The organism is Flavobacterium sp. 90, assembly GCF_004339525.1.
Lineage (GTDB): Bacteria > Bacteroidota > Bacteroidia > Flavobacteriales > Flavobacteriaceae > Flavobacterium.
The window spans coordinates 2941246-2998916 of record NZ_SMGE01000001.1; the positions used below are offsets into that span (position 1 = coordinate 2941246).

The following is a 57671-nucleotide window of genomic DNA, read 5'->3' on the forward strand; positions in this document are numbered from 1 at the left end:
ATTTTTGCTTTATGAAAAATATTATTGTTACCGGAACCAGTCGAGGAATTGGTTACGAACTTGCGCTAAAATTTGCCGATGCTGGACATCAGGTTTTGGCGATTTCAAGAAAAATACCTCAAACACTTTTAGAACATCAAAATGTTACGTGCCTTTCTGTTGATTTGGCAGATGAAACTGCTTTGGCCGAAGTAGATAATTTTCTTTCTTCAACATGGAAAAAAGTAGATGCTGTGGTTCATAATGCAGGAGCTTTGTTGTTAAAGCCTTTTGCAGAAACAACTCAGGCAGATTTTGAAAGTATTTATAAAGTAAACGTTTTTGCAGTTGCAAATCTTACGAGAATTTGTTTGCCATATTTACAAAAAGGAAGTCATGTTGTAACGATTAGTTCAATTGGCGGTGTAAGAGGAAGTCTGAAATTTGCCGGATTAGCAGCTTACAGTTCGAGCAAAGGCGCCGTAATTACCTTATCAGAATTACTTGCCGAAGAATATAAAGAACAAGGAATTTCATTTAACGTATTGGCTCTTGGATCTGTCCAAACAGAAATGTTAAACGAAGCTTTCCCAGGATATCAGGCTCCAATTTCAGCCGAAGGTATGGCAACTTATATTTATGATTTTACCCTTAACGGAAATAAATATTTTAACGGAAAGGTTTTAGAAGTTTCTTCGACTAACCCGTAGAGAATTATAAATTATTAATTATGAGTTATGAATGAAAGTGTGGTGAAAACCAAGAGTTTTGAATTAGCAATTAGAGGTGTTAATTTTCATAAATGGTTGGTTTCTGAAAAGAAGGAATTTGTAATGAGTAAACAATTTTTACGTTCTATTACTTCAGTTGGTGCAAATGTTCGTGAGGCAGTTAACGCGCAAAGCAAAGCTGATTTTATTCATAAATTATCAATTTCTCAAAAAGAATGCGACGAATCAATGTATTGGTTAGAGATTTTGAATGCGACAAATTATGTTTCTACAATAGAGTTTGAATCCATGCACAATCAATGCGCAGAAGTACTAAAAATAATCAAAAGCATAATAATTACGTCAAAGAAAAATTTAATTAAAAATTCATAACTCATAACTAATAATTAATAATTATTGTGAACGAAACTCTTGCAAGATATATACCGGAACATGCTGTAAAGCCTGTATTTGATTTGATTGTTGCCAATCAGGTTCATCTGAAAATCGTAAATGAACGCCAAACGCGTCATGGAGATTACAGAAGAGGACCGAGCGGTAAACATGAAATCACGGTAAATGCAAGTTTAAATAAGTATCGTTTTTTGATTACGCTGATTCATGAAATTTCACATTTAGTAGCGTTTGAAAGGTTTGGACGAAATATAAAACCGCACGGAAATGAATGGAAACTTACATTTCAGAGAATGATGGTTCCGTTTATACGTCCGGAGATTTTCCCGGGTGGTTTATTGCCCTTATTAGCGAGACATTTTAAAAATCCGTCTGCAAGTAGCGATACAGATACAACTTTGTCTTTAGCGTTAAAACAATACGATGCAAACAGCGATAAGAACTATGTTTTTGAAATTCCTTACGGAAGTGTATTCAGAATTAAAAACGGTAAAATCTTCAAGAAATTAGCCGTTAGAACCAAACGTTTCGAATGTATTGAGATTAGTTCAGGAAAAACGTATCTTTTTAATCCAAATGCAGAGGTAGAGTTGATAAACTCCAATTAAAGTCTGGTAGAAAAACCAATAAAAAAATCCAAATTCCAATTTTGACTAAGATTGGAATTTGGATTTTCTATTTGATTGAAATTTATATTTTTTAATTGGTATATTATTTGCGTTGTGTTTTGAAAATTATTTCCTCTTTATAACTAGATATTCAATTGATTATGATTAAAAAACTACTTAAAATTGTTTTTGTTTTAGTGCTTTCTAATTCAATTTATGCACAAGATACCAAGGATGTTGTAATAATAATACAGAAAAAGAGTCCGATTATTTATGCGGAGGTTTTTGGAGGTTTTTCTGTTATGCAAAATTTTGGTTTTGCCGGTGGAGGAGAATTAAATTATCAGTATAAGAAAAATCTTTTTACTTTGCGATATTCTCATGAAACGGGATATGTCAAACAAGATAGTGTTTTTGTCTTTTCGAATGTAGAAGATAATGATGAATATGCCATTTTATATGGAAGAAGATGGTTAACCAGAAGCCATTCTTATAGTATTTCTGTCGGAGTAAATTCTAATAATTTAAAGTTCACCAATAGAGATTTTGAGCATAATCGGTATTACCAATATAAAAGATTTTATGGTGTTCCTTTTGAAGCTAACTTTAAGTGGTTTAATCCTAAGAGAAGATCTAATTTAATATTCAATGCTTTAACTCCTAGTATTGGTCTTAAGGTGTTTGGCAGCATTTCTAAGTATAGTTACGCGGGAGTAGGACTGGTAATAGGATTTGGGTTGCCAAAGAACTATTAAAACTCCAATAAAAAATCCAAATTCCAATTTGCTTAAGATTGGAATTTGGATTTTTATATTTTTGAAATTTAAGGATTTTAACCCTTCAAATAAGCTTCTCTTACTTTTTTGAATAAATTCGAAGAGTAAACAAATTTTACGATATCTTTATTGTCAGTTCTAAAGATTTCTTCTTTAGTTCCTTGCCACGCTTTCACTCCTTTTTTCAGGAATACGATGTTTTCACCAATTTCCATTACCGAGTTCATGTCGTGCGTGTTGATTACAGTTGTAATATTATATTCTTCGGTAATTTCTTTAATCAAATTATCGATCAACGTTGAAGTATTTGGATCTAAACCAGAGTTAGGTTCATCACAAAATAAATACTTAGGATTGTTTACAATTGCACGGGCAATTGCCACACGTTTTTGCATACCTCCGGAAATCTCAGAAGGTAATTTTTTATGAGCATCAATTAGATTAACGCGTTCTAAAACAAAATCAACACGTTCCTGAATTTTAGCTTTATTATCGTTTGTGAACATTTTTAAAGGGAAAGCTACATTTTCTTCAACAGTCATTGAGTCAAATAAAGCACTTCCTTGAAAAACCATTCCAATTTCAGTTCTTAATTCGCGTTTTTCATCTGGATTTAATTCAGAGTAAACTCTTCCGTCAAATTCGATCGTTCCTGAATCAGGTGTATGAATTCCTAACAAAGTTTTTAATAAAACAGTTTTTCCGGATCCACTTTGACCAATAATCAAGTTGGTTTTTCCGGTTTCAAAAACCGTCGAAACACCTTTTAAAACTTTACTGTCGCCAAATGATTTTTCTATGTTTTTTACTTCGATCATTATCCTAATAATAATTGAGTTAATATATAATTAAAAAGAATAATACAAACAGATGTCCAGACAAATGATACTGTACTTGCTTTACCAACTTCAAGTGCGCCACCTTTCATGTAATATCCGTGAAATGATGGAATTGTAGCTAATAACATTGCGAAGATTAAAGTTTTAATGAAAGCATATGTAATGTGAAAAGGAATAAATTCCATTTGAGCACCTTGAATAAAATCCTGGCTAGTAGAAAATCCACCATAAGCACAAGCAAGCCATCCGCCAAAAATTCCCAAAAACATACTGATTCCAATTACAAAAGGGTACATTAATAGGGCTACTATTTTTGGAAAAACTAAATAGTTTAAGGAGTTAACTCCCATAACTTCTAATGCATCAATTTGTTCTGTAACACGCATTGTTCCAATACTTGAGGTGATGTAAGAACCCATTTTTCCGGCCATAATTACCGAAATAAAAGTAGGAGCAAACTCCAGGATTACAGATTGACGTGTAGCGAAACCAATTAAATATTTTGGAATTAACGGATTAGTCAAGTTTAGTGCAGTTTGAATGGCAACAACTCCTCCAATAAAAAAGGAGATAAAGCAAACGATGCCAAGGGAGTCGATTATTAAATCATCGATTTCTTTGAAAATCAGTTTTTTCATAACAGGCCATTTGGTCTGTTTGTTGAAAATTTCCTTCAGCATTAAAAAATATCTTCCTATTTGAGATAAATAACGAATTAGCATCATAAGTTTTACAAATATTGGCTAAGGTAAAAAGAAGTTACGAGTTTCGGGTTATGAGTTCCCGTTTTTCGGTTGTTTTACCAATCAAATTAACTTTTGTTTCATTTTTTGGAAACGATAATTTCTTATAAATTTAGCCTGTTCAGCGGTAACTAACAAAGGAGTTTTGGCGCTTTTAGCTTTCCAAAATCCTCTAATATAATCAAAAAACAGAAGTGGTTTTTTCTTCATCATCGCCAATTTCGCAGAGGCGATTGATGTAATCCAAAAACCATATCCTAAGGTATAAAAAGCTTCGCCTTGTTTATAACGAGCTGTTTTGTTGTAATTTGCACCTGTTGGTTTTAGGTGTTTTACATGTAAAGATTCATCGGTGACAATTTTCCAATCATAATATTTACAAAGCAATTCATCTACAGTATCCCAGCCCATTGCCGGTTTTAAACCTCCAATTTGCTGATAAGTTTCTTTTCTGTAAGCTTTCAATGCTCCGCGAATATGATCTTTATCTGTTAGGTTTTCTAAAATCCAATCTCCATTTTTTTCGATATAACAAAATCCTCCAACCATTCCGATTTTTGGATCAGATTGGAAATGTTTGATTATAGTTTCAAAGTAATTGGTAGGAAAAATTAAATCACCATCTATTTTTACAATAATATCGTAATCAGAATCCAGCGTTTCAAAACCTTTCTGAAAAGCCTGAATTACTTTGCTTCCCGGCATATGTATCGCATCTGAAGTTTTGTTCACAACAGAAATAAACGGATTTTCTTTCGCGAAGCTTAAAACAACTTCTTCTGTTTTATCAGTTGAATTGTCATTTACAACGACAACTTTTGATGGTAAAACAGTTTGCGAAACCAAAGATTGCAATGTTAAACCAATAAGGTCTTGCTCGTTATGTGCGGGAATGACGATGTAATATTTCATTTAAAAAATTTTAGATTTTAGATTTTAGATTTTAGATTGTTCATGTCATCTAAAAATCAAAAATCAAAAATCGTTAATCAAAAATCTTAGATCTTGATTTTTTCAGCTACCACAATATAATATCTTGGAGTGAAATATCTTAGTAACGGTCTAATACCAAACTTTTTTACCGGATGTGTAAATTGTAGACGATCAGTTATTTTCCAACCGGTTTTTTCTAAAAGCCAGTCTAATTGCCAGTCTTCAAATTCGTGGTAATGCCTGTCCCACATATCAATTTTGGAACGATATGCCGGTGAAAACCATAAACGTAGCGGAATTGAAATTAACAATTTGTCACATTTTACGTTTTCCAGAATAGTGTACGGATTTAGCAAGTGTTCGAAAATTTCAAATGCAGTAAAAACGCTATATTCTTCTGTTTGCAAAGCAGTTTGATCGTTGTCTAAATCTTCGCCTTTTGTGTTTTTTACGGTATAACCGTTTTCTTCCATTATTTTAGAAAATGGATTTGGAACACCAAAATCAAATATAGTTTCTGATGTTTTAACATGTTTTTGTAAAAACTCTAAGGTAAGTTTGAATCTTTTATTTGGAAACACTTTTTCGTACATAGTCGTTGCGAGGAACGAAACAATCTCTCGTTCTTGATTTTATAATTAGGTCGCAAATATACTAAAAAAGTCCGCACTATTAAGATGCGGACTTTTTTAAGTTTTCAGTTTACAGTCGCAGTTTACAATTTATTGAACTGATTACTGCGACTGTAAATCGTGACTGTTTACTGCAAACTGCGACTGAATACTAGTATCGATATACAAATGCATTAACGTTCATTCCTGCTCCAACAGAAGCAAAAATAACAACGTCGCCTTTGTTAATTTCATGATTTTCCAGTTTTCCCTGAATTAATAAGTCATAAAGAGTTGGTACAGTTGCCACGCTTGAGTTTCCTAAATCATGAATACTCATTGGCATAATATTTTCTGGTGCAGTTTTGTCGTAAAGTTTGTAGAAACGAGCAATAATTGCTTCATCCATTTTTTCGTTGGCTTGGTGAATCAGGATTTTCTTCACTTCATCAATTCCAATTCCGCTTTTATCTAAACAGCTTTTCATCGCACAAGGAACTTGACTTAAAGCAAATTCGTAAATTTTGCGACCATACATTTTGATGTACTTAATATCTGGATCTAAATCAGGATTATATGATTTTCCGAAGAATAAAAAGTTAGCTTCCTCATTTGCAAAAGTGGCACTTTCGTAAGATAATAAACCAGCTTCATCATCAGAAGCTTCTAAAATTGAAGCACCCGCACCATCAGAATAAATCATAGAATCACGATCATGATCGTCAACAACTCTTGATAAAGTTTCGGCTCCAATTACCAAAACGCGTTTTGCCATTCCGGATTTAATGAACGCATTTGCTTGTAAAACACCTTCAATCCAGCCCGGACATCCAAAAAGAATATCGTAAGCCACACATTTAGGATTTTTAATATCTAGTTTGTTTTTAACACGCGTTGCTAAACTTGGTAAAATATCAGACTGATTTGTTCCTGATTTTACATCACCAAAATTGTGCGCAAAAATGATATAATCTAAAGTCTCACGATCGATTTTAGCATTTTCAAGTGCTCTTTCAGCTGCGAAATAAGCTAAATCAGATGAGGTGTGTTGGTCTTCGGCATAACGGCGATTTTCGATACCGGTAATACCTTTAAATTTTTTTATTACAACTTCGTTAGGGTAACCGAAGGGAGTTCCGTCTTCATTTAAAAAAACATGATCGCCAAAGTCAGTATTGCTTACTTCTTTATTAGGAATATAACTTCCTATACCTATTATTTTTATTTTCATTATTCCTCGATTATCCGGTAAATTTATTGCTAAAGTATAAATAAATTCATGATAACTGTCATAAAAAATACTATGCATGCATATAATTATGAAATAATAATTATTTGTTGGATATATTGTTAATTTTCTAACGAATTTTTATTTTTATCGAGATTTCAAACGTTTGAGATTAACGGCGACGAAAAAAAATATTTCATCAAAATATTTTACAATGTTACAGAAAATCAGAAAAACTTTAAGAATGTTATAAAAAAAATAAAACCCGATAACTGAATCGTCATCGGGTTTGTTCTATAAAATAATATAAGATTAATTTTCCATGTAAGCTTCAATAGGAGCACAGCTACAAACTAAGTTTCTGTCACCATAAGCATCATCTACACGACGAACTGATGGCCAGAATTTGTTTTCAGCGATATACTCTAATGGGTAAGCCGCTTTTTCTCTGGTATAAGGGAAATCCCAAGAATCAGTAGTTAACATTGCCAATGTATGAGGTGCATTTTTCAATACATTGTTTTTATCATCTGCTGTTGAAGCTTCAATTTCTTTTCTGATTGAAATAAGAGCATCACAAAAACGATCTAATTCTGCTAAATCTTCAGATTCAGTAGGTTCAATCATTAAAGTTCCTGCTACAGGGAAAGAAACTGTAGGAGCGTGGAAACCGTAATCCATCAAACGTTTTGCGATATCACCAACTTCGATTCCGTTTTCTTTGAATGAACGACAATCTAAAATCATTTCGTGAGCCGCTCTTCCGCATTCTCCTGTATAAAGAATTGGGTAGTGTCCTTCGAAACGTGCTTTCATATAGTTAGCATTTAAAATCGCATGTTCTGTAGCACTTTTTAATCCGTCGGCACCCATCATTGTGATGTAACCGTAAGAGATTAAACATACTAAAGCAGATCCGTAAGGTGCAGATGAAATTGCTGTAATTGCTTGTTCGCCGCCTACTTTAAGGATTGGGTTGGTTGGTAAAAACGGAACTAGTTTTTCGTTTACACAAATTGGTCCAACACCAGGTCCACCACCACCGTGAGGAATAGCGAATGTTTTGTGTAAGTTTAAGTGACAAACGTCAGCACCAATCGTAGCAGGATTTGTTAATCCAACTTGCGCGTTCATGTTTGCACCATCCATATATACTAATCCGCCATTGTCGTGGATTAATTTAGTAATTTCAATAATCGAAGATTCAAAAACTCCGTGAGTCGAAGGATAAGTTACCATTAAACAAGATAAATCATCTTTGTGCTCAATAGCTTTTTCTCTTAAATCTTCTACGTCAATATTTCCTTCAGGAGTCGTTTTAGTTACGATGATTTTCATTCCGGCCATAGCTGCAGAAGCAGGATTTGTTCCGTGCGCAGATGAAGGGATTAAACATACATTACGGTGACTATCACCTCTTGATAAGTGGTAAGCGCGAATAGCCATTAAACCTGCATATTCTCCCTGAGCTCCAGAGTTTGGTTGTAACGTTGTTCCGGCAAATCCGGTAATTACATTTAATTGTTGCTCTAATTTTTTAAGCATCGTGATATAACCTTCAGCTTGTTCTACTGGTGCAAATGGGTGAATGCTGTTCCAGTTTGGCATTGATAAAGGCAACATTTCCGAAGCTGCGTTTAATTTCATCGTACAAGAACCTAATGAAATCATCGAATGATTCAATGATAAATCTTTACGCTCTAATTTTTTGATGTAACGCATTATCTGACTTTCTGAATGATGATTGTTAAATACATCATGCGTTAAGAAAGGCGATGTTCTTTCTAATGAAGAAGGTAACTGACTTGCAGTAGCTAATTCAGAAACAGTGAAAGTTTCTTTTCCTAAAGCCTCAGCAAAAATGGCAATAATTTGATTGATGTCAGTAATAGAAGTTGTTTCGTTGAACGAAATAGAAATCGTATCAGCATCTACATAGTAAAAGTTTACTTCGTTTTTCTCAGCGATTGCTTTTACTTTTTGAGCATCTGCTTTAACTAAAATAGTATCAAAGTAAGCGGTATTAGTTTGGAAAACTCCTAATTTATTTAAGGCTTCAGCAGTAGTAACCGCCGATGCGTGAACTTTGTTTGCAATATATTGTAATCCTTTTGGTCCGTGGTAAACTGCATACATTCCTGCCATAACTGCTAATAAAACCTGAGCAGTACAAATATTTGAAGTTGCTTTTTCACGTTTAATGTGTTGCTCACGAGTTCCTAAAGCCATACGTAAAGCGCGGTTTCCGTTTACATCAATAGAAACTCCAATAATACGACCTGGCATAGATCGTTTGTATTCATCTTTAGTTGCAAAAAATGCAGCGTGAGGACCACCATAACCCATTGGTACACCAAAACGTTGTGTAGTTCCAACAACAACTGCAGCTCCCATTTCTCCCGGAGAAGTTAAAGCAGCAAGTGATAAAATATCTGCAGCAAAGGCAACTTTGATTTCGTTTTCTTTTGCTTTAGCAACAAAAGCGCTATAATCATTTACCTGACCATATTTTCCCGGATATTGTAAAATGGCTCCGAAGAACTCATTAGAAAAATCAAAGTTTTCGTGGTTACCAACAACTAATTCAATTCCAATAGGAGTTGAACGTGTTTGAAGGATTGATAAAGTTTGTGGTAAAATTTCTTCAGAAACGAAGAATTTATTTGTATTGTTTTTCTTTTGATCACGTGTACGAACGTCAAATAACAAAGCCATAGCTTCGGCAGCAGCAGTTCCTTCATCAAGTAAAGAAGCGTTTGCGATTTCCATTCCTGTTAATTCGATAACAGTAGTTTGGAAATTTAAAATTGCTTCAAGACGACCTTGAGCAATTTCTGCCTGATAAGGCGTATAAGCTGTATACCATCCTGGATTTTCGAAGATATTTCTTTGAATTGGAGCAGGAACGATAGTTGGATGATAACCCAAACCAATATAAGATTTGAATACTTTGTTTTTCTTGCCTAATTCCTGAATATGATTTGCGAATTCATATTCTGTCATTGCAGGATCTAAGTTTAACGGTGCTTTTAAACGAATGTCGTCCGGAAGGGTTTCATAAACAAGTTGTTCGATCGATTCAACTCCAATAGTTTGTAACATGTGTTGAAGATCTGTTTCTCTTGGACCAATGTGTCTTAAAGCAAAAGCATCTGTTTTCATATAGTTGTAATAGTGTTGTTTTTTTGTCGCGCAAAATTAAGTATTATTAATAATTTAATTAGCATTTTTAACTTCATTTTTTATGAAATTTACAACTAAAGAGTTGATTTGTTAATAATTGATTAGATTTGAGGTATGATAGTATCAAAACGCATCTTAGATTTTTACCTGAATAGCAGTATTCATGTGGCTTTATCGTGTTACGCTCTTGTGCGAATCACATTTCATGTGTTTCATATTCAATATGATGAGCCAATGGCGCTCTTCGTTTTTTTTGGAACAATTGTGGGGTATAATTTTGTTAAATATGATGCCTTAGTTCGCGTGCAACAAAAACCAATCGGAATTCAGCTGAAAATTATTGCTGTTTTAAGTCTGATTTCATTGTTTTTGGTTGGTTATTATTTTTTCCATTTAAAACGAATTACTCAAATTGTCTCCGTTGGAATATTTGCTATAACAGCACTTTATACACTTCCGTTTTTTCCAAATAAAAAAAATGCCCGAAATTGGGCAGGCGTAAAAATTTATATAGTTGCGCTTTGTTGGGTAGGAGCAACGCTGGTTTTGCCTCTTATAAATGCCGAAGTTTCATTAACGACCAACTTTTTTGTAAAATGTATTCAGCGTTTTGTTTTGGTATTTGTTCTGATTTTGGTTTTCGAAATTATTGATTTGGCAAACGATGATCCGCATTTGCAAACCGTTCCTCAAACTATTGGCGTAAGGCGAACAAAAATTTTAGGTTTTTCACTTATGGTTCCGTTTTGGGTTGTTGGGATATTGACATTTGATCTTCATGATCTGCTTATAAATTTAATAATGGTCATCACTTTGATGCTTTTTATAGCATTTGCAAATCCAAATCGTTCTAAATATTATACTTCTTTCTGGGTCGAAAGCGTTCCAATTTTTTGGTGGCTTATGATTGTTTTTCTTTAGATTACGTTTAGTTTTTTGGGCGTGTTCGCCGAAAAAGGCGAACCGGGCTTTCGGCTATATCTTTTATTCCGCTCCGCTTCATAAAAGGATACCGCTTCAATCCCTCACGCAAACTGTAAATCAAGAAATTTTATTTTCAAAATTTAGTTAAGGGAATATATATAATTAAAAGTTATATCATAAAGATGCAAAGGTTTTGTCATTTCGACGGAGGAGAAATCACACTAGAAACTCCTCAAAGAAAATCACTAATCTTTGTCGAGCTTCTCACGGAGATTTCTCCTCCGTCGAAATGACAAGATTGCCTTTAAATATTGGGACTTTGTCAAATTAATTTATAAAATCCGCTAAATCCGCGAGAGAAAAAACAAACTATTTTGTTTTTTGCTCCGCAAGAGCTTTATTCAAATCAGCTTTAGCTTCAGCTAGTTTCTTTTTTTTCTTGTCGATTTTTTCTGTGCTTTCCTGATCTTTAATCGCTTTGTTCAGATCGTCAGTTCTCTCCTTAACTTTTTGTTGCTTTTCTTTTACTTTTTTGTCAAGGTCATTGTTTACTGTTTTTGTTGTACAGTTTTTTTTGGTTTGAGAAATAGCTTCTTCAACTCCTTTAATCTGACTTTGATTACCTGCTTTTTTTGCTGCCGTTAATTTGATATTTAGTTCACATAACTTTCTTTCGCAGCCTTTTAAATCATTGCAATTACTTTGTGCAAATCCCATAAAAGTAAATAGGAAGAAAGCTATCGATAAAATTTTAGTCTTTATTTTCATGAGTCTGTTTTTAAAAGAAGATTAGTACAATCCTCTAAAATAGCTAAATTTTCTAACTAATTCTTTCTTTTGAATCAGTTTTAAGTTCGGTTTAACTTTTCAGAAATATCATTTTATCCTAATAAAATTAAAAACTATATTTGAAAATAAATAACCACATGGAAAAACAAATTTCTTTTTTTGGATTCAAATTCACGAACACACAGTTCATTGTATTCTTTATTTGTTGGATGATTTTTCTAGGTTTTGTCTGGCCATTAATAATAGGATCTTATCGTTTGATGTCTATTTTTGTATGTGCATTTTCCTTTATTTTCGCTGCTCTTTTCAATAGATTAGTGGCATTGATCATTCTGGCATTGGCTTTTATAAATGGATCACTTGTCAGATTCTATCAGAAATTCATGTTGGTTGTTATTGCTATTTTTGCCACATTAATTTATAGCATTTGGATTCCTATGAATTTCTGGATTTATATGGCACATCTTGCAATTAATATTTTTTCAATCTTTTTAATGTATAGAATGTTTTATAAAAGAAACGATCAGGATGCATTAGATGAAGTTATAATTTTTGATGATCAGGATAATGATTGAGTTTTAAAACTAAAGTAAATGGGTTTCAGGAACTTCTTTCAAAACCTTATTTCGTTCCGGCAGAAAATTAAAATACCCAAAAACTCTCCAAATATCCCAAGCGGAATTACAATAATGCAATTTGTCTTTCATTATTGTAATTCCGTTTTTTTCTTCAAAAAAATGTTCATGTTTGAAGAATTTGTAGATTGTTGATGTACATCAATATTTCTTGCAGCGTCCAAAACGATTTGTTTTAACGCTTTTGTTTTTTTTCTATTATTAAACCGTTAGTTTTTTGTAAATAACTCATCTTTAGTTGTTTGATTTTTTATGCTGCATTTTTTTGCGAGAATAATCTCATGACTTGTTTTATTTGTTTCATGACCAAAAATCTTTTTCCTGTAGCATTTTTTTTACGAAATCAAAATATCAGATATAGCTTTGGTATAGAAAATAAGAACATGCTAGCTACAGTTATTTTCCACTATTTATTCCAGGATGTTTGTTAAGAAACTGATTTTAAGTTTTTATAATAATTTAAAATTCTTTTTTATAAAAATACCCTAAATAAACAACAAACCAAAAAAGTGGAGCAGAACCCACCTAAAAAAACGAACTGTTTCGTACAGAAAAAAGCGAAGGCGAGACCTGAAAAGCCTTATGAGTAGGGAAACAAATAAATTAATATCATGACACAAAGTGCAGCAGCCTCATCGGCACAGATTGATATTCTTGTCGTAATAGACACAGAATATATTAAAAATAATTTTCCTGCGAATTCAGACCCTAATAATCCACAGGGAATAAATCACAATAGTCAATATATGATATGTTACAGTCCAAGAGGGATTGTTTCAGGTCAAGGTACAGCAGATTTAAGTTTTAGAGCTAATGCTGGGGATTATGTATCTTTTAGAGGGACATCAATTCAACAAAATTCTGATGATTCTGTAATTCTTTACGGAATTAAATATTGGAACGGAGATCATGTATTTAATAATTTTACAACTGATATCGTTACAAGAAACAGAGCAGTACAGCCTAATCCAGATCAGGCAAATGGTATTCCACCGGTTCAAACCGTTCAAAATTTCACTAGCTACGATTCTAAAATAGCTAGAGGAGGAACGGAGAATTTTTACGTATATATCGCTGTTTATACCTTAGCAGGTGATGGACAAACACAACAATTATACGGATATTATTACTGGGATCCACAAGTAGTTGTACCGGCTTAATTTTTAGTACACCTTAATTTTATAAAACTTATTGAAAAACACGAACTAATTTTTTTGTTCGTGTTTTTTTAATCTAAAAAACAATTAAATGGAAACATCTCTTTTAGTTACCAAACAAGCTACTTATGAAATTTTGATTGTTATTGATACAGTTTCAATTAAAAGTAAATATTCTATTAATGATATAGATGAGCCAATCAAAATTAATAAGGCTAATTATTATACGATTTATAGAAAAAACAATGAACATGATTCTGTTCACGGGATTTACATTGATTGTAAAAAAAATGATAAAATCATTATTTCAGGAATTTCTATTGACGGAGATTCGTCAGATGCGATTATTCTCAATGAAATTCAAAACTACAAATCAATGAAAAAGAAGATTGTTTCATTAGAGCCAATTTGTGTGTCTAAAAATACGGTTTACAATATCGAAAACGATGATAACAAACTGTCAGTTGAAAGTGAGGAACAAAATTTTATATGGTTTGAATCTGCAATCTCTGGTTTTGGTAAAAGTAAAATTAAAATAAGCTTCTCGTTGTATTATTTAAATTCAGATGGTAATCAACAAGATTTGTATGGCCATTTTTGGTTTCCTTTGGAAATAAAATTTTATAATGCCGCTAAATAGTTTTTTCTGAAACTTCTTTTAGAATCTTATTTCGTTCTAAAAGAAAGTTAGTAAGATGCTTCTCTAAAAATAAAATATCAAAAAGTTCTCCGAATATTCCAAACGGAGTTTCATATTCTAATTTGTCTTTCATGATTGTAATTCCATTTCTTTCTTCAAAAAAATGTTCATGTTTGAAAGATTTAAATTTTCCTTTTTCCATTTCATCCACAAAATAATCATAGAGATTCATTGCCGTAATTCGGCTTTTGTGTGTGAGATAAAATCCAAAATGTTTACCTCGCCAAGTTACTGTTTCGTTTAAATTTATTAATCCGGATGTAATTCCTGCAATTGCCTTTTCTTTTGAAGGACTTGCAGATTGCTGATGAATATCAATATTTCTTGATGCATCAAAAACGATTTGTTTCGGTGCTTTTATTTTTGTTGTAAGGTTAATTGTTGTCATTGATTTTTGTTTGGTTTTAGGAAAACTTGTCATTTCTCCTCCGTCGAAATGACAAAAAACGCAATTTTAGCTGTTTTTGTTTTCAGACGAATTGAAAATTATAATTCTTCTTCCTCATAAAAATTTAAATTAAACAATAGTCCACAAATAATCGATGAAAGTGAATACGATACAGCTATAAAATACCATAACATACCACCAATGAAGGCTGTAGTTATAAAAACTCCAATTACAGGTATTGTGATTAAAAAGGCTTTCGAATATAAAATTGGAAAATCTTTTTTAGCGAGAAAGTTGTAAACAAAAGCATATACAATATATGTTGGTGCCGAAAAGATAAGACTAACTATAAAAACTACTGGAAACATTCCTAATAAACCAATCGCTTGACTTGGATAAAAAACAGGAATAAAGGCAATTATTTGAGAAATAACCGGACCTATTATCAAACTAAAAATCCATTGTTTGAACAAATAACTCCAATCTATATTTTGTGTTTTCATTTGTGTAATAAATTTTGAAATGCATTATCAATATCTCCAAACTTAAATTTAAATCCATTCTCTAAAAGTCGTTTCGGAATCACGTTTCTACTTTTTAAAACCAATTCGGTTTCTGTTCGAATGAAGAAAGATCCAATTTCCAGAAGAATACTATTCATCGGAATTCCGAAAGGGAAGCCAACTGCTTTTCGAAGTTTTTTCATAAAGTCAGTATTTCGAATTGGTTCAGGAGAAACGATATTAATAACGCCGGTAATTTCTTTTTGAATAATTAAATCAATTGCATTGGCAAAATCTTCTTCATGAATCCAACTTATGAACTGATTTCCTTTTCCTTGTTTTCCGCCAAAACCAATTTTAGCTAAAGTCTTTAACGGAATAAAAGCGCCGCCATTTTTGCCTAATACTATTGAAGTTCTCAAAGCAGTTTTTAAAGTATTTGGAGTTTCGGTTTTAAAGAATGCTTTTTCCCAAGAAAGCGCAACATTGATAGAAAAATCGTTTCCAATTTCGCCATCTGTTTCATCCATTTGTTTGTCTAATGAAAAACGATAAATAGTAGAAGTTGATGAATTCAGCCAATGTTTAGGCGGATTTGTACAATTTAAAACAGCTTTGTTTAGAATCTTTGTACTTTCAATTCTAGATAATAAGATTTCTTTTTTATTCTTTTTTGTATAACGACAATCAACAGATTTTCCTGCGAGATTAATTAAAACCGTTGCATTTTCTAATTCCTTTTCCCAACCCGAAAAAGTTTTGGCGTTCCAGTTTACATATTTGATTCCCTCAACGGTTTGAGATTTTCCTCTGGTAAGAATTACAATTTCTTCAAATTTATCTTTGAAATGATTGATTAGAACTTGCCCTAAAAATCCTGTTCCGGCTGCAATTATGAGTTTTTTCATTTTATAAATTTAAAATAAATAGTAAAGCAATGATTCGATAAAGTGCCCAAGTGAAACATAAATAAAAGGGAAGTTTTAGAATTTTAACTCTTCTAAAGTGTTCTGCAAACATTATGAAAACGGTTATTCCGAACCAACCTAAAATAAAAATTTCCGGAACATTAATAAATTGATTAAGAATTAAGATTGGTGTCAAAATTAAAGATCCCATTAAAGAAATAGTCATTAAATTTCCGGTATAATTGATAATTGTTTTTTTGTTCATTTTCAAAAGAAATAAACTTTGAAACACAATTTGTCCAAATGCTAAAATGAATTCTCTTGTAATATTTGATTTTGGCAAATTGGGAATCAAATTAGAATATTCAAATAAAATAAAACTCGTCAGCGTTAATGCAAAACCAATAAAAAGGAAACGATATTTATAATTATAATCCGGAGTACATTGCAATTTGTTCTCTTTAATGTTTCCACCAGGAATAATTACTTTTCGATTGTAAGAAACAAAAGAATACAATTTTTTCAAGATGAAATGAATAGGTTTTATTGTTGCAATTTTTTCAATTAATGGAAAAGAAAATCCTATAACTTTTATTAAACTATCAATTCCGTAAATAACGGTTTTAGTTTTATTATCTACCAAAGCAATTTCGTTTGGTGCGCGTTTTAAATCCACAAAAGTTTGTTCTTCTTGAGATAATTCACAATAAGATTTTCTTCCGTTTTCATCAAGCATTCCACTTTTTACAAATCCAGTTGTATACAAACTGCAAAGCGGACAATCTTCATCATAAAGTAAAGTTTGATTTTCGAGCGTTTTCATAATTCCTTTTTTTTAGATTAATAATAACTTGAAGTTTTAATCGTAAATTTCTTCGAGCGTAAAAACATTTTCCAGTTTTCGTTTGTTTTGCACGCTGATTTTAGATCCTTTTGCTAAGAAAACAGAAATAGGATTTTCGGTTTGTAAAAATTCAAAATCTCGTCCGTAAGTTTTCTTAAAGTCAATATCAACGTTATAGTTCAAAACCTCAAATTGTTCCCATCTCGGATGTTGAACTTCATATTCGAAACTGGTTTTTTCGTCAATTTTTGTATAGCCAAAATAATGTTCCGTTATAAATTCAGCTTCAGAATCGATAGCGATTTCTATTGGATTTTTTTGAGTTTCTAATTGAATTGTATTCCACTTCTCTTTGTTTTTCCATTGATAAACAAAAGTGTTTGAGTTTTCATTTTCAATGATTTTATGAGTCATTTTTTGAGTCTCATAATGTTCCTGATACAAAGTATTTGCAATAAAAGTAATAGCGCTTTTAGGAACAATTTCTTTGATGAAAACTACGCCGCGTTTCCATTCTCCGTTTTCGAAACGTTTTACATAGAATCTCAAATTGACTTCTTCGAAATCGATATGAAAAGGAACTTTAATTTCTAAGACTTTTGTGTTTTTGAACATGAAACCAACCAAACTCACATAACATTTGTTGTTCCATAAATCTATTTCAGTACCAATTGGGACGTATTTTTCTAAGATTTTAGCATCAACTTCATAATTGAAAAGTGCTAAGTTTTTCCATTCAGCTTTTAAGAAGTTCATAAGTGTGCTTTTTTATAGGTTATTGTAGAAAAATAGACTGCAAGTATTGGCGGAATTATAAATAAGATGAAGTAGATGAAATCAATATTAAAAATTAGACCGTTAACAAACCATAGGAGAAAAAAGAAAACTACTCCTTTTATGTAATACTGCAGATTTTTGTCACTAGGTTCGTCGATTAACATTTTTATTCCAAAAATCACCTGAAATAACCCGGTAAGCATTGTAAATAATAAACCAGAGCCGGTTAAATTGCCACTTTGTTCATTAGTAATTAATCCAATTGAAATAAGTAATATGGGGAAACCAACAAAAAAATAATTAAGGTAATTTATAGCTTTCATAACGAGGTTGAAATTAGATTAGTTAATCAATTTTTATTTTGTCAAATCCTAAGTTTTCGTATTTAAGTAATATTTTATAAAAATAAATAGCAGTAATATTTGGAATTATAGTTACAAAAGCGACTTGTAAAAAATCGTTCCACATTATAGTATGGAAAAATGAAAATAGTATTATGGCATTAAGAATCGTGATAATCCAATATGTTCTTATTTGGTTTTTGATGGAAACATTATTTGGTTTTGAAAAAATCTTTGTAGTTAAAAAGATTGCTGTAAGTATTTGAATAATTGCAAGAAACGCTTGTCCAACGAATCGTAAATAACAAGTTAGATAAAAGAGAAAACAGAGTATAAGGGCAAAGTTGTTTAATTTTTTTATAGTTTTCATAATTATTGATTATTTTAAACTTTCAGAAAAAAATGAAAGTTTTGATTAAATTTTTTTAGTTTGATGTTTTACTTCATAATTTTCAGAACCAAACGTCCCAACCAGTTTTCATTGAATTCTGTCATTTTATCCAGCATATTATCTGCTTTTAAAACAAAGTCATACAATTTAGTCGTTTGATCTACAAAGTGTTTTTCTTCAGCCGAATCTTTTGCTTCAATCGTAGAAACTTCTTTTAAGATTTTAAGAGCAGGTTTAATTTCTCTTTTGCTTCTTTCTCGGGCTATTTTAGAAGCCAATTCGTCTAAATCTTTTTCGGCAGTAAAAAATTCTCTTCTTTCTCCGGCTTTGTATTCTTTGTAGACGATTCCCCAATCCATTAAAGCTCTTAGATTCATGCTGGCATTTCCGCGCGAAATTTGCAATTCCTCCATAATGTCTTCCATAGAAACAGCTTCGTTCGAGACCATTAATAAAGCATGGATTTGTGCCATGGTTTTATTAATTCCCCATTGAGAACCTAATGCTCCCCAGGTTTGTACGAACTTATTTTTTGCTTCTTTGAATTCCATGGATCAAATGTAAGTAAAAGTTTTTAAACTTTCAAAAATAAATGAAACTTTATTATTTGAAGCTTTATTTGTTTTTTAGAATTTGCGAAAAACAGGTGTTTTTACGTACAAGATTTTCCTGTGTCATTCTTTATCTGTTTCATACTCAATAATTTTGGTTCTGTAACATTTTGTAAAAAACGCCTTATTTTTTGATGTAGTTTTGAAATAGAAAATAGCCCAAGAATGTGTGTTAAGACGTTTTTGAACTATTGATTACTAATTAATTATGTGGAGCAGAACCCACTGAAAAAAACGAGGCGGTACCGAAAAGCCTTATGAGTAGGAATCCTAAATCAAAAAAATTATGTCAGATTTATTAGCAGGTGCTTATTTAGCACAAGGCACAATTGGAAATGTTGGAACGCCAGGTGCTCCAATCGCAAAATTTAGTTTAGTAGTAGTACCATCACAACATTCTGTGACAGGTACAGTTGTAATTACTCAAGCTATACAAGGTCCTGATAGCCATATTGTTGTTAACGTAACAGGAAAAATATATGGAGCTGGAATTGGTAAGTTTACACAATTGGTGAGCCTTCACGGGGAATATGTTCACTCTGTTGCTCCACCGAAAATTGGTTCTTTTTTAGCAAAATTTGATGCTAATTTAGCAATCGATAATGCATGGAACGGAATAGGAGGTTTTTCATACTACCAACATAATGTTGAAAACGTACCAGTTACAGCAGCGAAAAACTTAAAAGAAGAATTAGTTTAGAAATGAATTTTTCCCAAAAACAAATTCAACAGGATAACAAAACTTGCAGACTCGATTCGAGTTTTGATTTAAAAGATCGCCTGTTTTAGGCGGTCTTTTTGTTTTAGATTGTCCTGAAAATTTGAACTTCAAACTATTCGGAAAAAGAAACAAAAGAAACAATCCCCTTAACTACATAAATCATGAAAAAAATAAATATAAAAACGATTGCTGCGTTTATTGCAGTTTTGACTGTCCTTTTTTTTGGATGTAAAAAAAGTGATGTATTAGCGAGTAATGATTCTGACTATGAATACCTGCCACAAGATGTACAGGATTCTTGCAGTGTTACAGAATCTGAATTTAAGTCCTGGTTTAAAACAAAAGAAATTACAGAAAACGGATTAGTTGAGCCTGCAAATAGTGTAACATTCCCTCATAATAACAATTGTGATTTTTATAAATGGTCAGAACAGATGTTTTTATGGATTACCTCACCAACTTCTAGTGGTTCATATAAAAGTGGAGGAACTGTAATGGAATCTCCTGTGTTTTATAATGTTTCGGCAGCTGATAAAAACGGAAATCGTGTATTGACTCCTCATACTCCAAATACTATAATGAGTGCGGTAGGTAATATTGAACAAACTGGACCAAATAGATTACCGATTGTGTTTGATAAAAGCGGGAAAATGTTTGAAGTAGAACCTCAAGAGAAGAATGAAGCCGTTAAAGATGCTGCAAATAAGTCTGTTGTTGTAGGTAAAATAGTTGCCAATGCCAATGGATTACATTCTTTTGTAGATATAAAAGGCAAAGTAATTTCAAGTCCTAAAGCAATAATTGCTGGTAAAGTTCATCCTGAAAATATTGTACAGGAATTTAAAGAGGGAAATAAAACGATTCTTCTTGACTCAAAAGGAAATATAATTGATACAGAGCAAGGACAGGCGGGTTCTAGCGGAGCATTAGTTGCGAGCAATAATTCATTAGTTTATTATATAACAATGGTAAATGATGTTTATGCTTACTTCTTGACAGGTATAAAAGATAAGACATTAAAAGCAAAAGAATTTCCAACTACAGCGGCTGCACGAGATAGTATTCTTGCTTATGCAAAATTGAAAGGTTTTGCAACACCACCAGACCCGGATGCTTTGGCAATGGAATTAAAAACATCTTGGGTTGAAGCTAAGGATTTGCCAAATGCAGAAACTTATGTTACAATTAAAGCTAAAGTTCCGGTGTATGACAAGACAGATCCTAAGCTTTGGAAATTAACAGATAAGACAACAGTAACAACATTAGCATTGGTTGGAATGCATGTGGTAGGAAGTGTTGCTGGGCATCCTGAAATGATTTGGGCAACTTTCGAACATCTAAAAAATGCACCAAATACAGCATATTCATACACAGATGTTAATGGTAAAGTAAAGCAAGTAAAAGGAGATACTGGTAAAGGATGGCTTTTTAATGATAATGCAAATGATACTGTAGGAGGAGAAAATATCCAGAATATGACAGTAGTTAATGATACACTTAATACTGATGTAATTAAAATTGTAAATCCTGCGCTTAATAGTTCTAAAGTCAGAAGAATTATGGCTTGGGGTGTTGCCTCAGATACTATACCAAATGCAGAAGATAAAACGCCTGCAAATTCTAATAGTGAAATCATCTCTATTAATAATGCGGTACGCAAAATGTTGGTTGGTAACGATATCAGGAAAAATTATTTACTAATAGGTGCAACCTGGACTTTTGGAGGTGTTGTGCCAGATGGATCATCATATCCTTATGGTAACGGAAAACCTGGAGCAGCAATTGGTACCGGACGATTAGCAAACACTACTATGGAAACCTTTTTTCAGGCACCGAGCTCGAATGCAGATCCTAGCAGTGGTAGTAGAGCAGTTACTTCTTGTCTATATTGTCATGGTTATTCACTAGATCCAAGTACTAAGAATGGGATAAGTCATGTATTTAGCGATATTCGTGCATTGCCTACAAATATGAAGAATTTACCGAAAATAAAATAAGTTACTAATTCAATAAAAAAGCCAGTACTAAATTTAGTTACTGGCTTTTTGCTTTTATATATTTTATAATAAAAGGTTGTTTATCGTTTATCTTCTTTAGAATAATTTGAAACGCCATTAATATCAATTGAATTTCCTAAAAAACGAGGTTCACGATTTCTTAAAACATCCAAAAAGGATTTAAAAATAGAACCGTATTCTCTAAAAGTAACATATTTATAGCCTCGATATTCTCCATTGTTAGCAGAATAACCAACTGATTTTATTCCAAGCTTTTGTCCGATGTAAATTGCGCGGTTTAAATGGTATTCCTGAGAAATTAAAGTTGCCTTTTTTATTTTGAAAATATGCTTCGCGCGATACATTGTAGAATATGTATCAAAACCGGCGTAGTCAATAAAAATTTTGGTGGTATCAACTCCGTGATTGAAACAATAATTTTTCATAACGGTTAATTCATCATGTTCGTCACGGCCATTATCTCCCGAAAGAAGAATTTTATTGATTCGGTTTGCCTTATATAATTGAATTCCGGCATCTAATCGGTCTTTTAAATATTTACTTGGTTGGTCTCCGTTGATTCCTGCACCAAAAATAATTCCGACATCATTTTTAGGGAATTTTTTAATCGAATAATAAATGTGTTTTTTGGTCGAAGATTTAACGTAATAATTTACGGAAACAATAGCAACTAATCCAATAATTGCAAGGTAAAGGAAGGTTTTAAAATATTTTTTCAAAATAAATTTTGTAAGATTAAGATTTAAAAACACGAAGATAGTTAAATTTATATTCAGAGAAAGTCAAATAAAAAAACCGAAGTTGAAATACTTCGGCTTAGTTTAAAATTTATTAGTGATTGAAAATCTAAAATCTACAATCAGAAATCTGAATTATAAAAGTCCCGCTCTTTTTAATAAAGCCTCAGGTTTTGGTTCCTGACCTCTAAAGCGTTTGTATAAAATCATCGGATGTTCTGTTCCTCCTTTTGAAAGTACATTGTCTTTGAATTTTGTCGCTACTTCGTGATTGAAGATCCCTTTTTCCTGAAAATATTCAAAAGCATCAGCGTCTAATACTTCAGCCCATTTATAGCTGTAATATCCGGATGAATATCCACCTTGAAAAATGTGAGAGAACGCCGTACTCATTGCATTTTCTTTTACATCAGGATACAATTGTGTATTAGCAAATTGTTCTGTTTCGAAAGTTTTTAGATCTGTAATATGGGTTGGATCTTGTCCGTGCCAAGCCATATCTAATAATCCAAAACTTAATTGACGTAAAGTGGCTAAACCTTCCTGGAAACTTGCACTTTCTTTGATTTTCTGTACATATTCAATCGGAATAATTTCTCCCGTTTCGTAATGATTTGCGAACAAAGCCAAAGCTTCCGGTTCGTAACACCAGTTTTCCATAATCTGACTTGGTAATTCTACAAAATCCCAAAAAACAGAAGTTCCTGATAAACTTGGATAAGTTGTGTTTGCTAACATTCCATGTAAACCGTGACCAAATTCGTGAAATAAAGTGGTTACTTCATTAAAAGTTAATAATGAAGGTTTTGTTTCGGTTGGTTTTGTAAAATTACAAACGTTCGAAATATGTGGTCTTTCGTTTACGCCATCTTTTATAGATTGATGTTTGAATGAAGTCATCCATGCACCGTTTCTTTTTCCTTTTCTTGGGAAGAAATCCGCATAGAAAATAGAAACCAAATTACCATCAGCATCTGTTACTTCGTAAGTTGTAACTTCTTCATGATATTTATCAATGTCAAAAACTTCAGTAAACGTTAATCCGTATAGTTTTTTGGCAACTGTAAAAGCGCCATTTAATACTTTTTCTAATTGAAAGTAAGGTTTCAGTTTTTCATCGTCTAAATTAAAAAGCTGTTGTTTTAATTTTTCAGAATAATAAGCACCGTCCCATTTTTCTAATTGTTCGATTCCGTCCAGTTCTTTGGCGAAAGCCGTCAATTCAGCAAATTCTTTCTGAGCAGCAGGTTTTGCTTTAGCCAATAAATCATTCAGGAAAGAAAAAACTTTCTCCGGACTTTCGGCCATTCTTTCTTCCAAAACAAAATGTGCATGCGTTTTATAACCCAGTAAATTGGCTCTTTCGAAACGCAATTTGGCAATTTTCAAGACATTTTCCTGATTATCGAATTCATTATTCTGAAATGATCTTGCTCCAAAAGCGATCGCCATTTTTTTACGCAATTCACGATTATCAGCGTACGTCAAAAACGGAACATAACTTGGATGATCTAAAGTAAAAATCCAACCTTCTTTTTCCTGATTTTTAGCCAATAATCTCGCTGCTTCAATAGTTCCTTCCGGTAATCCGGCTAAATCTTTCTCGTTCGTCAAATGCAATTCGAAAGCATTGGTTTCCGCCAAAATATTCTCTTCAAATTGTAATTTTAATTTCGATAATTCTTTGTCGATTTCTCGTAGTTTTTCCTTTTTGTCTTCAGGAAGATTAGCTCCATTTCTAGAAAAACTTTTATATTTTTTATCTAAAAGTGTAGTTTGTTCCGGATTTAAATTTAATGTTTCTTTTTGATCGTAAACCGTTTTTATTTTAGCAAATAAAGCTGCGTTTAATGTAATGTCATTTCCATATTCAGATAATAAAGGCGAAACTTCCTGAGCAATTTTTTGCATTTCGTCGCTCGTTTCAGCCGAATTCAAATTGAAGAAAACACTTGAAAGACGATCTAAAATATCACCAGAAAAATCCATTGCAACAACAGTGTTTTCAAAAGTTGGTACTTCTGGATTGTTTACAATTGCATCAATTTCGGCTTTAGCCAAAGTAATTCCTTCCTGAAAAGCCGGGAAATAATCTTCGATTTTAATTTGCGAAAAAGGTGCTGTGTTATGTTTAGTTATAAATTTTGAAAGTAAAACGTTCATTATGATATACTATTTTTTATTAATTGAAGTCAAATTTTTGAATTCCAAAGATAGCAATTTATAAAAATGTAATCGTCTAAACCAAATCGATTCTCGGCATAAAATCCTCTTAAATTGTGTTATAGATATGTTATTTATTTCTGTGCTGATTTTTAAAAACGTAAATTGAAAAAAATATGATTAGAGTTATAAAATACTAATCAGAAATTGTAAAAACAGAAAAACGATGAATTATCAAATTGCAATAAAGAGAATAGATACGGTTAACGAAGTAGAAGGGTATTGGTCTGACGAAGATTTTGTTCAGCTATTAGAAAAATTCAATTATCCTGACGGAGCAACAGCGGATAAAAGTAGTTTGCCGGAATTATTAGAAATGGCAATATCGGATTACGAACCTAATGAAGCTGCGGAAATAGTCTTGAAATATAAATTTCCTGATAGATTAACCGACGGACAAATCGAGCAAATTGCACACAATATGTTAATTGATAAAGTTTGTGAGGAATATCCTGAAATAGACATGCAAGGAACTTTGTTTCATATTAATCAATTACTTTTTAAAGCTTATAATGGGAAATTTCCAAATGCAAAAGCTTCTATTGTTCATTTTTCGATGACTCCAATTGAGGGTGAAGCACAAAAGCTGACAGCCGAAAATGTGTTGAAATTATTGAACAAAGGTTTGTCTGATAGAAATCTTATCAAAAGATTGTTTGAAAATCAAATGTCACAAAATATTCCGTTTCCTGAAGCTGAAGCTATTATTTGGGAATTGACAACAACAGACGATATAAATTATAGTTTGGTTACTTCAGAAAATTGGATCAATAAGGAAGATATAACAGAATATGAATTTGAATCTGTTCTAGAGGAAATCGAAGACGAAGCATAATTTTAGTTTTCAGTTACAGTTTTCAGTCACAGTTTACATTGAAAACTGCGACTGAAAAGTGTGACTAAATATAAAAACTATTTCAAACCTTCAGATGCTTTATTAACTGCTGCTTTCAATTCTTCTTTATAAGAAATAATCGTATCAAGTACTTTTTTATCGTGACTTCCGATGATTTGTGCTGCTAAAATTCCGGCATTTTTTGCTCCATTTAAAGCAACAGTTGCAACAGGAACTCCGCCCGGCATTTGAAGAATCGATAAAACCGAATCCCAACCATCAATAGAATTGCTTGATTTTACAGGAACTCCAATTACAGGAAGTGGCGACATCGAAGCAACCATTCCAGGTAAATGTGCAGCTCCGCCCGCTCCAGCAATAATTACCGAAATTCCGCGAGTATGTGCATTTTTACTAAAATCAAATAATTTCTCCGGCGTTCTGTGTGCCGAAACGATATCTACTTCAGTTTCAATATTGAATTGTTTTAATATGTCGATGGCATCTTGCATGACTGGCATGTCAGAGATACTTCCCATTATAATGGCTACTTTGCTCATGTGTTTTTTGTTTTGTTTCAAGTTTCAGGTTTCAAGTTTTTGTTGAGACTGAAATATAAAAGTTGTTTGTTAAGACTATTTTGTGGTTTTGTAAATAACGAATGTAATTATAAAACCTAATGCAATTAATAATAATGTTAGAATTAAGAATCCAATGAAACTTTTAATTCTCTCACCAACATATTCATTTTTATCGGTAAAAGTTTCAAAGTAAGTTTTAATTAAAGATGGGCTCTTGCCTGCCTTTGAAGTATTATCTAGTAAATCTAAAAAATCAAGAAACCTCATTTGCTATACTTTTGATTCAAGTTATTAAGATTGTAAACTGTGACTGCGACTGATAACTATATACTAATTACTCTAATCGTATTCTTAACTTCTTCTGCGATTTTTCTGGCTTCTGCCATATCTTCATTTACAATCGTAACGTGACCCATTTTTCTGAACGGACGTGTTTGTTTCTTTCCGTAAATATGTGGCGTAACACCATTCCAACCTAAAATGGTTTCGATATTTTCATAAACTACATCTCCGGAGAAACCTTCGGCACCAACTAAATTTACCATAATTCCGGCAACTTTACTATCTGTATTTCCTAACGGAAGATCCAGAATCGCACGCAAATGATTTTCGAATTGAGATGTATAACTTGCTTCAATAGAATAATGTCCTGAATTGTGTGGGCGAGGAGCAACCTCATTTACGAGAATGTCATCATCATTGGTTTGGAACATTTCAACTGCCAAAAGACCAACGTGATTAAATTTCTCCGAAACATTCAAAGCAATTGCTCTGGCTTTTTCGGCAACTTTTTCGTCGATTCTGGCAGGGCAAATTACATATTCTACCTGATTAGCTTCCGGGTGAAATTCCATTTCTACAACCGGATATGTTTTAATTTCGCCTGACGGATTTCTTACTACAATAACCGCTAATTCATTTTTGAACGGAATCATTGTTTCTGCAATACATTCTACATTTGGTAAAGCATCTAAATCAGAAGCCTGACGAATTACTTTTACGCCATTTCCGTCGTAACCAAATTCAGTACATTTCCAAACGAAAGGCAAATTGATTGTAGATTGTTGATTAACGATTTCTGATTTTAGATTTTCGAGATTCTCAAATCGTTTAAAAGGGGCAGTTGGGATATTATTTTTTGCGTAAAATTGTTTTTGAATTCCTTTATTCTGAATTCCTTTTAAGGTTTTAGGAGATGGATATATTTTTAAACCTTCGTTTTCTAATTGCGTCAAAGCTTCAAGGTTAACCAATTCGATTTCGAAAGTCAAAACATCGACTTGTTTTCCAAAATTGTAAACGGTTTCATAATCCATCAAATCGCCTTGAAAGAATTTATTGCAGGCAATTTTACTCGGAGCTTCGTCGCTTGGATCTAAAACATAAGTTTGTATATCAAATTTTCGAGTGTCAAACAAAAGCATTTTTCCTAATTGTCCGCCACCTAATATTCCTAATTTAAAATCAGAAGAAAAATAATTCATTGTAGTTGTGTTTTTGCAAAGATACTTTTTAATCTTTTTTTTGCCATGATATGGAGTAAGATTATTTTTTTTGCCACGAATTTCACTAATTAGCTCGAATTTTTTTAGTGTTGATTTATAAGATTTTTTCATCTGTGGCTAAAAGTTTAACCACAAAGTGCGCAATCCCGATAGCTATCGGGATCGCAAAGTTTGCAAAGGTTTTTAGTTGAGGTTATAAATAACAGTAAAGAACACAAAGCGGTATGTTGAAATTTTACGGGTTAAAAATTCGAGCTAATTTGTGAAATTCGTGGCAAACTTTAGAAAAAAATCTTTTGAATTCTTTTAATCTGTGGCTAAAAAAACAATCACAAAGTCTATAATCACAAAGCCTTGCGAACTTCGTGTTTTCTCAACATAATATAAGATAAAAAACTTAGCGTGCTTTGCGGTAAAACTAATCTACTTTTCTATTTTCTTCAAAACTTCTTTTGCGACAGCTTTATAAGCGGCGGAATGATCTCCGTAATCTTTGTTCAGAATAATTTGCAGTTCAGGATGAATCCAGTCGTAGTGATTTCCTAAAATATACAAAGTTCTTATCGAATATGCTTTTGTAGCAACTTTTACATCATTTATAAGCCAGTCAAAAGAGGCTTCGATACAATCTTGAAGATTAGTTTCGGAAAATAGAATACTATTTTCGTCTTTCTTATAATGTGATTTTACAAGAAGCTGAACGACTTTTGCAATTGGGCGAATGGAACTTTCATCTTTTAAAATTTTCAAATTCGAACAGAAAAAATCAAGATGAGGTTGCAGCCAAATCAATTCTTCATAAGATACAAATTCTAAAATCCAACACGCTTTATGATTGTTTTTGTCTAATGGCGAAAAACAAATCGAAACCAATTCTTTAAATAAAGACGGATTTTCTAAAACATCTTGCGCGACCATAAGACGGTTTTCTCTATAAGCTTTTAGATAATTGAGTTTAGATTGTAATTCAGAAGACATTTTATCGGGTTTAATAGACATCTAAAATAAGTAATTTAGCGAAATAGTTCCGTAATAATTTACCGGAAGTCCCGGATAATAATATCGTGGACCTGAATTTCCGACCGCAACCGCATTGGGTAAAATCATCGAAGCATATTTTTCATCGAAAAGATTATTAATGCCAAAAGCTAAATTGGTATTTAAATTTGGAAGGATTTCAAAACGATAACCAGTTTTTAAATTGATGATAGAATAAGAATCTGAATAAGCAGAATTGGCATCGTTCAGCGGAATTTTATCTACAAACTGAAAATCGGCAGAAAAATAAATGCCTAAATTGGTGTTTAAAGTTATTCCCGCATTTACTTTATTTGCGGCGACTCCGGTTAGTTTATTTCCGGAATAATCATTTCCGTTATCCACAAAATCTTTAAATTCATATTTGCCCAAAGAAGCTCCAATAAAAGAATTCAAAGTGAAAAAACGATTAATGAACCAATTGTGTTTTGCCGAAACTTCGATTCCTTCATGAAAAGTTTTTCCGGCATTTATACCTTCATATTGATCGTCTCCAATTCTTTTGGCTACTAGTAAATCTTTAATTTCCATTCGATAAACGGCAAATTCAGTATAAAGATTTTTATTGAAGAAATAGAATTTCCCACCAACTTCAAAATTATAGCCGCTTTCAGGTTTTATATTCGGGTTTATATTTCCCGTACTTGTGAGAGTTTCTTCGGTTGCAGGCAATGAGAATCCTCGACTTGCTGAGAAATATAATGTTTGTTCGGGATTTGGTTTATAAAGAAAAGACAATTGTGGCGAAAGAATTCCGTCATAACTATATTTTTCTGTTGCCGTTTTTTGAGGAAGAAAGTTTGTGAGTTCAAAATGAGTTTCGTTGTAATTTAATCCCGCCTGAAACTCAAATTTTTCAGAAAGTAAAGTTCTGATTTGAGAAAAGATATTATAGAAATGTCTCTTTTGATCTGTTTCTGTTAATTGATTTCCTTGTAAACTTCCTTGACCTTTATTGGTTTTGTATAGATTTTCAAAAGTATTTCCGCTATAATTATCTGTGAAATATTCGATTCCGGCAATAAACTGATTTTCGATTTTATTAATTTTAAAGTTTCCTGAGAATTGCGTTCTGGCGCCGGTTCCAAAAGTATATTGGCGTAAAATATCAAAAGGTCGTGGTTCATTACTGTCTTTATAATTTACAAAAACTGAAGTTGAATTACTCAGATTATCATTGATTTTAAAATCATAAGCTAATCCTGCCAATGTCGATTTGTATTCTTTGAATCCTTTAGACGCAACCCAGGTTGGAGCGCCCAATTCCGGAGTAGAATCAAAAATTTGTTTACTAGTAGAACTCGGAATAAAAGCTTTCAAATATGTATAATTCGAAAAATAAGTAAGTTTGCTGTTTTTCTTTTTAAACAATTCTCCGACAAGCGTTATTCCTTCCCGATTGTAAGCGCTGTTTTCTCGCCATCCATCGGTTTTTAAATTGTGATAACTGATGTTTAAACTTCCTTGTTTTTCTGTGAGACTATAATTTAAAGTATTTTTCAGTAATCCAAACGAACCAAAAACGGTACTTATTCCCGCAGTTTGTCCATTGTTTTTTGAAAGCTGAGGTGAAATCAAAATCGCGCCACCCAAACCTGCACCATAAATACTCGAAAGCGGGCCTTTTATTACTTCGATTTGACCAATGTTTTCCAAGTCAATATCATCGATTACAGTTTCACTATTTCCAGAAGTCAGCGGAATACTGCCATAAAAAGCTCTGATTTTATTCGTTCCGTAGGGAGTTCTTGCGCCAATTCCGCGAATCGAAATTCGGGTTGTCGTGATATTCGAAGATTGCATAAATACTCCGGGAATTGTATTGATTACCGTGCTAATATCTGTAGCGTTATTTTGCGTCAGCTCTTTTTTGGATAAAATTCCTATTGAAGCGGGCGCATTCTGTAAACTATCATTAATATGTAGGGAACTAATAACAACTTCTTCCAGTTTTTCTGTTTGAAGAGAATCAACAGGTTTGCTTTTCTGTTCTTGTGCAAAAGTGTTTTGAAACACAATTACGACAAGAATAGGAAAGCAGTATTTTTTTAGAATCATAAAAGGGTTTGTTGGTCGGTTTTGTGCTTAATTGTTTAAGGAAATATAGAAAGCGAAAATTTTTTTACCGCAAAGTTCGCTAAGATTTATCTCGTATATTAGCTTTAGCAAACACAAAGTTCGCAAAGCTAGTTCGATACAATCCCGATAGCTATCGGGATTGCGAACTTTTCATTTTTATAAAAATAACAGAAATAAAGCTTGGCGAACTTTGCGGTAAAATGAATTCCTATAAAATTGGAATTTATAGACGTTATTTATTCGCAGTAACTTTCCAAATTGTATTTCCGCTATCGTCATTCACAAGAAGCGATCCGTCTTTCATAACAGTTACTGCAACCGGACGTCCATAAACTTCAGCTGTGTCAGCGTTGGCAACAAAACCGGTTAAAAAATCTTCAGGTTTTCCGGAAGGTTTCCCATTTGCAAACGGAACAAAAAGAACTTTATAACCTGATATTATCGAACGATTCCAAGAACCATGTTGTCCTACGAAAGCGCCATTTTTATATTTTGCAGGAAAAGCATCTTTGGTATAAAAAGCCAATCCTAAAGAAGCCGTATGAGAACCAACAGGAACATCTGGAACAATAGCTTTGGCAACTAAATCTTTGCGTTCGCCTTTTAATCTTGGATCAGGATTGTTTCCATAATAAGAATATGGCCATCCATAAAATCCATTTAATTTTACACTCGTAATATAATCCGGAACTAAGTCGTCTCCCAATTCGTCGCGCTCATTTACGGCCGTCCATAACTCCTTATTAACAGGATTCCAATCCATTCCCATTGGGTTTCTAAGTCCATCTGCATAGATTTTTTCGCCAGTTCCATCAGGATTAATTTCTAAAATTGCTGCACGACGTACTTCTTTATCCATTCCGTTTTCTCCAACATTACTTCCAGAACCAACAGCTACATAAATTTTCGTTTCCTCAGGATTGGAAATTATATTTCTCGTCCAGTGATTGTTATATCCTCCGGCAGGAAGTTCGACAATTTTGACACCTTTTGTTTCTAACTTTAGCGGCGCATTTTTATAAGGATAACGGTATAAACCATCCGTATTGGCGACATAAAAGAAGTCTTTTAGAATTAGCATTCCAAAAGGTCTGTTCAGGCCTTTTAAGAAAACTTCGCGAGTTTCAAATTTTCCGTCTTTATCCGTATCGCGAAGAACTATAATTTGATTTTTGCTAGTTCTTGTTCCGCTTTCCACAACAAAAATATCATTATTAGGTCCAATATAACTCCAACGTGGATTATCAAAACCATCGGCAAATTTTGTCACCGTAAATCCTTCCGGCGCTTTTGGTGTTTTGCCTTCCGGCCAGCCAAGTACCTTACTGTTTTTTGTTTTTGATTCTGTGGCGTATGGTGCAGGCAAAGTAAGATCGCCAATCGCCGTTTTTACAACTACCGAAGGCTGTTTTGAGATTGTTTCTTTCTCCGCTTTTGATTGTCCATTGCAAGCTGTTAATACAATCAAAAAGGATATGGATAATATATTTGAAACGGTTTTCATAATGGTTTGGGGTTAAAAAGTTAAAGGAGAACAATTTAGTGAAATATTGAATATTTCGAGAAAAAAAAATGTAAATATTTAATGATATTTAACAATCTCAAAAAAATACGTTCCTGATATATTTTGATACTTACAGTTTGGTTGTAATTCTGTATCTTTGCGCATTATTTTAAACATAAAAATAATGATACAACTTCACGATAAACAATTTGTTCCATTTATTTCGGCTAAAGAAATTGATTTTGCTTTGACCAAAATAGTAGCACAAGTCGAAGATGATTTTGGAGATGATACCCCAATTTTTATTGGCGTTTTGAACGGTGCATTTATGGTTGTTGCCGATTTTTTAAAGAAATACAAAAGTCCTTGCGAGGTTTCATTTATCAAAATGGCATCTTACGAAGGAACTGAAACTACCAATACCGTAAAAGAATTAATTGGTATCAATCAGGATTTATCCGGAAGAAGTGTTGTTATTATCGAAGATATTATCGATACCGGAAATACGATCGAAGAATTAAAGCACCTTTTTAAACAACAAAATGTAAAGCATTTTAAAATCGCGACTTTGTTTTTTAAACCGGACGCTTACAAAAAAGACATTAAAATAGATTATATCGGAATCAGAATTCCAAATAAATTCATTGTTGGCTACGGATTAGACTACGATGGTTTAGGAAGAAATCTTGCTGAGGTCTATAAATTGGCCGAATAATTAAAAACACACACAACTATATATTCATTTAAAACTTCTTATAAAAAACAGAAGTAACAACACTCACTCATATTATGATTAACATTGTTTTATTTGGAAAACCAGGAGCAGGAAAAGGAACTCAGGCTGAATTTTTGAAAGAAAAATACAAATTAACACACCTTTCAACTGGAGATATTTTTCGTTTTAATTTAAAAAATGACACAGATTTAGGTAAAAAAGCAAGAGTTTTTATGGACAATGGAGAATTGGTTCCTTGCGAAGTTACAACTGCAATGTTAATTGACGAAGTAAACAAACACCCTGATACCGAAGGTTTTTTATTTGACGGTTATCCAAGAACATTAGATCAGGCAGAAGCTTTAGATAAATTTTTACCAACAATTGGATCAAGTGTTACAGCAACAATTGCATTAGAAGCAGATGATGAAATTCTGGTAGCACGTTTATTAGAAAGAGGAAAAACAAGTGGAAGAGTTGATGATCAGGACGAAGAAAAAATTCGTGTGAGATATCAGGAATACAATGAAAAAACGGCTCCACTAATTGGATATTATAAAGAACAAAATAAGTTTCACGCTGTAAACGGTATTGGAACTATCGAAGAAATTACACAACGATTAACGTCAGTTATAGATAATTTGTAGAAGCTATTCCAGCTGTACGTGAAATCCCGATAGCTATCGGGACGCAAAAAAACTATTTTTCTAACCTTAAAACGAGCTTCCTCCGGTCGCTGTTTTCCGGTAAGAAAAATTAGTTTTTTTAGCTCCGGGCTTTTCACTTCCATCTGGGCTACGAAATACTAGAATTGCAAATTACATTAACGAACCATTAAATAACGAATAAACCTCAAATTGGAAATACTCATAATATTTTTTCTAATACTATTAAACGGCGTTTTCTCTATGTCCGAAATTGCACTTATTTCGGCAAGAAAAAATAGATTGGAAACCGCCGCAAAAAAGGGAAATAAAAGTGCAAAGATTGCGCTCGATCTAGCCAATTCACCAAACAAGTTTTTATCAACTGTACAAATCGGAATTACCTTAATCGGAATTTTAACCGGTATTTATAGTGGGGATAAAATCACAATAGATGTAGAAACATTTGTTAGCGGATTTGCCGTTTTAAAACCATATGCACATTCAGTTGCAGTGGGAATTGTTGTGGTAGTTTTGACATTTTTCTCTTTAGTTTTAGGGGAACTATTACCAAAACGTATCGGTTTAAATTATCCGGAATCGATTGCAAAAATGGTAGCATTGCCAATGAAAATCGTTTCGATTATTACAGCACCGTTTATCTGGTTGTTAACATCTTCAACAGATTTCTTGTTGAATGTTTTGCAGATAAAACCAACAGCAGACGGTAAAGTAACCGAAGAAGAAATTAAAGCGATCATTAAGGAAGGAACCGAAGGCGGAGAAGTTCAGGAAATTGAACAAGATATCGTAGAACGTGTTTTTCATATTGGTGACAGAAAAGTAAATTCGTTAATGACGCACCGTAAATCAGTAGATATGCTGCCGTTTACTGCTGACAAAGCAAAAATTAAGGAATTAGTTTTGCAGGATTTACATACCGTTTATCCGGTTTACAGAGATAATTACGATGACATTGTTGGAATTGTAACACTGAAAAATATATTTGCAAACATCGAAAGTGATAATTTTGATTTGAATGCAATAATGATAGATGCTCCTTATTTAATGGAACAAACAACGGCTTATAAAGCGTTGGAAAATTTCAAGAAAACGGGTATACATTATGCTTTAGTTTCAGATGAATATGGTGTTTTTCAAGGTATAATTACCTTAAATGATATTCTTGAAGCTTTAGTTGGTGATGCATCTGATTTTTATAAAGATGAATTCCAATTGATCGAGCGTGAAGACGGTTCATGGTTGGTGGACGGACATTATTCATTACACGATTTCTTGACTTATTTTGAGTTAGACGAATTGACAAATGATTATGAAGTAAACACCGTAAGCGGAATGATTATGACGGAGCTTTCACATATTCCAAAAGAAGGCGAAAAATTAATCTGGCAAAAATTTGTGCTTGAAGTATTAGATATGGATGGCGTAAAGATTGATAAAGTGTTAGTAAAAGCACTAAAAGAGTAGAGAGAATAAAATAGTTTTCAGTCGCAGTTAGCAGTGAAAACGGAAAGTGAGAATGAATACAAAAACAATAGAAGTTAGAAATATGATTTAGAGCAATCTAAAATCTAAAATCTAAAATCTGAAATTCAAAACAATGACAGAAGGAAATTTTGTAGATTATGTTAAGATTTATGTTTCTTCCGGAAAGGGAGGAAAAGGATCTACACATTTACATAGAGAGAAATTTATTGAAAAAGGAGGCCCTGACGGAGGTGATGGTGGTCGAGGAGGACACGTGTATTTAGTTGGAAATAAAGGACTTTGGACACTGTTTCATTTGAAATTTGCCCGACACATTAAAGCTGGTCACGGTGGAGATGGAGGAGGAGACCGTAGTACAGGTGCTGACGGAGACGATAAATTTATCGAAGTGCCTTTGGGAACTGTTGTAAAAGACAAAGAAACCGGAGAAACTTTATTCGAAATTACCGAAGATGGTGAAAAAAGAATTCTTTCTAAAGGAGGAAAAGGTGGTTTAGGAAACTGGCACTTTAGAAGTTCTACAAATCAAACGCCACGTTACGCACAACCAGGTTTACCGGGAGTGGAGATGGACGTTATTTTGGAATTAAAAGTTCTTGCTGATGTTGGATTAGTAGGTTTTCCTAATGCTGGAAAATCAACTTTGTTGTCTGTATTAACTTCTGCAAAACCAAAAATTGCGGATTATCCTTTTACAACTCTAAAACCAAACTTAGGAATTGTAGCTTACAGAGATTATCAATCTTTTGTAATTGCCGATATTCCGGGAATTATTGAAGGTGCGGCTGAAGGTAAAGGTTTAGGTCATTATTTCTTGCGTCATATCGAGCGTAACTCAACTTTACTATTTTTAGTTCCGGTTGATACGCCTGATATTAAAGGTGAATATGATATTTTGGTTAATGAGTTAACGAAATACAATCCTGAAATGCTAGATAAAGAACGTCTTTTAGTAATCTCAAAATGTGATATGCTGGATGACGAACTTAAAGCTGAATTGAAAACAGAACTTGATATTGCTTTCAAAGATGTTCCTTATATGTTTATCTCTTCTGTTGCGCAACAAGGTTTAACAGACTTAAAAGATAAGCTTTGGAAAATGCTTAACGAATAAACAATATGTTTTAAATATGAAAACCCGACAACTTAAATTGTCGGGTTTTTTGTTTTTAAACGAAAAAAAACAAATTATTTCAGATGATTTAGTCAAACAGCTAAAGTCCGAAATTTTTAGAGATTCCAATGTTGAAATTTTTTCCAAAATCGAAACCGATACGTTCTTCTCTTGGAGTTCCTTTTCCGGAAAGGTTATCATAATATATTCCTCCAATAGAGAAATTTAAACCAAAACCTTTTTTCATGTTGATGAATAGTGCAGGTGTTAAGCTTGCGTACATTCCTTTAGCATTATTTAATGTTGTGTCTTGATAACCAACTCCTAAATCTGTGTAGAATGAGAACAACTCAGAAAGTGGTGTTGAGTAACGTGCAAAAGCTCCAATTTTGTATGCTTCTTGTCTTGCCGAACCAGTTTCTTTGTAATTTTTGATTGAACCTTCAACTCCGGCAGTCCAGTGCTCAGTAAATTGATATCCTACTTTTGGAGAAAATTCAAATCCTTCAAATTTATCTTCACCAATTTTTTCTGATCCAAAACCAACATTTCCACCCAATAAGATAGAACCTTTTTGAGCATTTGCAATTGTTGCAACTAATAGTACAACAGCTAATAATAATTTTTTCATTTTATTTTTCATTAAATAATTGCAGCAAACATATGGATTTAAAATTTGTAAGAAATAATTTATTTTAATTTTTATTTATTGAAAGTTTATTTTTACAATTAAAGCTAAAAAAGACTGAGTTTTAACTATTTTTGTTTTGAAATTTAAGAATTTTCTAAAGCAAGATTCTGATGAAAAGGAGATATTCTTCTCTTAGTGAAATTATGAATTTCGTAAAATTGTCTTAAAAAGCACTCTTTATCTTTTGGTTTCGATGATATGAGCTATTTTTTGTTGCGAAAATGAGTTATATTCGCAGGACTTAAACAAAATAACATGAAAAAAATAGTTTTATTCTTGACCATGTGCCTAATGGCTTTTCCTGTAAAAGCAGATGAAGGAATGTGGTTCTTGATGTTTATCGAGAGATTGAACCATAGAGATATGGAGAAAATGGGTTTACAATTAACTGCCGAAGAAATTTACAGTATTAATCATCATAGTTTGAAAGATGCTGTTGTACAATTTAATGGTGGCTGTACTGCTGAAATCGTTTCTAAAAACGGATTGGTTTTAACAAATCACCACTGTGGATATAATGCAATTGCTGAACTTTCGACTGCTGAACAAAATTATTTGAAAGATGGTTTTTGGGCAAAAGAAAGAAGTGCCGAAATGAAGCCAAAATCTTTATACGTGCGTTTCTTTGTTCGCATGGACGATGTTTCTAAGAGAATTTTATCAAAAGTAAATGATCAAATGACAGAAGCTGAAAGAAATAAAATCATTCAGCAGGAAATCGCTTTGATCGAAAAAGAGAACAATGAAGGTGGAAAATACACGGTTTCTGTTCGCCCTTTCTTTCAGGGAAATGAATATTATTATTTCGTTTACCAAGATTACACAGACGTTCGTTTAGTAGGAACGCCACCGGAAAGTGTTGGTAAATTTGGTGGAGATACTGATAACTGGGAGTGGCCTCGTCAAACTGGAGATTTCTCTATGTTTAGAGTTTATGCTGATAAAGACGGAAATCCGGCAGCTTATTCTAAAGACAATGTGCCTTTGCAACCTAAACATTATTTACCAATAAGCATTAAAGGTGTAAAAGAGAATGATTTTGCAATGATCTTAGGATATCCGGGAAGAACAAACCGTTGGATGCCAGCTGGCGGAATTGAGCAAAACGTAAAGTTTGCTTATCCTGCTTGGGTTGAAGGTGCTAAAACCGGAATGGATGTAATGAAAAAGTATATGGACAAAGATGCAACAGTTCGTTTGCAATATGCGTCTAAATATGCTTCGACAGCAAATTACTGGAAAAATCGTCAAGGAATGATCGATGCTTTAACAAAAGCAGGAACTGCGGAAACTAAAAGCCAGCAGGAAGATAAGTTCTACGAATGGGCAACTAAACCAGCCAATAAAGAGAAATACGAAAATGTAATTCCAACTATTAATGATTATTACAGAGAAACGAACTTAAAAGCGACTCACGATAATTATTTATCTCAACTTTTACGTACTTCAAGTTATGGAGCGGGACCTGCAAATTTAGGAAATGCATTGATCGCTTACTATAATGAGAATGATGCTAAAAAAGCAGAAATGTTGCCTAAGATTAATGCAATGATCGAAAGCATTTATGGTGAATTTTATGCACCTCTTGAAAAAGATGTTTTAACAGCTCAGTTGAATTTATATGCTTCTAAAGCTGCGGAATATGGTTTAGCGCCACAAATTGCTAAAATGAAAGCAGAAAATAAAGGAGACTTTACTGCTGATGTTGCAAAAGCTACAGAAATAAGTTACTTTACTTCTAAAGATAAAGTATTGGCATTTATGGCTGATCCAAAACCATTGGCAATTGTACACGATCCGTTGTATATTATTTCTAATGATTTATTGACAAAATACCGTGCAAAAACTGACGATCAGGCAAAAGCTGATGATGGTTTTGCAATCGCTTACCGCAAATTGGTTGAAGGTTTAAGAGAATCAAAATTGAATGCAATTCAATATCCTGATGCAAACTCAACTTTGAGATTGACTTACGGAAAAGTTCGTGCTTTGCCTGCTGATCCAAGAAACGATGCTAAAGTAAATAACTATACAACTATGGAAAGTATGGTTAAAAAGTACAAAGCAGGAGATCAGGAATTTGATTTGCCAAAACGTTTGTTGGAATTAAATAAAGCAAAAGATTTTGGACAATATGCTGATAAAGCAGGATATATGCCAGTAAATTTCTTGACAGACAACGATATTACAGGAGGAAATTCAGGTTCACCAGTTCTTAACGGAAAAGGAGAATTAATAGGTATTGCTTTTGACGGAAACATCGAAGCTATGGCTGGAGATGTTATTTTTGATCCAAAATTGCAAAGAACAATTAACGTAGATATCCGTTATGTACTTTGGATTATTGACAAATACGCTGGAGCTAAAAATATTGTTGACGAAATGACGATTATTAAATAATCTGATTTTTTTATAAAAACAATAAACCCGACAGATTTAGAATTTGTCGGGTTTATTGTTTTATGAATGTCTTATCAGACCTAACAGGTTTTTAAAACCTGTTAGGTCTTTTTTTTGACGCATTCTTTTGGAATTTTTCTCAAAGTATTAATTAACTTTTACTCGAATGCCTTTAGTATGACTTGAGAATTCCGGAGCATACATGCTTTCGATTGTGGTTATTCCGTTGGAGAATTCGCCATTGTTGTTTACTCGAATATCATATTCTATAACATAAGTTCCTTTGTTAATGTGATCAAAAAACAAATGTGTTGCAGCATCTTTTGTGCTCATATAATATCCTAATCCATCTTTGTATTTGTATTCTGAAAGTACATTTACAGGTTCAAAACACGAAGCTCGCATATCTTTTAGATGTACATATTCCATGTCTTCTTTTGATTTTATGACTAATCTCACGGTAACTAAATCACCGGTTTTCAAAGGATTTTTGGTTGTAATTTTTTCCAATTGATCTCCTTTAAGTGAGTTCTTCTTTAAATATAATTCTTTCGAAACAGATAAAACAGCACCGGAATTGTTTTTGATTTTATCCAAATCTTCAAAATATTGCCAATAAACTCCTCCAAATCCTGGAACTTTCGATTTGTTCTGAATACTTATTAAAGCCATTTCTTTTTTAACTTCTTCCGTTTTCCAGTTCAGTTTGATGTAACCTGTTTCAGCTTCTTTTTCGTTTTCGGCTAGTTTTTTGGTTAAGATCTTTTCGCTGCCAATTTTAATAACCGTATTGTCTTTTACACTTAACCAATCGTTGCCTTGCATCAATAAAGCATAAACAGCTTCGGTTGTAGATTTTGTTGTTGGCCAGTTTTTGGTTTGTTTATTTTTTAACAACCAGACTTTCATCGCATCAACAGATTTGGTGTCGTTATTTACTTCGGCGAAAGCCTCAATTAATAAAGCCTGAGTTTCTATAGGCGCCTGATACCAATACCAACCTGCTTTGTTGGCAATCCAGTACATTCCCCAATCTTCATTATTTGAAGATGTTTCTTTTAGACTTTCGATAATTTTTTTGGCAGTATCTTTTTCTCCAAAACGATTTAAGGTTAAAGCAGCTAATCCTTTTTCGTAAAGAGAATAGTTTAACCAATCTTTTTTAGCTGTTTCCAGATATAATTTTGTCGCTTTTTTCAATGTGTCTGAAAGCGGATATTTGTCTAAATAAAAACTTCTTGTGTATAAATAATGCAAGTCAGAATATGGATTAACCCAGATTAGTTTCTCTGATGTTTTTAAGTTTTTGGTCTTATTTTTATAATATTCCAGAAATTTATTGTCTAAAAACGGAACTCCCTTTTCAGCAATTTGATTTATTTTAATAACGTTATTTTCGGATTTATCCAATTTTGATAAATGACCTAAACCTGCCAGAATGTGTCTTGTAATATATTCGCTTTCGTCACTTCCGTCAAACCATGAAAATGCTCCTGATGGTTTTTGTTTCTGTTTTAATTTATCAAAAGTTGCTTCCTGAGAAGTTTTCATTTTTTCTAAATCAAATAAAAGTGCCAGATTCTTTTTCTTTTCGTCTTCACTTTGTGCATCATTTAGCCAAGGCGTTTCGGCAAGAATAATTGATTTTAATTCTTCGTTTTCTTCTAATTTCGAATTCAGTTTTCCGTTTTTTCTCCAATTTTCGAAAACCGTTGCAATCTTTGGATTACTTGAAATGATTTCTGAAGCCAAAGCATTGGCATAAAAACGAGCAAAAGTTTGTTCAGCACATTCGTGTTCATATTCTATTAAATAAGGCAAAGATTGTATTGCAATCCAAGCTGGATTTGAGGTGTATTCTAACGTAAGCTGATGATTTTTTAAAGTCGTAGAACTATTGTTTTTTAAATTCTCAAACGTGTATTCTTTAGTTGAATCCCCACGAACCCAAATCGGAATACTTTCGGTAACCAACATATTATTTGTTAGCACAGGAAGTATATTTTCTTCTCCATCTGAGAAATCACCAGATTTAGCCAAAATTTTATATTGAACACCTTGCAAACCTTCCGGAATCGAAATCGTCCAGGTTGCAGTAGTATTTCCAAATGCGCCAACAGTAAAGTTTCTGACGTTTTTTGCGTTTAGCATTTTGGCGTCAATAGGTTGCATTGTTGTAGCATCAAAAAACTGTAGAATTGCAATTCCCGTTTTTGCTTTATCTGTAATATTCGAAATTTTAGCAGAAATTACAATCGTGTCTTTTTCTCTAAAGAATCTTGGGAAATTCGGTAAAACCATTAATTCTTTTTGAGTTACCACGCTTTTCTCTAAATAACCGGAAACTGCATCTTTATTATGCGCCAATAAACGAAGTTTCCAAGCCGTTAAAGCTTCAGGAGAAGTAAAATTGAAACTTACTTTTCCTGTAGAATCTGTTTTTAAATTGGGTAAAAAGAAAGCGGTTTCAGATAGATTTTTTCTTGCTTTTACTTGGGTTAAGGCTTCTAAAGCTTTTTTGGTTGTGATGATAATTACGCCGTTTGCGCCTTTGCTTCCGTAACTTGCTTGTACATCTTTATCTTTTACAACGGACATTTCAAGAATATCTGAAGGATTTAATTTTTTAACATCTTCTTCGCTAGCAATTTCTCCATCTACAATATAAAGAGGACTTTTCCCGCTTATGCTTGCGGTTCCTCTTATTTGAATTCCCTGAACGCGTCCTGCTAAAGCACCTTCTGGTCCTGCGTTACTATAAACTTGATTGTCTTCTTCAACTTGTTCAGTATTTATGTCGCCAGATTTATATCTTGCGACAGCATAGCCAAGTGATTTTTTCTCTTTTTTCATTCCATAACCAACAACAACCACCTCTTCTAAATTACTTGGATCTTCTGTTAAAACAATATCAATAGTTTTTTTATTTCCTATAATGACAGACTGATTTTTTGAACCAATAAAGCTAAATACAAGTTCTTCATTTTCTGTGGTTTCGATCTCATAATAACCATCAAAATCACTTTGTGTTGTTCTTAGGGTTCCTTTAACAACAACGGAAACACCTGGCACAGGAAGTCCGGATTTATCTGTAATAGTTCCCGAAATCATTTTGGCATTTAGTGGTTTTCTAATTTTCTTACTCAGTTGTCTTTGATATTCTCTTTGCAAGTAAAGTGTATTGCTATTAGTGTTAAAATCGAATCCAAACCAAATTAATTGAGTAGCTTCATTTTTTAAATCTATTCTATTAGACGATGTGTTTAAGTTGTTAATGTAAGTATGTGTTTTGTCAGAACCTAAAAGCGATTTAGTATTGTTTCCATAGCTATAATCATAAAGCTTTAAAGCGTTCCATTCTTTTGTGCTAAATTGGTCTAAAGAACTATCGTACATTGATGCGAGAACTTCGGCTTCATTTTTAGTTGCAATTCCATTAAGTTTGAATGACCAGTTTTCAGAACTTCCTGGTTGTATTTTACTTCTGAATGTTTCTACATTAAATTTTAATTCCGGATTCTCGGTTTTTAATAATACAGAAAGGTCATTACTGAATTTTTCATTTTCAAAGATGCTTTCAAAATTGATTAAAACCGCACCTTGAAATTCCTTTTTTAATGGAATTTTAATTACAGTTTCATTGTTTTGAAGGTGATAAATGTCTTCTGAAAAAACTTTAGAATCATAATTTCCAGTTGCTGTTATATACAAATCCGGGATAATAGATGTTAGTTTGATTAATGCGAAACCATCTTTTTTTGCGTCTGGATTAATTTGCTGAACTGTAAATAATCTGCTGGTATCAAATTTGTCTTTGCTTTGTGTAAGTTCAAAATTTGAGGTAGTTTCGATTAGGTTATCAAAACTGTCTTTTGCTGAAAAAACAATTTTATAATTTCCGGATTTATAGTCTGAAATAAAATCTAAAGCTAGAGTTTTGTCTTTTTGAGTGTCAACTTTTTTAGAGAAAACCAGAGTTTCAGTTGTTTTTTCTTTTTGATCCGGATTGATTTCATAAGGAAATAATTTCTCAAAATCCTGATTTGTTATGCTTTCAATCTCAGGTTGAGGAAAAACTCTTCCTTTGAATTTTAATGATTTTGGAGCTACAAAATATATTTTCAATTCGCCTTTTACAGCTAGAAATTCACCGTTTAGATTCGTACTGATAAGTTTGATTCCTTTTTTATCCTTGGTTTCAATTTCGTCAGCGACTATGATTTTAAGATCTAAGTCATGATAACCCACTCTTACAGTCGTTTGAGATTCATGAGTTTCACCATTGATATCCGTTACAGTAGCGTTTATTATATAATTAAAAATAGGTAATTGTTCTTTTTTACTATTCTTTGAAGGTAAAGCAACAAAGTCAATACTGAATTTTCCCGAAGCATCTGTTTTGGTTTCTCCTGTTGTCAGAACTTCATTTTGTTCTTGCGTGTAATAGTTTCTAAAGTAACTTGTATATCTTGTTACTGTATAAGTTACGTTTGCATCAGAAATGTTGCTTCCGGCAAAAGCTTTTGCATTTCCTTTTACTTTGATCGTTTTGTTAAGTTGAAAACTTTCTTTCTTAGGCTCAAAAATCACTTCAAATTTTGGACGTTTGTATTCTTCAACCCTAAATTCAATTTGAGAAGTTTGTAAATCGACATCGTCCCAAAACGGATGTTTGTCTTCTTTCTTATCGTAGACAATGTCATTTTCATAATCATCAGGTTCCTCTGCGGTTATGGTGAAATTTCCGGTAAGTCCAGTTTTCGGCAATATAAATTCACCCGAGAAAGAGCCAAATTCGTTTGTGGTTACATCAAATTTTTTGATTTCAGTATTGTTAGGATCTTCAATAATAATATGAAATGTGGTTTTTGGAACAACAGAAGTTTTATTTCTCAATTTCTGAATGGCAATTCCTTTATAATATACCGTTTGTCCCGGACGATAAATCGCGCGGTCTAAATAAAATTCAACTTTTCCATTAAATTTTTCTGTATCATCAGAAGAATATTGGCTGTTGTATGACAAGTAGTTTTTTCGAATTGAAAGCGTATCGTTTGTAGCATAAAAAGTGACTACTTCATTAGAAACTTCTTTTGATCTTTCAAAAATTGCAACTCCGTTTTTATTTGTTGTAATAGTAAAAGTTGGTGATTTTACAGTTACATTTTCTAATGGTTTTCCTGTTTTTCGATCCAAAACCTGATAACTTTCTGATTTATTAGTCTGTGAAGCCAAAACTATAAAATTTGAAATGGTAATGGTTTCAAAAGCAGATCCTTTTTTGCCTTTTAAGTCAGATTCGCTTTCAAAATATACTAAATACGATCCTGTTTTCAATTGCGGAAGCAGTACTTCTGTTGAGTATTCTAAATAGTCTTTTTTATTAGTTAATGCGTAGGATTTTGAGACAACGGGCTGAGTTTTTTGGACAATAAAATCCTTTAGACTATCTTTTTGGGAGTTGTATTGTTCTAATCCGGAGAGTTGATTTTGTTCTATTTTGAAAAAGGAAATTTTTACGTTTTCGATATTTTTGTATTGAATAAATGCTCTGGTATTTTCTTCATTATAATTATACTTCTGAAGTTGAATGTTTATTTTTTTAGCCAAAATGTTTTCTTTTTTCAGAATGGCAAGCTTATAAGCATTCGATCTGTTATTTACATTTAAAATACTATCTAAAGTTGCAACGGCTTTAATGTTATAATCCGGATGGGTTTCTTTTGAGACATTCTCATTTAAATAAGAAGCTTTATCTAATTGAATTTTTTGAATTAAAAATAGATCAGTTGTGTTTTTTTGAAGAGAAATCAAGGCATGAAAATAATCTTCGTCAGAATCAATTATATACTTTTTGCAAAATTGAATTCGTTCCCAAAGATTTTCTGTACTTGGATTGTTTTCTTCTTGTTTTTGATACAATTTTAAAGCCTGCTTAAGATTTTCGTTTGTTACAAAGTCAAAATTTAGCTTTATAAATGCATTCGAATTGCCTAATAATTCTTTTTTGTAAGGTAGAAAATCACTTTTTTGAATTTCCCAACTGCGAATTTTTTGTGTATAAAAAGTAATATTTTCTGCTATTACATAATCTAACAAATGCTGAGTTTTGAATTTTTCTATAGTTGGGTAATCAAAGATAAGTTCATATTTTGTTAATGGAGTACTTTTGAGAATTGGTTGGTTTTCTAAAGATTTTTTCAAAGCCAAATTAATTTCATTTGTAAAATTAATTTTTGTCCATGTCAGGAAATCCTCATTTAAAATAGTATCATTCGTTCTTTTATTAATTTGATATTGATTCGCAGTATAATAATCATTTAGACATTTTGCATACACCAAATTCAAAATCGCTTTTGACGGAACCGAAACTCTATTAATATCAGTTTTAAGATTGTTTAAGATTTTAGTTTTTGCATTTTCGTCGAAAACCTGTAAATACTTAGATTGATAAAAAAAGCTTTTTATGATTTGTACTTCGTCTTTGTCTGAAACAGCTTTTTTATAGATTTTAGTTACTATTTCATTAGCTGATTTTATTTTGCCTTCGTTTTCAAAATCAATAACCTTGTCCCATTTTTTGTCATTTTGCTGCGCAAATAAAGCTGTCGTGAACAATAAGAAAACAAATAATATATTTTTCATAAAGTAGTTTTGGTATATAGAGTGCGATTTTGGATTAAAGGTTGGGAACTTGATAAAATAAATTTCGTACAAATTACTAATTTATCTCTAAAAGCAAATGATACATTTTATATTTCCTTATTTTTGAAGCATGAAAAAACTGCTATTTCTTTTTTTATTGGTGCCCATTTTAGGATGGTCGCAATCAAATTTTGAAAAAGCAGAAAAGTTGTTTCAGGCAAAGAAATATGATGAAGCACAAGTTATTTTTGAAGGATTTCTAAAAACAAAACCTTTAGATATAAAAACTCTTGAATATTTAGGTGAAATTGAAGCGCGACAAAAATCGTGGGTAAAAGGAGCAGAATATTTTAAAAAGTTAAAGGAATTAAAACCTACTGAAGCCGATTATTTTTTTAAATATGGCGGTTGTTTAGCCATGAGAGCGATGGAGGTGAATAAGCTAAAAGCTTTTACGATGGTTGATGGCATGAAACAAGCTTTTGAAAGAGCAATTGTTCTGAATCCAAAACACGTTCAAGCGAGATGGGCTTTGATCGAAATCTACTTGCAATTACCAGGGATTTTGGGAGGAAGTGAGTCAAAAGCAATTGCATATTCGAATGAATTAGCACAGTTTTCACCTGTTGATGGTTATTTGTCAAGAGGCAGAATCGAAGAGTATTTTAAAAGATATACATCGGCAGAAAAAAATTATATAAAAGCAAATGAAATTGGTAAATCAAAAGTCACATTTCAAAAATTATATAATTTATATTTGAATAAATTAAAAGACCCTAAAAAGGCACAGGAATTAAAACGAAAATTTGAAGTATAGAGATCAAATCTCTAGGATAAATTCTATGAAATAATTGGAATTTGCCACCGATACTTCGGGATAAAAAATTGGAATTTAAATGAGAACACATTTCATCGCAATAGGCGGGAGCGCAATGCACAACTTGGCATTAGCATTGCATAACAAAGGATATCAGGTAACAGGAAGTGATGATGCTATTTTTGAACCTTCAAAATCAAGATTAGAAAAAAAAGGAATTTTGCCTGCTGAATTAGGTTGGTTTCCTGAGAAAATCACTGCCGATATTGATGCAATAATTCTTGGAATGCACGCTAAGGCGGATAACCCGGAGTTGCTTAAAGCGCAGGAATTAGGTTTGAAAATTTATTCGTATCCAGAATTTTTATACGAACAATCTAAGAATAAAACGCGTGTTGTAATTGGTGGCTCTCACGGAAAAACTACAATTACTTCGATGATTTTGCACGTAATGCATTATCATAATATCGAAGTTGATTATATGGTTGGTGCGCAATTAGAAGGTTTTGATACTATGGTGCATCTTACTGAGGAAAATGATTTTATGGTTCTGGAAGGTGACGAATATTTATCTTCTCCAATTGACAGACGTCCAAAATTTCATTTGTATCAGCCAAATATTGCTTTAATTTCTGGAATTGCATGGGATCATATTAATGTTTTTCCAACGTATGAAAACTATGTGGAGCAATTCGAGATTTTTATTGCTAAAATTACAAATGGCGGAATATTAGTTTACAACGAAGATGATTCTGAAGTAAAACGTGTTGCGGAAGCGGCTACAAACCCAATTCGTAAATTAGCATATTCTACTCCAAAATACACTGTAAGCGATGGCGTAACTTTATTAGAAACTCCGGAAGGCAATATGCCAATTGAAGTTTTTGGTGCGCATAACTTGAATAATCTTGCGGGAGCAAAATGGATTTGCCAAAATATGGGCGTTGACGAAGCTGATTTCTACGAAGCAATTGCAAGTTTTAAAGGCGCATCGAAGCGTTTAGAAAAAATTGCCGAAGGAAAAGGCAAAGTTGCTTACAAAGATTTTGCACATTCGCCAAGTAAAGTGGCTGCAACTACAAAAGCGGTAAAAGAGCAATACCCAAACAGAACTCTGGTTGCGTGCTTAGAATTGCATACTTACAGTAGTTTGAATGCCGAATTTCTAAAAGAATATGAAGGAGCATTAGAATATGCAGATGTTGCGGTGGTTTTTTATTCGCCTGACGCTGTAAAAATTAAACAACTTGAAGAAGTGACTTACGAGCAAATAGCAAGTTCTTTTAATCGTGAAGATTTAATTATTTATACTAATCCGGCAGAATTTAAAGAATATTTGTTCAATTTAAATCTTGAAAACTCAGCTTTATTATTGATGAGTTCTGGAAATTACGGAGGTTTAAATTTTGATGAAGTAAAAGGTTTGATTAATTAGATAATTAGTCAATTTGATAATGAGATAATGTGCCAATTGCAGTTTTGTAATTGGCATTTTTTTTTGGAATTTGGTACCGAATCTCAATGTCATTAAGATAAGAGGAAATTTATATAATTACTTAATAGTTTAATTAAGAAAGTAATTAGAAAAATCCGTTTTTATCAGCGTTTTCGCTTCAGCGAATCGGTAAAATCAGCGTCTAATTTCGACGCGGATAAAACAGATTTACTTCGTAAAAACGCGGATAAAAACGGATTTGATTTGCAATATTTTTATTTCCAATATCTGTAGTGCCCAACTATTTTATATTCAAATAAGCAATCTTGTAGAACTTGTCCGTCGCCAACATTGTGAACGATTAGATTTCGTTTTCCATCTTTTGACTTTTTGTTTGTGACAATACCAATGTGAGGTAATTTATTATTAATTAACCACGTTACAATTTCTCCGGTTTTATAATCTTTTGCGTCTTGAGTTATAATAAGTTTTTCTCCGTTTCTTTCAAAGAATATTTCCAGATTTGGAACTCTTCTGTGATCGATATTCGTGTCGGTTTTTGTCATTCCCCATTTTTTTAGATTTGGATATTCTGAAAAATGTTCTACCATATCTTCGTGAACTTCTTTTTGCAAATCAATGCCTAATTTTCGATAAGAACGAATAATAACATCTGTACAAACACCTTTGTTTGCTGGAACATCTCCGTTAGGATATTCGATCGAAAAATAAGCAGGATCATAATCTATCGAAGGGTCAATTATTGAGATTGCCGCATTTGATAATTTTTCGGCAAAAGTATTAGTTTGTTGTACTTCATTTTTAGCGTAAGCATTACTTTTTTCTTTTTGATTACAAGAAAAGAGTAAAAATAGGATTAGCAAAGTTGATACAGATTTCATTCTTTTTGTGATTAAGTTGATTAGATTGATGATTTGATTCTAAAATTAGTTAATTTGAAAATAGGAATAACTTTTATGAGTGATTTTTCTTATTTTTTAGATATATTCGCCTTTTAAGATTGTAATAAAATGAATTCAAAAATAGAGGTTGTAAAAACAACAAGTGAAAATCCGGATTTTGTAACGCTGATTAAAATATTTGATACTTTTTTATGGGAACGTTATCCGGAACTAAAAAAGGATTATTGGGGCAATAATTTGATTGAATTTAATGATAATGTTGTTCTTATTTATTTAGACGGAAAACCTGTTGCAAGTGGTTGCTTCAAGAAATATAATGAGAATACTGTAGAGCTAAAACGTATGTTTGTTTTGCCTGAATCAAGAGGTTTAGGATTGGCTCAGCAAGTTATCAAAGAATTAGAAATAGAGGCGAAGAAGCAGGGTTTTGAAACGATGATTTTAGAAACGCTTTATAAACAAGTTGAAGCTATTAGTTTGTATCAAAAAGTGGGATTTGAAATTGTAGAGAATTATGAACCTTATGTAGGGTTGAAGAATAGTGTTTGTATGCGTAAATCTATATAATTCCTGACTATTATGAAAGAAGGTTATTTTCCGATTTCAGATTGGTCAGAAGACGATCGCCCACGAGAAAAATTAATGTTAAAAGGTATTGATGCTTTAAGCGATGCTGAATTAATTGCCATTTTAATTGGATCAGGAAGTCGAAATGAATCTGCAGTTGATTTAAGTAAAAGAATTTTAGCCAGTGTAGATAGTCTAAATTCCTTGGCAAAATTATCTTTATCTCAATTGATGAACTTTAAAGGAATAGGAGAGGCAAAGGCAATTACAATTGTTGCTGCTTTAGAATTAGGTCGTCGAAGAAGAGTTGAAGAAACTGTCGAGTTGGTTAGAATTACATCAAGCAAATTAGTTTTCGAAATTATGCAGCCAATTATAGGTGAACTTCCACATGAAGAATTTTGGGTGCTTTTTCTGAATAATTCTAACAAAATAATTTCTAAATCTCAATTAAGCAAGGGTGGAATTACAGGAACAGTTGTTGATGTTCGTCTTCTTTTTAAATTGGCACTCGAAACTGGAGCTACTGGCTTGATTTTATGTCATAATCATCCGTCAGGGAATTTGATTCCGAGTGAGGCTGATAAGCAAATTACAAATAAAATAAAGATAGCAGGAGAGAGTTTAGATGTTAAAGTTTTAGATCATTTGATTATTACTGAAACAAATTATTATAGTTTTGTAGATGAAGGAATTTTATAAGTTATGAATACCACTATTACCGACATTTTTTTTGATTTAGATCACACGCTTTGGGATTTCGATAAAAACTCAGAAATGGCTTTTGATCGCATTTTTAAAAATAGGTTTCCCGATATTAAAATTGAGGATTTTATATCGAAATATGCTCCTATAAACCAGGCTTGCTGGAAATTATATCAAAACGATGAAATCACGCACGTCGAGTTGCGTTACAATAGATTGAAGCTTTCGTTTGATGCTTTGAATTATGAAATATCAGATGAAGATATTAATCAGATTGCCAATGATTATATCGAATTTTTAACCGATAATAATTATCTTTTTGATGGAGCAATCGAAGTTTTGGATTACTTAAAACCAAAATACAAACTGCATATTATCACTAATGGTTTTGCTGCGGTTCAGGATAAAAAGATAAATAATGCTGCGCTTGCAGGTTATTTTAATACGATAACAAATTCTGAATTAGCGGGTGTTAAAAAACCAAATAGTATTATCTTTGATTATGCTGTCAATTTGGCTCAAGCCTCAAAAGAAAGTAGTATTATGATTGGAGATTGTCTCGATGCAGATGTTAATGGTGCATTGAATGCCGGTTTGGATGCAATCTTTTTTAATGAAAAAAATATTGAAGCTCCTGAAAATATCAAACAAATAAACCATTTATTAGAACTTAAAAAATATTTATAATTATGAGAATAAAATTTTTGTTAATTGCACTTCTAACTTCGTTCATTGGATTTTCGCAATCTGTTAATGATTATAAAGCGGTGATTGTTCCGTTAAAATATGATTTTCTTAAAACCGAAAATCAATATAGAATGTCTACAATGACAAAATCAAATTTAAATAAAGCTGGTTTTCAGGCTTTTTATGCTAATGAACAACTTCCTGCAGGATATGGAGATCGTTGTGATCTTTTGTATGTAGATGTAAAAAGAGATAATGGATTTTTAGTAACAAAACTTTTTGTTGAGCTTAAAGATTGTTATGGAAAAGTGATTTATACTTCGGAAATTGGTAAAAGCAAAGAAAAAGATTATGAAGTTGCTTATAGAGAATGTCTGGATTTGGCATTTGTATCTATAACTGGATTACATTATAAATATAGTGGTAAATCAGTTGCTCCAACAGTAAAAGCTGTGCCTGTAAGTGCTGCTGCTGCATCTGTTGCTACTTCATCAACATTAGTTCTTGTTGCTCCTTCACCAGATCTTAAAGATCCTAATTTATTGTATGCACAACCAACCGAATCAGGATATCAATTGATTGACAAAACACCAAAAGTTGTTATGAAGTTGCTTAAAACTTCACAAACTAATGTGTTTATTGCAATAAAAGATAATGTGCAAGGGTCATTAATCTTGAAAGAAGACGGAAATTGGTATTTTGAATCTTATCAAAATGATAAATTAGTTTCAGAAAAAATTGTTGTTAAATTCTAAATATAAAATAGGGTTTTAATAACCGTATTTATCTTTCCAACGGTTCTTTAAAAATTCGCGGTTACTGTTCTCTCTAGAATTGTTTCCCGGATTGTAAAGAACCGTTTTTTTTATGGCATCTGGCAAGAATTCCTGTTCGGCAAAATTATTGGCATAATCATGCGAATATTTATAATCATCACCATAGCCTAATTCTTTCATAAGTTTGGTTGGAGCATTTCTTAAATGAATAGGAACAGGTAAATCTCCGGTTTGTTTCACTAGTTGTTGTGCATTTCCAATTGCCATATAAGAAGCATTACTTTTAGGAGAAGTAGCTAAATAAATGGCACACTGACTTAAAATAATTCGGCTTTCAGGATATCCAATTGTTGTTACAGCCTGAAATGTATTGTTTGCCATAATAAAAGCGGTAGGATTTGCATTTCCAATATCTTCGCTTGATAGAATTAGCATTCTTCGGGCAATAAATTTCACATCTTCTCCGCCTTCAATCATTCTCGCAAGCCAATAAACTGCTCCGTTAGGATCACTTCCGCGAATTGATTTAATAAATGCCGAAACGATATCATAATGTTGTTCACCGCTTTTGTCATACAAAACAGTATTTTGCTGCACTAATTCAAAAACACGATCATTGGTAATAATGATCTCATCACCAGCGGAAGCATTTATAACAAGTTCAAAAATGTTCAATAGTTTTCGACCATCTCCGCCAGAAAGTCGGAGTAAGGCTTCAGTTTCCTTTAGCGTAATATTTTTAGAAGCAAGATAAGTATCTGTTTTCATTGCGCGATGCAATAGAGATTCTAAATCGGCTTTTGTAAAGGCGTTTAGTATGTATACTTGACAACGTGACAATAATGCAGGAATAACTTCAAAACTTGGGTTTTCGGTTGTTGCTCCAATAAGTGTTATCCAGCCTTTTTCTACTGCAGCCAAAAGTGAATCTTGTTGTGACTTACTAAAACGATGAATCTCATCGATAAATAAAATAGGATTTTTGGCCGTAAATAATCCGCCGCTTTGTTTTGCTTTTTCAATTACATCACGAATATCTTTAACTCCGGAATTAATTGCGCTCAATATATAAAAAGGACGTTTGGATTCTTGCGCGATGATTTGAGCCAAAGTTGTTTTTCCGGTTCCCGGAGGTCCCCAAAATATCAATGAAGGAATAATTCCTTTTGAAATTTGTTGTGTTAACGAACCATTTGGACCAACCAAATGACTTTGACTGATGTAATCTTCTAATTGCTGTGGGCGAATACGCTCGGCTAAAGGTGCTTCCATTTTGTAAAATTACTATTTTCAATTTTAATTTTATAGTATAAAGGGGTTACAAATCGTAACAAAGGGCGAGGAGGCTGTAGCTGACAAATTATCAGTATATTGTATTTGGATAGTTTTTTGATATTGCCAATACTAAAATATTTAATAATCATGAACGACAACCACTTTAAGTTTACGACTGCTGTTATTGGTCTTCCTGTTTTTTTTGTGCTTTTTTTGTGGATTGTTTATTGGATTCAAATTCGGTTTGATTTTGATTTTTATCAAAACGGAATTTATCCACGTGATTTTGCAGGTTTGCAAGGCATTTTGTTTAGTCCTTTTATTCATGAAAATTTAAGTCATTTATATAATAACTCAATTCCGCTTTTGGTTTTGTTGGCGGCACTTCAGTTTTTTTATCCTAAACAGTCTTTTAGTGTTATCGTTTTTGGTATTTTATTTTCCGGATTAATAACGTGGATTATCGGACGTGAAAATTTTCATATCGGCGCAAGCGGATTAATTTATGTTCTGGTAAGTTTTATTTTCTTTAAAGGAATCCAAACCCGTTATTATCGTTTAGTAGCGCTTTCGTTTGCTGTAACTTTGCTTTATGGCGGAATGATTTGGTATGTTTTCCCTGATGTCGATAAAACGATTTCCTGGGAAGGACACTTAGCAGGTTTTATTACCGGTTTTGCAATGTCTTTATTTTATAAAACTCCTGAATATGCAAAACCTATTGTGTATGATTGGCAAAAACCTGATTTTAATCCCGAAGACGATGCTTTCATGAAACATTTTGATGAGAATGGGAATTTTGTTAATACTGAAATTCCGGAAGAAGAGGAGGATAGTTTTTCGACTTATTTTAATTCAGATGTTTCGATTAATTATATCGTAACGAGAACAGAATCAGGAGATAAAATCTGAGAGAAATGTTAATTCTGATTTATATTGATTATTTTTGTTAAAAACATTCTCATTTATCTGACTTGTTATGAAAAAAATAAGCTTTATAGTTTTGGTTTTCCTAGTAGTAATCAGTTCAAAAGTAATTGCGCAATGCGATGTAAAAAATAGAATGCTGGCAGATGGCACAATGGTGTATTATTTTGATCCTGCTGTCTTTTATACCACAAAATCAAAATCATTAAAAATTAATATCGTTACTGATAAAGAACATTACTTTGTCTCTTTGCAGCCTACACCGTTTCCGGCTAAAAAAGATGGAAAAAAAATCAAAGATGATTTAGTGATTCATTTAGCTGATAATAAAGTCTACAAGTTAGCACATTATGATACGCAATACAGGCATAATGATTCTATCATGCAAGTTTTGTATTTAATAGACGATAAAGATATTGAGTCGTTTTCTAAGTTTGAAGCAACTGTAGCAGAGATTAGAATGGAAGGAACTGAGTTTGTTCGTGATTATAATTTTAAGCTACATAAAGATGCAATTATGAAACAGTTGAATTGCTTTTTAAAGAAAGAAGAATAGTAAAATGTTAATCATCGCTCAATTCCTCATGCTTGTGAGATAATTTTTTCTTTAGATTTTTAAATAGATTGTTGAAGCTAATAGTTAATGAAGCTGCATTCACAATTTGATCTCCCGCATCTCTGGGTAAATATTCATTAGCATATGTTAGTTCTACTTGTATATCGTCGGTAAATAAATAACCTGCTCCAATGTTGAGTCTGTTTCGGTCAAAAAAACTTTGTCCTGTGACTTTTGTGCCTGATTTAAAGAATAGTTCATCTGATGCGATTGCATAAACGACACCTTCGCGAAGAATCTTACTATTAATTGGTTTTAAATACTTTATTTGTTGACGATATCTAAAAACGTTATCATAAGTACCGTCTTGGCTTCGCATATGTCTAAGTTCCATTCTCATTCTGGTACTTAATGTATAACCGGTTTTGTGAAAATAGTAAATTCCCTGGAGGGCAAATCGTACCTCGGGCGATTCAAATTGACCTATTTCAGGAACATCTTTGTTGTAATTGTATGCTATAAAAGAAGAGAGTTTCCAGCGTGGAGAAAGGTAATAATGCCCCCAAATTCTGGCTGATCTCTGGATGTTTTTTTGAAAAATATTAGAAGAAGATTCTGTGCTGCTATAAGCGCCTCCAATGTTTAATTCAGCTGACCATTTTTCATTTATTGTCCGGTTGAATTGAACTTCATTCCAAAATTGGTTGTAGGTAGTTTTTTGAGCATAGCCCATACTTGTAATTAGAAAAACTACAAGTATAAGACTGCTTTTTTTTAATGATATGCTATGAGTGAATTTTGAAGACATTCATTGTTTGGTTTATGTGACGTCTTAATTCTCAATACTTTTTAACTTCTTTGGCGAACAGCTTCGTATAGAAATGCACCACAAGCTACCGAAACATTTAGAGATCCTATCGTTCCAAACATTGGTAATTTTGCTTTTTCATCAACAATCTTAAGTACAGAAGGATTTATTCCTCTGTCTTCAGATCCCATGATAATTGCTACAGGTTCGTTTAAAGTTACATCGTAAATATTTTGATCTGTTTTTTCGGTTGCAGCAACAGTTTTTATTCCAGAACCCTGAAGATAAAATATGGCATCTTTAATATGTTCAACCTTACAAATAGGCACGTTGAAAACTGCTCCGGCAGATGTTTTTACAGTGTCACCATTTACAGGTGCCGAACCGGCTTTTTGAACAATGATTCCATTTACTCCGGTGCATTCAGCTGTTCTGATTATGGCTCCAAAATTTCTGGCATCAGAGATTTGGTCTAATATTAAAAATAATGGTTTTGAGCCTGATTCAATTGTTGATTCAACTAAATGTTCTAATTCTATAAAACCAATGGGAGAGATCGTCGCAACGGCTCCTTGATGATTGTTTGGAGTTAGTCGATTAAGTTTTTCTACAGGTACGTAAGAGAAATTAATGTTGGCGCGTTTCATCACTTTCATTAAGTCTTTCATTAATTCTCCGGAAATTTCTTTTTGTATAAATACTTTATCAACTTCTTTTCCCGCTTGAATTGCTTCTATAATGGCTCTAATTCCAAATATTTGATGTTCTTTTTCCATGGGACAAATATAGGTATAATGTTTATATAAAAAAAAACCACTCTGAATGAACAGAGTGGTTTTCTAGTATTAGTAAATTACTATTTTAGTAATTATCTTCTAAGAATCCAGTTCTTTTATGACCAGCATAGATTAATGTAGTTGTAGTGTCAAAACTGTATTGAACTTTAAAGTATATACTGTCAGTTGCATGTCCTGTACGAGAATGACCTGCGTTTTTAATAATCTTTCCGTCAGTAACTGTTACAGTTGTTGCCCCAGGTACATTTGTGTTGGGTGCATTTTTGGCGCTAAAAGTTAAATTTGAAGGATTGGTGTCCACAGGCGCTTTTATCCAATATCCTGTAAGTGGAGCTGGAGCTCCTTTAAAATCATTAATAACCATTTTACCATCACCACCGTTTGTATCATATGTTCTGGTAGTTACATGTTGAGCGTATACATCACCAGTGTCTGCATCAATGATATCTATGTACCATTCTCCATTCAATTCGACTGATGGTGTTACTGCTGGTTTGTAATCATCATAACCTTCGTTATTACATGAAGCTAGAAGTGTTATCGTAAAAATTCCAAAAAGAACTTTATTGATATTATTTTTTGTTATGTTCATTTTTTTTACAATTAAGGTTGAAATTGAATTAAAGTCGATACGAATTTATATGGACCTGCATCCCAGTCGCAAGAAACTACTACTTGTTTAGTTCCTGGGGTAACTACTACTGATGTTAAATTTGCAACTCCACCAAATTGTTCGTTTGTTAAAGGATTCCCTGGGAAGGTAAAATTATTTGTTGGGATATCACCAGTGATTGTTCCTCCTTGTGTAGCAGAAATCACACCTATTTTTCTTCCTATATCGTACCATCCGCCAAAAGCATCTGATATTTCAAAGGTTCCATCAGTATTTTTCCAGATATAAACATACTTCATATCAACTGAACTTCCTTGAATTGGATTTAACAAAGCACCATTTCTTTTTACTGTCGATACATAAACTCCTTCAATACTATTAACTAAATCTCCTGTTTTATATACAATGACTTTTCTTGTAATTGTATTTGGGAAACCATCTACATTTACAGCACTATAAGTTACCGTATACTCATCAGCAATATTTCCATCTACTTTTTGTGCGTTACGATATTTTCCCGAAGCTTTAGATGTGTAAGTAATGGGTTTTCCATTTTCCGTTACGACAACTCCAGGATCGACGTATGGTGTTCCTAGAGGCCAGAATAAAGTTGAAGGACCATTTAAGGTCATTACTGGGTAATAAGTAATTTTAGTAGTGCCGACTACTGGATCAAGGCTGCAAGAAACCATTGCTAAAAGTAGCGCTGAAATCCCAAGCATTTTGAATATTTTTAAATTTTTCATATACTTAAAGTATTATATTAGTTTTTTTGATCCCACCATACTTTTTGAGTAATAGATGTTCTTTGTTTGATACTTGTATTTTTATCAA

The 57671-nt window shown here is 32.6% G+C and carries 55 protein-coding genes (1 of these 55 running past the window's edge); 24 read left to right on the top strand and 31 right to left on the bottom strand.

The features are described 5' to 3' along the window. Positions 1-11: 11 nt before the first annotated feature. The 4 genes from C8C83_RS11995 (at position 12) to C8C83_RS12010 (ending at position 2466) form a co-directional block, all read left to right on the top strand. The gene (locus C8C83_RS11995; RefSeq protein ID WP_121328791.1) at positions 12-689 is read left to right on the top strand and encodes an SDR family NAD(P)-dependent oxidoreductase; all 678 of its coding nucleotides are present in this window, start codon (positions 12-14) and stop codon (positions 687-689) included. Between the two features lie 27 nt (positions 690-716). Continuing rightward, complete coding sequence (locus C8C83_RS12000) at positions 717-1082, top strand: four helix bundle protein (RefSeq protein ID WP_121328792.1); 366 nt, start codon at positions 717-719, stop codon at positions 1080-1082. 26 nt (positions 1083-1108) lie between these two features. Further along, complete coding sequence (locus C8C83_RS12005) at positions 1109-1711, top strand: SprT-like domain-containing protein (RefSeq protein WP_121328793.1); 603 nt, start codon at positions 1109-1111, stop codon at positions 1709-1711. 161 nt (positions 1712-1872) lie between these two features. After that, the gene (locus C8C83_RS12010) at positions 1873-2466 is read left to right on the top strand and encodes a hypothetical protein (RefSeq protein WP_121328794.1); all 594 of its coding nucleotides are present in this window, start codon (positions 1873-1875) and stop codon (positions 2464-2466) included. A gap of 77 nt (positions 2467-2543) precedes the next feature. Here C8C83_RS12010 and C8C83_RS12015 read toward each other — a convergent pair whose 3' ends face one another. The 6 genes from C8C83_RS12015 to gcvP form a co-directional block, all read right to left on the bottom strand. Next, a complete protein-coding gene (locus C8C83_RS12015) occupies positions 2544-3305 on the bottom strand; it encodes an ATP-binding cassette domain-containing protein (protein WP_071635273.1) in 762 nt (253 codons plus the stop codon). Further along, positions 3305-4051, bottom strand: coding sequence for an ABC transporter permease (locus C8C83_RS12020; RefSeq protein WP_089351987.1), 747 nt, complete (start codon positions 4049-4051; stop codon positions 3305-3307). The genes C8C83_RS12015 and C8C83_RS12020 overlap by 1 nt, the downstream gene beginning before the upstream one ends. An 81-nt stretch (positions 4052-4132) precedes the next feature. Continuing rightward, positions 4133-4981 (bottom strand): glycosyltransferase family A protein, encoded by an 849-nt coding sequence (locus C8C83_RS12025; RefSeq protein WP_121328795.1) that lies wholly within the window; start codon positions 4979-4981, stop codon positions 4133-4135. A gap of 86 nt (positions 4982-5067) precedes the next feature. Beyond that, positions 5068-5595, bottom strand: coding sequence for a methyltransferase (locus tag C8C83_RS12030; RefSeq protein ID WP_121328796.1), 528 nt, complete (start codon positions 5593-5595; stop codon positions 5068-5070). A gap of 190 nt (positions 5596-5785) precedes the next feature. Next, a complete protein-coding gene (locus C8C83_RS12035) occupies positions 5786-6844 on the bottom strand; it encodes a ketoacyl-ACP synthase III (protein ID WP_132011992.1) in 1059 nt (352 codons plus the stop codon). Between the two features lie 309 nt (positions 6845-7153). Then, entirely contained in the window at positions 7154-10003 is a 2850-nt protein-coding gene (gene gcvP, locus C8C83_RS12040; protein WP_121328797.1) for an aminomethyl-transferring glycine dehydrogenase, read from the bottom strand. Positions 10004-10138: 135 nt separating this feature from the next. Here gcvP and C8C83_RS12045 point away from each other — a divergent pair, with 135 nt between their 5' ends. Further along, positions 10139-10945, top strand: coding sequence for a hypothetical protein (locus C8C83_RS12045; RefSeq protein ID WP_121328798.1), 807 nt, complete (start codon positions 10139-10141; stop codon positions 10943-10945). Between the two features lie 372 nt (positions 10946-11317). Here the strand turns inward: C8C83_RS12045 and C8C83_RS12050 are convergent, their stop codons facing one another. Then, entirely contained in the window at positions 11318-11716 is a 399-nt protein-coding gene (locus C8C83_RS12050; RefSeq protein WP_121328799.1) for a DUF1090 family protein, read from the bottom strand. Between the two features lie 158 nt (positions 11717-11874). Here C8C83_RS12050 and C8C83_RS12055 point away from each other — a divergent pair, with 158 nt between their 5' ends. From C8C83_RS12055 to C8C83_RS12070, 3 genes are all read left to right on the top strand, one after another. After that, positions 11875-12312, top strand: coding sequence for a hypothetical protein (locus C8C83_RS12055; RefSeq protein ID WP_121328800.1), 438 nt, complete (start codon positions 11875-11877; stop codon positions 12310-12312). A gap of 671 nt (positions 12313-12983) precedes the next feature. Beyond that, the gene (locus C8C83_RS12065) at positions 12984-13532 is read left to right on the top strand and encodes an inclusion body family protein (RefSeq protein WP_099709585.1); all 549 of its coding nucleotides are present in this window, start codon (positions 12984-12986) and stop codon (positions 13530-13532) included. 88 nt (positions 13533-13620) lie between these two features. After that, a complete protein-coding gene (locus C8C83_RS12070) occupies positions 13621-14169 on the top strand; it encodes an AidA/PixA family protein (RefSeq protein ID WP_121328801.1) in 549 nt (182 codons plus the stop codon). On the opposite strand, the gene C8C83_RS12075 is transcribed toward C8C83_RS12070, so the two are convergent. The 7 genes from C8C83_RS12075 to C8C83_RS12105 all read right to left on the bottom strand — a co-directional run bounded on the left by C8C83_RS12075 (position 14162) and on the right by C8C83_RS12105 (position 18932). Continuing rightward, complete coding sequence (locus tag C8C83_RS12075; RefSeq protein ID WP_132011758.1) at positions 14162-14617, bottom strand: SRPBCC family protein; 456 nt, start codon at positions 14615-14617, stop codon at positions 14162-14164. The genes C8C83_RS12070 and C8C83_RS12075 overlap by 8 nt on opposite strands. A gap of 98 nt (positions 14618-14715) precedes the next feature. Next, complete coding sequence (locus C8C83_RS12080; RefSeq protein ID WP_121328802.1) at positions 14716-15120, bottom strand: hypothetical protein; 405 nt, start codon at positions 15118-15120, stop codon at positions 14716-14718. Continuing rightward, positions 15117-16028 (bottom strand): TIGR01777 family oxidoreductase, encoded by a 912-nt coding sequence (locus C8C83_RS12085; RefSeq protein ID WP_121328803.1) that lies wholly within the window; start codon positions 16026-16028, stop codon positions 15117-15119. Before C8C83_RS12085 ends, C8C83_RS12080 begins: the two co-directional genes overlap by 4 nt. A 1-nt stretch (position 16029) precedes the next feature. Continuing rightward, positions 16030-16851 carry a hypothetical protein gene (locus C8C83_RS12090; RefSeq protein WP_121328804.1) on the bottom strand — a complete coding sequence of 274 codons (822 nt, stop codon included), beginning with the start codon at positions 16849-16851 and terminating at the stop codon, positions 16030-16032. Between the two features lie 36 nt (positions 16852-16887). Continuing rightward, a complete protein-coding gene (locus C8C83_RS12095) occupies positions 16888-17628 on the bottom strand; it encodes a DUF2071 domain-containing protein (protein ID WP_121328805.1) in 741 nt (246 codons plus the stop codon). 366 nt (positions 17629-17994) lie between these two features. After that, a complete protein-coding gene (locus tag C8C83_RS12100; protein ID WP_121328807.1) occupies positions 17995-18360 on the bottom strand; it encodes a hypothetical protein in 366 nt (121 codons plus the stop codon). Positions 18361-18428: 68 nt separating this feature from the next. Further along, positions 18429-18932, bottom strand: coding sequence for a MarR family transcriptional regulator (locus tag C8C83_RS12105; RefSeq protein ID WP_099709576.1), 504 nt, complete (start codon positions 18930-18932; stop codon positions 18429-18431). A 346-nt stretch (positions 18933-19278) separates the two neighbouring features. Here C8C83_RS12105 and C8C83_RS12110 point away from each other — a divergent pair, with 346 nt between their 5' ends. Together C8C83_RS12110 and C8C83_RS12115 are read left to right on the top strand one after the other, a co-directional pair. Then, positions 19279-19692 (top strand): DUF1842 domain-containing protein, encoded by a 414-nt coding sequence (locus tag C8C83_RS12110; RefSeq protein ID WP_121328808.1) that lies wholly within the window; start codon positions 19279-19281, stop codon positions 19690-19692. Between the two features lie 182 nt (positions 19693-19874). Continuing rightward, on the top strand, positions 19875-21710 hold the full coding sequence (locus tag C8C83_RS12115; RefSeq protein ID WP_121328809.1) for a hypothetical protein: 1836 nt from the start codon (positions 19875-19877) through the stop codon (positions 21708-21710). An 80-nt stretch (positions 21711-21790) separates the two neighbouring features. On the opposite strand, the gene C8C83_RS12120 is transcribed toward C8C83_RS12115, so the two are convergent. Continuing rightward, the gene (locus tag C8C83_RS12120; protein ID WP_121330030.1) at positions 21791-22450 is read right to left on the bottom strand and encodes an ElyC/SanA/YdcF family protein; all 660 of its coding nucleotides are present in this window, start codon (positions 22448-22450) and stop codon (positions 21791-21793) included. 153 nt (positions 22451-22603) lie between these two features. Further along, positions 22604-24631, bottom strand: a complete 2028-nt coding sequence (locus tag C8C83_RS12125; RefSeq protein WP_121328810.1) for a M3 family metallopeptidase — start codon at positions 24629-24631, stop codon at positions 22604-22606. 226 nt (positions 24632-24857) lie between these two features. Here C8C83_RS12125 and C8C83_RS12130 point away from each other — a divergent pair, with 226 nt between their 5' ends. Continuing rightward, positions 24858-25526 (top strand): hypothetical protein, encoded by a 669-nt coding sequence (locus C8C83_RS12130; protein WP_121328811.1) that lies wholly within the window; start codon positions 24858-24860, stop codon positions 25524-25526. Positions 25527-25603: 77 nt separating this feature from the next. Here C8C83_RS12130 and purE read toward each other — a convergent pair whose 3' ends face one another. From purE to C8C83_RS12160, 6 genes are all read right to left on the bottom strand, one after another. Continuing rightward, complete coding sequence (gene purE, locus C8C83_RS12135; protein ID WP_121328812.1) at positions 25604-26086, bottom strand: 5-(carboxyamino)imidazole ribonucleotide mutase; 483 nt, start codon at positions 26084-26086, stop codon at positions 25604-25606. 75 nt (positions 26087-26161) lie between these two features. Then, on the bottom strand, positions 26162-26374 hold the full coding sequence (locus C8C83_RS12140) for a hypothetical protein (RefSeq protein ID WP_132011759.1): 213 nt from the start codon (positions 26372-26374) through the stop codon (positions 26162-26164). A 56-nt stretch (positions 26375-26430) separates the two neighbouring features. Beyond that, entirely contained in the window at positions 26431-27591 is a 1161-nt protein-coding gene (locus tag C8C83_RS12145; protein WP_121330031.1) for a 5-(carboxyamino)imidazole ribonucleotide synthase, read from the bottom strand. Between the two features lie 444 nt (positions 27592-28035). Beyond that, positions 28036-28611, bottom strand: coding sequence for a hypothetical protein (locus tag C8C83_RS12150; RefSeq protein ID WP_233566058.1), 576 nt, complete (start codon positions 28609-28611; stop codon positions 28036-28038). Then, positions 28612-30708, bottom strand: coding sequence for a TonB-dependent receptor (locus C8C83_RS12155; RefSeq protein WP_121328814.1), 2097 nt, complete (start codon positions 30706-30708; stop codon positions 28612-28614). A 253-nt stretch (positions 30709-30961) separates the two neighbouring features. Continuing rightward, positions 30962-32233 (bottom strand): sorbosone dehydrogenase family protein, encoded by a 1272-nt coding sequence (locus tag C8C83_RS12160; RefSeq protein ID WP_121328815.1) that lies wholly within the window; start codon positions 32231-32233, stop codon positions 30962-30964. A gap of 184 nt (positions 32234-32417) precedes the next feature. Between C8C83_RS12160 and hpt the strand changes: the two genes are divergently transcribed. The 4 genes from hpt (at position 32418) to obgE (ending at position 36215) form a co-directional block, all read left to right on the top strand. Further along, positions 32418-32948, top strand: coding sequence for a hypoxanthine phosphoribosyltransferase (hpt, locus tag C8C83_RS12165; RefSeq protein WP_121328816.1), 531 nt, complete (start codon positions 32418-32420; stop codon positions 32946-32948). Between the two features lie 74 nt (positions 32949-33022). After that, complete coding sequence (locus C8C83_RS12170) at positions 33023-33595, top strand: adenylate kinase (RefSeq protein WP_121328817.1); 573 nt, start codon at positions 33023-33025, stop codon at positions 33593-33595. A 210-nt stretch (positions 33596-33805) separates the two neighbouring features. Further along, a complete protein-coding gene (locus C8C83_RS12175; protein ID WP_121328818.1) occupies positions 33806-35080 on the top strand; it encodes a hemolysin family protein in 1275 nt (424 codons plus the stop codon). A gap of 133 nt (positions 35081-35213) precedes the next feature. After that, positions 35214-36215 (top strand): GTPase ObgE, encoded by a 1002-nt coding sequence (obgE, locus tag C8C83_RS12180; protein WP_121328819.1) that lies wholly within the window; start codon positions 35214-35216, stop codon positions 36213-36215. Positions 36216-36315: 100 nt separating this feature from the next. Here obgE and C8C83_RS12185 read toward each other — a convergent pair whose 3' ends face one another. Continuing rightward, complete coding sequence (locus C8C83_RS12185) at positions 36316-36846, bottom strand: outer membrane beta-barrel protein (RefSeq protein WP_121330033.1); 531 nt, start codon at positions 36844-36846, stop codon at positions 36316-36318. 315 nt (positions 36847-37161) lie between these two features. On the opposite strand from C8C83_RS12185, the gene C8C83_RS12190 reads away from it, so the two are divergent. Next, complete coding sequence (locus C8C83_RS12190) at positions 37162-39306, top strand: S46 family peptidase (RefSeq protein ID WP_121328820.1); 2145 nt, start codon at positions 37162-37164, stop codon at positions 39304-39306. 147 nt (positions 39307-39453) lie between these two features. Here C8C83_RS12190 and C8C83_RS12195 read toward each other — a convergent pair whose 3' ends face one another. Next, complete coding sequence (locus tag C8C83_RS12195) at positions 39454-45951, bottom strand: alpha-2-macroglobulin family protein (protein WP_121328821.1); 6498 nt, start codon at positions 45949-45951, stop codon at positions 39454-39456. Between the two features lie 130 nt (positions 45952-46081). Between C8C83_RS12195 and C8C83_RS12200 the strand changes: the two genes are divergently transcribed. Together C8C83_RS12200 and C8C83_RS12205 are read left to right on the top strand one after the other, a co-directional pair. Further along, positions 46082-46768 carry a tetratricopeptide repeat protein gene (locus C8C83_RS12200; RefSeq protein ID WP_121328822.1) on the top strand — a complete coding sequence of 229 codons (687 nt, stop codon included), beginning with the start codon at positions 46082-46084 and terminating at the stop codon, positions 46766-46768. Positions 46769-46847: 79 nt separating this feature from the next. Next, on the top strand, positions 46848-48203 hold the full coding sequence (locus C8C83_RS12205) for a Mur ligase family protein (protein ID WP_121328823.1): 1356 nt from the start codon (positions 46848-46850) through the stop codon (positions 48201-48203). Between the two features lie 275 nt (positions 48204-48478). Here C8C83_RS12205 and C8C83_RS12210 read toward each other — a convergent pair whose 3' ends face one another. Beyond that, the gene (locus tag C8C83_RS12210; RefSeq protein ID WP_121328824.1) at positions 48479-49105 is read right to left on the bottom strand and encodes a DUF1287 domain-containing protein; all 627 of its coding nucleotides are present in this window, start codon (positions 49103-49105) and stop codon (positions 48479-48481) included. A gap of 129 nt (positions 49106-49234) precedes the next feature. Here C8C83_RS12210 and C8C83_RS12215 point away from each other — a divergent pair, with 129 nt between their 5' ends. From C8C83_RS12215 to C8C83_RS12230, 4 genes are read left to right on the top strand one after another with little or no spacing between them, the layout of a single operon-like run. Continuing rightward, on the top strand, positions 49235-49693 hold the full coding sequence (locus tag C8C83_RS12215) for a GNAT family N-acetyltransferase (protein ID WP_121328825.1): 459 nt from the start codon (positions 49235-49237) through the stop codon (positions 49691-49693). A gap of 12 nt (positions 49694-49705) precedes the next feature. Further along, entirely contained in the window at positions 49706-50395 is a 690-nt protein-coding gene (gene radC, locus C8C83_RS12220) for a DNA repair protein RadC (RefSeq protein WP_121328826.1), read from the top strand. A 3-nt stretch (positions 50396-50398) separates the two neighbouring features. Continuing rightward, positions 50399-51085: a YjjG family noncanonical pyrimidine nucleotidase gene (locus tag C8C83_RS12225; RefSeq protein ID WP_121328827.1), complete on the top strand. Its 687-nt coding sequence runs from the start codon at positions 50399-50401 to the stop codon at positions 51083-51085. A 2-nt stretch (positions 51086-51087) separates the two neighbouring features. Next, positions 51088-51840 carry a hypothetical protein gene (locus tag C8C83_RS12230; protein WP_121328828.1) on the top strand — a complete coding sequence of 251 codons (753 nt, stop codon included), beginning with the start codon at positions 51088-51090 and terminating at the stop codon, positions 51838-51840. A 15-nt stretch (positions 51841-51855) separates the two neighbouring features. On the opposite strand, the gene C8C83_RS12235 is transcribed toward C8C83_RS12230, so the two are convergent. Continuing rightward, positions 51856-53133 carry a replication-associated recombination protein A gene (locus tag C8C83_RS12235; protein ID WP_099709547.1) on the bottom strand — a complete coding sequence of 426 codons (1278 nt, stop codon included), beginning with the start codon at positions 53131-53133 and terminating at the stop codon, positions 51856-51858. 150 nt (positions 53134-53283) lie between these two features. Between C8C83_RS12235 and C8C83_RS12240 the strand changes: the two genes are divergently transcribed. Both C8C83_RS12240 and C8C83_RS12245 read left to right on the top strand, forming a co-directional pair. Further along, positions 53284-54048 carry a rhomboid family intramembrane serine protease gene (locus C8C83_RS12240; RefSeq protein ID WP_121328829.1) on the top strand — a complete coding sequence of 255 codons (765 nt, stop codon included), beginning with the start codon at positions 53284-53286 and terminating at the stop codon, positions 54046-54048. 67 nt (positions 54049-54115) lie between these two features. Further along, the gene (locus tag C8C83_RS12245) at positions 54116-54619 is read left to right on the top strand and encodes a hypothetical protein (protein WP_121328830.1); all 504 of its coding nucleotides are present in this window, start codon (positions 54116-54118) and stop codon (positions 54617-54619) included. A gap of 7 nt (positions 54620-54626) precedes the next feature. Here the strand turns inward: C8C83_RS12245 and C8C83_RS12250 are convergent, their stop codons facing one another. The 5 genes from C8C83_RS12250 to C8C83_RS12270 form a co-directional block, all read right to left on the bottom strand. Next, a complete protein-coding gene (locus C8C83_RS12250; protein ID WP_121328831.1) occupies positions 54627-55427 on the bottom strand; it encodes a DUF2490 domain-containing protein in 801 nt (266 codons plus the stop codon). A gap of 41 nt (positions 55428-55468) precedes the next feature. Then, positions 55469-56203, bottom strand: coding sequence for a 23S rRNA (guanosine(2251)-2'-O)-methyltransferase RlmB (rlmB, locus tag C8C83_RS12255; RefSeq protein ID WP_121328832.1), 735 nt, complete (start codon positions 56201-56203; stop codon positions 55469-55471). An 85-nt stretch (positions 56204-56288) separates the two neighbouring features. Next, the gene (locus C8C83_RS12260; RefSeq protein ID WP_121328833.1) at positions 56289-56816 is read right to left on the bottom strand and encodes a lipid-binding protein; all 528 of its coding nucleotides are present in this window, start codon (positions 56814-56816) and stop codon (positions 56289-56291) included. An 11-nt stretch (positions 56817-56827) separates the two neighbouring features. After that, complete coding sequence (locus C8C83_RS12265) at positions 56828-57583, bottom strand: immunoglobulin-like domain-containing protein (protein ID WP_121328834.1); 756 nt, start codon at positions 57581-57583, stop codon at positions 56828-56830. A gap of 17 nt (positions 57584-57600) precedes the next feature. Further along, positions 57601-57671, bottom strand: partial view of a SusD/RagB family nutrient-binding outer membrane lipoprotein gene (locus C8C83_RS12270; RefSeq protein ID WP_121328835.1) — the 3' end only. The gene runs 1438 nt beyond the window's last position; 71 of the gene's 1509 nt are visible here — the last part of the coding sequence; its start codon lies beyond the right edge, outside the window; it ends in the stop codon at positions 57601-57603.

Coding starts and splice junctions, on each gene's coding strand:
- radC (WP_121328826.1), top strand. CDS start 49,706: ATGAAAGAAGGTTATTTTCCGATTTCAGATTGGTCAGAAGACGATCGC.
- C8C83_RS12195 (WP_121328821.1), bottom strand. CDS start 45,951: ATGAAAAATATATTATTTGTTTTCTTATTGTTCACGACAGCTTTATTT.
- C8C83_RS12115 (WP_121328809.1), top strand. CDS start 19,875: ATGAAAAAAATAAATATAAAAACGATTGCTGCGTTTATTGCAGTTTTG.
- C8C83_RS12130 (WP_121328811.1), top strand. CDS start 24,858: ATGAATTATCAAATTGCAATAAAGAGAATAGATACGGTTAACGAAGTA.
- C8C83_RS12015 (WP_071635273.1), bottom strand. CDS start 3,305: ATGATCGAAGTAAAAAACATAGAAAAATCATTTGGCGACAGTAAAGTT.
- C8C83_RS12095 (WP_121328805.1), bottom strand. CDS start 17,628: ATGAACTTCTTAAAAGCTGAATGGAAAAACTTAGCACTTTTCAATTAT.
- C8C83_RS12225 (WP_121328827.1), top strand. CDS start 50,399: ATGAATACCACTATTACCGACATTTTTTTTGATTTAGATCACACGCTT.
- C8C83_RS12250 (WP_121328831.1), bottom strand. CDS start 55,427: ATGTCTTCAAAATTCACTCATAGCATATCATTAAAAAAAAGCAGTCTT.
- C8C83_RS12155 (WP_121328814.1), bottom strand. CDS start 30,708: ATGATTCTAAAAAAATACTGCTTTCCTATTCTTGTCGTAATTGTGTTT.
- C8C83_RS12050 (WP_121328799.1), bottom strand. CDS start 11,716: ATGAAAATAAAGACTAAAATTTTATCGATAGCTTTCTTCCTATTTACT.
- C8C83_RS12035 (WP_132011992.1), bottom strand. CDS start 6,844: ATGAAAATAAAAATAATAGGTATAGGAAGTTATATTCCTAATAAAGAA.
- C8C83_RS12160 (WP_121328815.1), bottom strand. CDS start 32,233: ATGAAAACCGTTTCAAATATATTATCCATATCCTTTTTGATTGTATTA.
- C8C83_RS12140 (WP_132011759.1), bottom strand. CDS start 26,374: ATGAGGTTTCTTGATTTTTTAGATTTACTAGATAATACTTCAAAGGCA.
- C8C83_RS12210 (WP_121328824.1), bottom strand. CDS start 49,105: ATGAAATCTGTATCAACTTTGCTAATCCTATTTTTACTCTTTTCTTGT.
- rlmB (WP_121328832.1), bottom strand. CDS start 56,203: ATGGAAAAAGAACATCAAATATTTGGAATTAGAGCCATTATAGAAGCA.
- C8C83_RS12260 (WP_121328833.1), bottom strand. CDS start 56,816: ATGAACATAACAAAAAATAATATCAATAAAGTTCTTTTTGGAATTTTT.
- C8C83_RS12125 (WP_121328810.1), bottom strand. CDS start 24,631: ATGAACGTTTTACTTTCAAAATTTATAACTAAACATAACACAGCACCT.
- gcvP (WP_121328797.1), bottom strand. CDS start 10,003: ATGAAAACAGATGCTTTTGCTTTAAGACACATTGGTCCAAGAGAAACA.
- C8C83_RS12150 (WP_233566058.1), bottom strand. CDS start 28,611: ATGTCTATTAAACCCGATAAAATGTCTTCTGAATTACAATCTAAACTC.
- C8C83_RS12265 (WP_121328834.1), bottom strand. CDS start 57,583: ATGAAAAATTTAAAAATATTCAAAATGCTTGGGATTTCAGCGCTACTT.
- C8C83_RS12055 (WP_121328800.1), top strand. CDS start 11,875: ATGGAAAAACAAATTTCTTTTTTTGGATTCAAATTCACGAACACACAG.
- C8C83_RS12235 (WP_099709547.1), bottom strand. CDS start 53,133: ATGGAAGCACCTTTAGCCGAGCGTATTCGCCCACAGCAATTAGAAGAT.
- C8C83_RS12215 (WP_121328825.1), top strand. CDS start 49,235: ATGAATTCAAAAATAGAGGTTGTAAAAACAACAAGTGAAAATCCGGAT.
- C8C83_RS12090 (WP_121328804.1), bottom strand. CDS start 16,851: ATGAAAACGCTCGAAAATCAAACTTTACTTTATGATGAAGATTGTCCG.
- C8C83_RS12085 (WP_121328803.1), bottom strand. CDS start 16,028: ATGAAAAAACTCATAATTGCAGCCGGAACAGGATTTTTAGGGCAAGTT.
- C8C83_RS12045 (WP_121328798.1), top strand. CDS start 10,139: ATGATAGTATCAAAACGCATCTTAGATTTTTACCTGAATAGCAGTATT.
- C8C83_RS12070 (WP_121328801.1), top strand. CDS start 13,621: ATGGAAACATCTCTTTTAGTTACCAAACAAGCTACTTATGAAATTTTG.
- C8C83_RS12200 (WP_121328822.1), top strand. CDS start 46,082: ATGAAAAAACTGCTATTTCTTTTTTTATTGGTGCCCATTTTAGGATGG.
- C8C83_RS12185 (WP_121330033.1), bottom strand. CDS start 36,846: ATGAAAAAATTATTATTAGCTGTTGTACTATTAGTTGCAACAATTGCA.
- C8C83_RS12105 (WP_099709576.1), bottom strand. CDS start 18,932: ATGGAATTCAAAGAAGCAAAAAATAAGTTCGTACAAACCTGGGGAGCA.
- C8C83_RS11995 (WP_121328791.1), top strand. CDS start 12: ATGAAAAATATTATTGTTACCGGAACCAGTCGAGGAATTGGTTACGAA.
- C8C83_RS12010 (WP_121328794.1), top strand. CDS start 1,873: ATGATTAAAAAACTACTTAAAATTGTTTTTGTTTTAGTGCTTTCTAAT.
- C8C83_RS12065 (WP_099709585.1), top strand. CDS start 12,984: ATGACACAAAGTGCAGCAGCCTCATCGGCACAGATTGATATTCTTGTC.
- C8C83_RS12205 (WP_121328823.1), top strand. CDS start 46,848: ATGAGAACACATTTCATCGCAATAGGCGGGAGCGCAATGCACAACTTG.
- C8C83_RS12080 (WP_121328802.1), bottom strand. CDS start 15,120: ATGAAAACACAAAATATAGATTGGAGTTATTTGTTCAAACAATGGATT.
- C8C83_RS12020 (WP_089351987.1), bottom strand. CDS start 4,051: ATGATGCTAATTCGTTATTTATCTCAAATAGGAAGATATTTTTTAATG.
- purE (WP_121328812.1), bottom strand. CDS start 26,086: ATGAGCAAAGTAGCCATTATAATGGGAAGTATCTCTGACATGCCAGTC.
- hpt (WP_121328816.1), top strand. CDS start 32,418: ATGATACAACTTCACGATAAACAATTTGTTCCATTTATTTCGGCTAAA.
- C8C83_RS12240 (WP_121328829.1), top strand. CDS start 53,284: ATGAACGACAACCACTTTAAGTTTACGACTGCTGTTATTGGTCTTCCT.
- C8C83_RS12230 (WP_121328828.1), top strand. CDS start 51,088: ATGAGAATAAAATTTTTGTTAATTGCACTTCTAACTTCGTTCATTGGA.
- C8C83_RS12110 (WP_121328808.1), top strand. CDS start 19,279: ATGTCAGATTTATTAGCAGGTGCTTATTTAGCACAAGGCACAATTGGA.
- C8C83_RS12030 (WP_121328796.1), bottom strand. CDS start 5,595: ATGTACGAAAAAGTGTTTCCAAATAAAAGATTCAAACTTACCTTAGAG.
- C8C83_RS12190 (WP_121328820.1), top strand. CDS start 37,162: ATGAAAAAAATAGTTTTATTCTTGACCATGTGCCTAATGGCTTTTCCT.
- C8C83_RS12025 (WP_121328795.1), bottom strand. CDS start 4,981: ATGAAATATTACATCGTCATTCCCGCACATAACGAGCAAGACCTTATT.
- C8C83_RS12145 (WP_121330031.1), bottom strand. CDS start 27,591: ATGAATTATTTTTCTTCTGATTTTAAATTAGGAATATTAGGTGGCGGA.
- C8C83_RS12075 (WP_132011758.1), bottom strand. CDS start 14,617: ATGACAACAATTAACCTTACAACAAAAATAAAAGCACCGAAACAAATC.
- C8C83_RS12245 (WP_121328830.1), top strand. CDS start 54,116: ATGAAAAAAATAAGCTTTATAGTTTTGGTTTTCCTAGTAGTAATCAGT.
- C8C83_RS12170 (WP_121328817.1), top strand. CDS start 33,023: ATGATTAACATTGTTTTATTTGGAAAACCAGGAGCAGGAAAAGGAACT.
- C8C83_RS12000 (WP_121328792.1), top strand. CDS start 717: ATGAATGAAAGTGTGGTGAAAACCAAGAGTTTTGAATTAGCAATTAGA.
- obgE (WP_121328819.1), top strand. CDS start 35,214: ATGACAGAAGGAAATTTTGTAGATTATGTTAAGATTTATGTTTCTTCC.
- C8C83_RS12100 (WP_121328807.1), bottom strand. CDS start 18,360: ATGAAAACTATAAAAAAATTAAACAACTTTGCCCTTATACTCTGTTTT.